Origin of the sequence: Streptomyces sp. NPDC053513, from assembly GCF_044544765.1 — a bacterium.
In the GTDB taxonomy this organism is placed as follows: Bacteria; Actinomycetota; Actinomycetes; order Streptomycetales; family Streptomycetaceae; genus Streptomyces; species Streptomyces litmocidini.
In genome coordinates, this window is record NZ_JBITXP010000024.1 from 1 (window position 1) to 56851 (window position 56851).

Below are 56851 nucleotides of genomic sequence, written 5' to 3' on the forward strand. Positions count from 1 at the left end.
CCCCCCCCCCCCCCCCCCCCCCCCCCCCCCCCCCCCCCCCCCCCCCCCCCCCCCCCCCCCCCCCCCCCCCCCCCCCCCCCCCCCCCCCCCCCCCCACGTCCGGGCGTTCGTGTCCGGGCGGTACGGGACCCGGGCGTTACGGGACCCGGGCGTCCTCCGGGCGACGAGTGGGCGAACTTCCGGAATTCGCCTGCCCCTCGGGCGTACCCGTCAGTAATCTGACTGCCCGTGACCAGTCGTTTCATATCCCCTGCCCCCACCCGGCGCTCGGTCGTCAAGGCCGCCGCCGCCACCGCCGCCGTCGCGCCCGCCCTCCTGGGCGCGGCCGCCCCGGCGCTCGCGGACACCGGGGCGCCCGCCTTCCTCCACGGCGTCGCCTCCGGCGACCCGCTGCCCGACGGCGTCCTGCTCTGGACGCGCGTCACCCCCGTTCCCGAGGCCGTGCCCGGATCCGGCCTCGGCCCCGACGTCCAGGTCGGCTGGGAGCTCGCCGAGGACCGCGCCTTCGCCCGGGTCGTCGCCTCCGGCACCACCACGGCGAGCGCCGCCTCCGACCACACGGTGAAGGCCGACGTCCGGGGCCTGCGCCCGGCCACCGCCTACTGGTTCCGCTTCACCGCGGGCGCCGTCGTCTCCCCGGCCGCCCGCACCCGCACCGCGCCCGCCGCCGACTCCGCCGCACCCGGCGTCCGCTTCGGCGTGGTCTCCTGCGCCAACTGGGAGTCCGGCCACTTCTCCGCGTACCGCCACCTCGCGGCCCGCACCGACCTGGACGCGGTCCTCCACCTCGGCGACTACCTGTACGAGTACGCCACCGGCGCCTACCCCGAGGCCAAGTACGTGGTCCGGCAGCACGAGCCGCGCCACGAGATCGTCTCGCTCGCCGACTACCGCACCCGGCACGGGAAGTACAAGACGGACGCCGACCTCCAGGCGCTGCACGCGGCGCACCCGGTCATCGCCATCTGGGACGACCACGAGTTCGCCAACGACGCCTGGTCGGGCGGGGCCGAGAACCACACCCCGGGCGCCGAGGGCGAGTGGGCGGCCCGGGTGGCCGCCGCGAAGCAGGCCTACTTCGAGTGGATGCCGGTCCGCACCTCCACGGAGGGCACGGTCTTCCGGCGGCTGCGCTTCGGCAGACTGGCCGATCTGCATCTGCTCGACCTGCGTTCGTTCCGGTCCGCGCCGGCGAAGACGGGCAGCGGCACGGTCGACGACCCGGAGCGCAGCATCACCGGCCGCGCGCAGCTGGACTGGCTCAAGGCCGGTCTGGCCGGTTCGGACGCGACCTGGCAGCTGGTCGGCACCTCGGTGATGATCTCGCCGGTCGCCTTCGGCTCGCTGCCGGCGTACCTCCTGGAGCCGCTCGCCGAGTTGCTCGGCCTGCCGAAGGAGGGGATCGCGGTCAACGTCGACCAGTGGGACGGCTACACCGACGACCGCAAGGAGCTGCTCGCGCACCTGACGTCGCGGGCGATCCGGAACACGGTCTTCCTGACCGGCGACATCCACATGGCCTGGGCCAACGACGTGCCGGTGAAGGCCGCGACGTACCCGCTCTCGGAGTCGGCGGCGACCGAGTTCGTGGTCACCTCGGTGACCTCGGACAACCTGGACGACCTGCTGCACGTGGCGCCGGGCACGCTCTCGGTGGTGGCCGCGGGCGCCGTGAAGGCCGCCAACCGCCATGTGAAGTGGGTGGACATGGACCACCACGGGTACGGCGTGCTCGACGTGACCGCCGCGCGCTCGCAGATGGATTACTACACGGTCTCCGACAAGCGGGACCCGGCCGCGACGGCGGCCTGGGCGCGCTCGTACCGGACGCTGAGCGGAACGCAGCGTGTCGAGCGGGTGTACCAGCCGGTGCTGTGACCGTCGCCCGAACGGCGATTTTCAGCCATGATCTCTTGTGTTAACGGGAGATCACATCACTACGGCGGGTGGTGGGTTCCGGAGATCGAATCCGGACACACCACCCGCCTCTGTCACTTCGTTCGTTACGTCCGTGTCTCAAACCCTGGAAGCGACGCAAGTTTTTCTTCCCGATGACCCGTATTGCCCCACGAATGATTGGGCCTGATCCATGCTCAACGACATATGACATGGACGCGTAATCTCCGGGCGGTGGCGAGGAAGTCCCTCTCCGCAACCCCCCGCAAGGAGTCACCGTGCGTGCTCTCGTCCGCATATCACCGCGTATGTCACGTCGTATGATCGGCACGGCCGTCATGGCCGGAACCCTGGCCCTGGCCCCGCTGTCCGCCCCGGCGGCCACCCCGTCGACCACCACGCTGGCGTCGGCCGAGAAGTGCGCGGACGGCACCACCGCCCTCTCCGGCGCCCGCAAGGCGAAGGGCGACGCCACCAAGGCCGAGCCCAACGACGTCACCGCCGCCCAGGCCAAGGCCATGGACGACGACCTGAAGAAGAAGGTCTCCGCCGCCCGGAACTCCGGCCGCCTCAGCGCCGCCAACGCCGCCGCCGGCGCCACCATCCCCGTCTACTTCCACGTGATCCACAGCGGCACGACGGGCAAGCTCTCCGCCACCGCCATCAGCAACCAGATGGCCGTCCTCAACGCCGCCTACGCGGGCCAGGGCACCGGCAACGTGAACACGGGCTTCCAGTTCTCGCTGGCCGGCACCGACTACACGGACAACGCCACCTGGTACAACGTGTCCTCGGGCTCGCAGGCCGAGAAGGACATGAAGAACACCCTGCGCAAGGGCGGCGCCAACGCCCTGAACGTCTACACCGCCAACCTCGGCGGCGGCCTGCTCGGCTGGGCGACCTTCCCCAGCTCCTACGCGTCCCAGCCGAAGATGGACGGCGTCGTCATCCTCGACGCCTCGCTCCCGGGCGGCTCCGCCGCCAACTACAACGAGGGCGACACCGCCACCCACGAGGTCGGCCACTGGATGGGCCTGTACCACACCTTCCAGGGCGGCTGCACGGGCAACGGCGACTACGTCGCCGACACCCCGGCCGAGAAGAGCCCCGCGTACGAGTGCCCGACCGGCCGTGACTCCTGCACCTCGAAGGCCGGTGTGGACCCGATCCACAACTTCATGGACTACACGTACGACTCCTGCATGTACCAGTTCACCTCGGGCCAGGTGACCCGCATGAACGACTCCTGGGTCGCGTACCGCGCCTGACGGACCGTCCGCGGAGCATGAGTGTGGCCCCCGGGGGACTCCCCGGGGGCCACACCCCTTTTCCGTGCCGTCCTACGGCTCGCCGAGTTCGTCGAGGAAGGCGAGCGCCACCGACCAGGTCCGCTCCGCCGCCTCCTCGTCCCAGTCGGGCAGCTCCGGGTCCGTGTAGATGTGCCCCGCGCCCTGGTAGCGGTGGATCTCCACCTCCGCCCCGGCCCTGCGCATCTGGAGGTACCAGGAGGACAGCCAGTCGTCCGTCTCGAAGGGGTCGGGCTCGGCCACGTGCAGCTGGACCGGCAGCTCGTCCACCGAGGCGGACTCCGCGAGGTCCGAGGTGCCGTGGAACAGCAGCAGCCCGCGCGCCTTCTCGTCCCCGAGCGCCAGGGTCTGCGCGATCGAGGCCCCGAGGGAGAGGCCCATGTAGACCAGGCCCCGCTCCGAGTAGGGGGCGGCGGCCAGGACCGCGCGCTTCAGCAGCTCGTCCTTGCCGATCTCGTCCCGGAGCTTCACGCCCTCCTCGACGCTCCCGACCGTCCGGCCGCCGTAGAGGTCCGGCGTCCAGACCCGGTGACCGGCGGCCCGGAGCCGCTCGGCGGCCGCCTCGACGGAAGGGGTCAGCCCGTAGGCCGAGTGGAAGAGCATGATGTCCATGCGTCCCATCCTGCCACCCGGCGCCGACGGGGCCCGGCCCACCACCGGCAGGCCCGGCCCACCACCGGCAGGTCCCGACCCGCCGGACCGGACCCGCCCGGCCCCGACCCGCCGGACGGGCCCGGCCGTCAGCGCATGCTGCGCACGTCCAGGTGGCGCAGCACCCGGTCCACCACCTCGGGGTCGGCGCCCGGTTCGCTGCGGGCCGCGAGGATCTCGTGCCGGGCGGCCGACATCAGCTCCCGCTGGATCCGCTGCACCGCCTTGAACCGCTTCGTCCGCTCCACGAAGGCGGCCCGCCGCTCGTCGTCCACCATGTCCGGGCTGATCCGCGCCCCGATGTCGTACGCCCCGCGCATCAGCCGCTCCTGGACCTCCTCGGGCAGCTCCTCGACCTCCTCGATCTCCTTGAGCCTGCGCTTGGCGGCCTTCGCGGCCCGGATCGCGAGCTCGCGCTCCAGGGCGCGCTCGGCGTCCGCGTCGGCCCGCACCCCGAGCCGCTTGACCAGCCAGGGCAGCGTGAGGCCCTGGAAGACGAGAGTGGCGATGATCACACAGAAGGCGATGAAGACGATCTCGTCGCGACCGGGGAAGGGCGCGCCGTCGTCGGTGCGGAGCGGAATGGCGAGCGCCAGCGCCACCGAGGCCACCCCGCGCATCCCCGCCCACCACATGACGACGGTCTCCCGCCAGCTCATCGGGATCTCCTCGTCGACGTCCCGGAGCGTGTGCAGCCGCTTCGCCAGCCAGGTGGCGGGGAGCAGCCACAGAAGGCGGACGCCGACGACCACGCCGACGACGACGGCGCCCCAGCCGAGCATCTCCCGGCCGCGCCCCTCGGCGACCCCGAAGACGTGGATGAGCTCCAGGCCGATGAGGCCGAAGGCGATGCCGGTGACGAGGGTGTCGACGACCTGCCAGAAGGTCTGGCCGGCGAGCCGGCCCATGACGTCGTCGGCGTCGGCCGCGTGTTCGGCCAGGAAGAGCGCGGTGAGCAGGACGGCGAGGACGCCGGAGCCGTGCAGCTCCTCGGCGACGACGTAGCTCACGAAGGGGACGAGGAGGGTGAGGCCGGTCTGCAGGGTGGCGTCGCCGAGGAGTCCGATGAGCTTGTTGGCGAGCCAGCCGAGCGCCAGGCCGACGGCCACGGCGACCACGGCGGAGAGCACGAACTGGCCGAGCGCCTCGGGCCAGGAGAAGGAGCCGCTGACGACGGCGGAGATCGCCACGTGGTAGAGCACGATGGCGGTGACGTCGTTGAAGAGCCCCTCGCCCTCCAGGATCGACACCAGCCGGCGGGGCAGCCCGAGCGAGCCGGCCACGGCGGTCGCGGCGACCGGGTCCGGCGGCGCGACGAGGGCGCCGAGCGCCAGGGCGGCGGCCAGCGGGAGGCCGGGCACGAGCGAGTGCGCGACCGCGCCGACGGCGGCGGTGGTGACGAAGACCAGCGCGACCGCGAGCAGGAAGATGGGCCGTCTGTTGGCCGCGAACTGCCGCCAGGAGGTCCGCTGCACGGAGGCGTACAGCAGGGGCGGCAGCACCAGCGGGAGGATGAACTCCGGCGGGATCTCGACGTTCGGTACGAAGGGCAGGAAGGCCAGCACGATCCCGATGAGGGTCATCAGGACCGGCGCGGGCAGTCCGAGCCGCTCACCGAGGGGCACGGTGAGCAGGGCGCCGAGGAGCAGCAGGAAGAGCAGGGCCAATTGATCCACGGCCCCACCCTGTCACGTACGTCCGTTTTGGAGGCAATCGCCCCCGCTGGACGTTTTACAGCGTGCGCCTCACGGCTTCACAGCGTGCGCCTCATGGCCCGGTGCGGCATCCCCGCGTCCGGGAACTCGGGCCCGTACGCCACGTAGCCGAGCCGCTCGTAGAAGCCGAGCGCGTGGGTCTGCGCGTGCAGGTCGACGGCGCTCAGACCGCGCTCGCGCGCCGCGTCCTCGATGCCCCGCACGAGCGCCGCGCCGACCCCGAGCCCCCGCGCCGCCTTGGCGACGGCGAGCCGGCCGAGGGAGCCGACGGAGGCGTCGGCGCCGGTCTTGCCGACCGCGTCCGCCCCGTGCAGCAGGCGGCCGGTGCCCAGCGGCAGTCCGTCCGCGCCCACCGCGAGCACGTGCACCGCGGTCGCGTCGTACGTGTCGTACTCCAGCTCCTGCGGGACGCCCTGCTCCTCGACGAAGACCTCGCGGCGCACCGAGAAGCAGGCCTCCCGGTCCTCGGTGCCGCTCGCCTCCCGGACGGTGTACGCGTCGGTCACCGGCTCTCCGCGGCGATCCGGTCGAGGGCCTTCTGCAGGTCCTCGGGGTAGGTGCTGGCGAACTCGACCCAGGAGCCGTCGCCCGGGTGCTCGAAGCCGAGGCGGACGGCGTGCAGCCACTGCCGGGTCAGGCCGAGGCGCTTGGCGAGCGTCGGGTCGGCGCCGTAGGTGAGGTCGCCGACGCAGGGGTGGCGGTGGGCGGACATGTGCACCCGGATCTGGTGGGTGCGACCCGTCTCCAGCTTGATGTCGAGCAGCGAGGCCGAGCGGTACGCCTCGATGAGGTCGTAGTGCGTGACGGAGGGCTTGCCGTCGGCGGTGACCGCCCACTTGTAGTCGTGGTTCGGGTGCCGGCCGATCGGCGCGTCGATGGTGCCGCTCATCGGGTCCGGGTGGCCCTGGACCAGCGCGTGGTAGCGCTTGTCGACCGTGCGCTCCTTGAACTGGCGCTTGAGCGAGGTGTACGCGTACTCCGACTTGGCGACCACCATCAGACCGGAGGTGCCGACGTCGAGGCGGTGCACGATGCCCTGGCGCTCGGCGGCGCCGGAGGTGGAGATCCGGTAGCCGGCGGCGGCGAGGCCGCCGATGACCGTGGTGCCGGTCCAGCCGGGGCTGGGGTGGGCGGCGACGCCGATCGGCTTCATGATCACGACGATGTCGTCGTCGTCGTGGACGATCTCCATGCCCTCGACGGGCTCGGCGACGACCTGCACGGGGGCGGGCGCGCCCGGCATCTCGACCTCGAGCCACGCGCCGCCGCTGACCCGCTCGGACTTGCCGACGACCGAGCCGTCGACCTGGACCTTCCCTGCGGCGGCCAGCTCGGCCGCCTTCGTACGGGAGAACCCGAACATGCGGGCGATGGCGGCGTCGACGCGCTCGCCCTCCAGGCCATCGGGAACGGGCAGCGTGCGGATCTCGGGACTCGTGCTCACCCGTCGAGTATGCCTTGTGCGGAGGACACCTCGTCTTCCGCCGGGGGTCGGGCTCAGTCCTTGTGGACGGTGCCGTCGGGGTCCAGGCCCCGGAACGACAGGATGACGATCAGGATGCCGCCGCAGACGATCGCCGAGTCGGCGAGGTTGAAGACGGCGAAGTGGGCGGGGGCGATGAAGTCCACGACCGCGCCCTCGAAGACGCCCGGCGAGCGGAAGATCCGGTCCGTGAGGTTGCCGAGCGCCCCGCCGAGCAGCAGGCCCAGCGCGATCGCCCAGGGCAGGCTGTAGAGCTTCCGGGCCAGCCGGATGATCACGACGATCACGGCGGCCGCGATGCAGGTGAAGATGATCGTGAAGGCCTCGCCCATGCCGAAGGCGGCGCCCGGGTTCCGGATGGCGTCGAGCCGCAGCAGGTCGCCGACCAGGTCGATCGGCTCGTGGCCCTCCAGCTTGGCGACCACCAGCATCTTGCTGCCGAGGTCGAGCAGGTAGGCGAGCACGGCCACGACGAAGAGGGCGACGATCCTGCGCCTGCCCCGGGGGCGCTCCGCGGGAGCGGCCGCGCCGTCGGGTGCCGGCGCGCCGTCGTGGTCCGACGCGCCGCCCGGGGCCGCGGCCTCCCGGCGGGCCGCCGACTCCTCGGAGGGGGCCGTCCCGTCGGCCCCTGCTGAATCCGGCGTACCGATGATGCGCTCCGCCTCTGCCACGTGAGTGAGTCCCTCGACCTCGATGCCTGACCGTGCGTCGAGGGTACGGCACAGGCGTACGAGACCGGCAGCCGCGACCGTCAGCCGCGCCGCTCCTGTCGCTGTTTGTCCTCGACGCAGAGCGTGGCCCGCGGGAAGGCCTGCATCCGCGCCTTGCCGATCGGCTTCCCGCACACCTCGCACAGGCCGTACGTGCCCGCGTCGAGCCGCTCCAGGGCGTGCTCGGTCTGCTCCAGCATCTCCCGGGCGTTCGCGGCGAGGGCCAGCTCGTGCTCGCGCGTGATGTTCTTGGTGCCCGTGTCGGCCTGGTCGTCCCCGGCGCCGTCGCCCGAGTCCCGCATCAGGCCGGTCAGCTCCTCCTGGGAGTGGACGAGCTCGCTGCGCAGCCGCAGCACCTCCGCCTGGAGCCCGCTGCGGGCCTCGGCGACCTCCTCCGGCGTCCAGGGGTCCTCGCCGGGCCGCACGGCGAGCTCGCCGGCCCGTGCCGGGGGCACCGCCGCCCCGCCCCCGACGGTCGTGACGCCACCCGCGGTCTTCTTCGCTGCCACCGTCCTGGCTCCTGTCTGCTTCTTGGCGGCGGGCGCCTTCCTGGCGGCCGCCTTCTTCGCCACGGCCTTCTTGGCGGGCGTCTTCGGGGCGGAGGCGTCGGGGGCGGAGACCGCCGCGCCGCGCCCACCGGGGGCGGCGCCCTCGGCGGCCGCCTTCCGGGCCGCGGCCTTCCCGGCCGGCGCCTTCTTCGCGACCGTCTTCCTGGCGACCGTCTTCTCGGCGGGCGTCTTCCCGTCGACCGCGACCGACTTCCCGGCGACCGCCGTCTTCTTGCCGGCCACGTCCTTGGCGACCTCGGCCGCACCGGTGGAACCGGCGGCCGAGGTCTTCTTCGCGGCGGTCTTCTTCGCCACCATGTCGCGGCCCCTTCACATTTTGTGATCTTGCTCGCGAATCGTGCTGGGACGATAAATCGGCCCAAGGCCCGCGGCAACGGGGCACGCCGCCGTTCCCACCCGCCCCCGCTCCCCGCGGGGCGGGCCTGCCTCCGTTGTGCCCAGCTCCCCGCCCGGTTATCCGTCCCTCCCCTCCCCCACATGGCCGCAACGGAAGTCCGGCACCCCCCGTATGGCCATTCGGGTCACGGGAAAACCGGTCTGCCGCCCGCCTCCGGGCCCCGTACACTGGCCACAGCGAAAGGCGTGGATGGGGACGAGTAGCGTCGCAAGCAGCCATGAGCGACCCGGGGACGGTGAGAGCCCGGGGGCGAGCCCGATGTGAAGCATCACCCCGGAGCCGTCGGAAGAAAGCCGCACGACAGGGCGGTGACTAGACCCGGCGTCGCGACCCCAATGAGGGGGCTCAGGGCGATCACGTCCGGGGCCAAGGAGGGTGGTACCGCGGGAGCAGTGCTCTCGTCCCTCCGACGGAAGAGAACCGTCCGCCGGAGGAAGATCGATGTCGCAGTACCGCCAGGTGCCCGCCCAGGTCGACCTGCCCGCGCTGGAGCACGCCGTGCTCGATTTCTGGCGCGAGAGCAAGGTCTTCGCGAAGACCCTGGAGCAGTCCGAGGGACGCCCCGAGTGGGTGTTCTACGAAGGCCCGCCCACCGCCAACGGCATGCCCGGCGCCCACCACATCGAGGCCCGCGTCTTCAAGGACGTCTTCCCCCGCTTCCGGACCATGCGCGGCTACCACGTGGCCCGCAAGGCCGGCTGGGACTGCCACGGCCTGCCGGTCGAGCTCGCCGTCGAGAAGGAGCTCGGCTTCTCCGGCAAGAAGGACATCGAGGCGTACGGCATCGCCGAGTTCAACGCCAAGTGCCGCGAGTCCGTGACCCGGCACACCGACGCCTTCGCCGAGCTCACCACCCGCATGGGCTACTGGGTCGACCTCGACGACGCCTACCGGACCATGGACCCCTCGTACATCGAGTCGGTCTGGTGGTCCCTCAAGCAGATCTTCGACAAGGACCTGCTCGTCCAGGACCACCGCGTCGCCCCCTGGTGCCCCCGCTGCGGCACCGGCCTCTCCGACCACGAGCTGGCCCAGGGCTACGAGACGGTCGTCGACCCCTCGGTCTACGTCCGCTTCCCGCTGACCTCCGGCCCCCTCGCGGGCAAGGCGGCGCTCCTGGTCTGGACGACGACCCCCTGGACGCTGGTGTCCAACACGGCGGTCGCCGCGCACCCCGAGGTGACGTACGTGGTCGCCACGGACGGCGACGAGCGCGTCGTCGTCGCCCAGCCGCTGCTCGAGAAGGCGCTCGGCGAGGGCTGGGTCACCACGGGCGAGTCCTTCACGGGCGCGGAGATGGAGCGCTGGACGTACCGGCGCCCCTTCGAGCTGATCGAGTTCCCCGAGCCCGCCCACTACGTCGTGAACGCCGAGTACGTCACGACCGAGGACGGCACGGGTCTGGTCCACCAGTCCCCCGCCTTCGGTGAGGACGACCTCAAGGTCTGCAAGGCGTACGGCCTGCCGGTCGTGAACCCGGTCCGCCCCGACGGCACCTTCGAGGAGGACGTGCCCCTGGTCGGGGGCGTCTTCTTCAAGAAGGCCGACGAGGCGCTCACCGCCGACCTGGACGCGCGCGGCCTGCTCTTCAGGCACATCGCGTACGAGCACAGCTACCCGCACTGCTGGCGCTGCCACACGGCCCTGCTCTACTACGCGCAGCCGTCCTGGTACATCCGTACGACCGCCGTGAAGGACCGTCTCCTCGAAGAGAACGAGAAGACGAACTGGTTCCCCGAGTCGGTCAAGCACGGCCGCTTCGGCGACTGGCTGAACAACAACATCGACTGGGCGCTCTCCCGCAACCGCTACTGGGGCACCCCGCTGCCGATCTGGCGCTGCGAGGACGACCACCTGACCTGCGTGGGCTCGCGCGCGGAACTCACCGAGCTGACGGGCACCGACCAGTCGGAGCTCGACCCGCACCGCCCGTACATCGACGCGGTCACCTTCCCGTGCCCCACCTGCTCGAAGACCGCCACCCGCGTGCCGGAGGTCATCGACGCCTGGTACGACTCGGGCTCGATGCCGTTCGCGCAGTACGGCTACCCGTACGAGAACAAGGAACTGTTCGAGTCCCGCTACCCGGCGCAGTTCATCTCCGAGGCCATCGACCAGACCCGCGGCTGGTTCTACACGCTGATGGCGGTCGGCACCCTGGTCTTCGACAAGTCGTCCTACGAGAACGTGGTCTGCCTCGGCCACATCCTCGCCGAGGACGGCCGGAAGATGTCCAAGCACCTGGGCAACATCCTCCAGCCGATCCCGCTCATGGACCAGCACGGCGCCGACGCGGTCCGCTGGTTCATGGCGGCCGGCGGCTCGCCGTGGGCGGCCCGTCGCGTCGGCCACGGCACCATCCAGGAGGTCGTCCGCAAGACGCTCCTCACCTACTGGAACACGGTCGCCTTCCAGGCGCTGTACGCCCGCACGTCCGGCTGGGCGCCCAGCGCCGCCGACCCGGCGCCGGCCGACCGCACGGTCCTCGACCGCTGGCTGCTCTCCGAGCTGAACACGCTGGTCGCCGAGACCACCGAGGCGATGGAGTCGTACGACACCCAGCGCACCGGCAAGCTCGTCTCGGCGTTCGTCGACGACCTCTCCAACTGGTACGTGCGCCGCTCCCGCCGCCGCTTCTGGCAGGGCGACGCCGCGGCGCTGCGCACGCTCCACGACGTCATCGAGACGGTCACCCGCCTGATGGCCCCGCTGACCCCCTTCATCACGGAGCGGGTCTGGCAGGACCTGGTCGTCCCGGTGACGCCGGACGCCCCCGAGTCGGTCCACCTCTCCACCTGGCCCGAGGCCGACGCCGCCCTGATCGACGGCACCCTCTCCGAGCAGATGCTCCTGGTCCGCCGCCTGGTCGAGCTGGGCCGGGCGACGCGCGCGGAGTCCGGCGTGAAGACCCGCCAGCCGCTGTCCCGCGCGCTGGTCGCAGCGACCGGCTTCACGGCCCTGTCGCCGGAGCTCCAGGCCCAGATCACGGAGGAGCTGAACGTCTCCTCGCTCGCCTCCCTGTCGGAGGTCGGCGGTTCGCTCGTCGACACCACCGCCAAGGCGAACTTCCGTGCCCTGGGCAAGCGCTTCGGCAAGGGCGTCCAGGACGTGGCCAAGGCGGTGGCCGCGGCCGACGCGGCGGCGCTGTCGCTGGCCCTCCGCTCCGGCGAGGCCGTCCTGTCGGTGAACGGCGAGGACATCACCGTCACCCCGGAGGAGATCATCATCACGGAGACCCCCCGTGAGGGCTGGTCGGTCGCCTCCGACGCGGGCGCGACGGTCGCCCTGGACCTGGAGATCACCCCGGAGCTCCGGCGCGCCGGCCTGGCCCGTGACGCGATCCGCCTGATCCAGGAGGCCCGCAAGAACAGCGGCCTGGACGTCGCGGACCGCATCGCGCTGCGGTGGACGTCCCCGTCCGCGGAGACCGTGGAGGCCCTGACGGCCCACGCGACCCTCATCGCGGACGAGGTCCTGGCGACGGACTACGCGCAGGGCGAGGCCGACGACTCGTACGGCGCGGCCTTCGAGGACGAGGGCCTGTCCCTCACCTTCCGCCTCCGCAAGGCCTGACCCCCCACGACGAAGGGCCCGCCCCCACCGGGGACCCGGGCCCTTCGCCACACCCGCCCCACCGGGGCGGCACCCACCCCCGCGCCCCCCGTCGTGGGCCGCCCGCCGGGGCGGTGCCCACCCCACTGCCCCGCAGTGGGCTGCGCCCGCGGGGCGGTGCCCACCCCCGCGCCCCGTTGTGGGCAATCGTTCCGCTGGGGCGGAACGGGTGGGCACAACGGACCCGCGCCCTGCCGGCGCCCGAGGCTGGTGCCCCGACCCGCACCCCTAGGTGCACCGCGCACGGGGTGCGGGTCAGGGCGCGGAACGCGGAGGCGCCGCTAAGGGCGCCGTCCCGTGTGCCCACCCGTCCCGCCCCAGCGGGACGACTGCCCACACGGGGGTGCGGGAGGGGCGCCGCCCAGCAGGGCGCGGGCGCAGCCCGCACGGGCGAGGCGGGGGCGCCGCCCCGCAAGGCGCGGGCCCCACACGGGCGGGGAGCCGCCCACCCGGGCGCGGGCTCGCGGGGGCGAGGGGTACGCCGAAGGGCCGGCTCCCCAGGGGGAACCGGCCCTTCAAGACTGCCGACGGCTACGTGCTCAGCGCACGCGCACCCGCCGCCTCAGTTGTCGTCCTCGTCGATGAGGAACCCACGCATCGGCGCCGGCGCCTGCTGCATCGGCTGCGGGGCCTGCGGCCGGACCGGAGCCATCGGCTGGGTCATCGCGGGGGACATCTGCTGCTGGCCGCCGTAGGAGGGCGCGCCACCCATGGACGGCGCACCACCCATCGCGCCGTTGCCGCCGTAGGACGGCGCGCTCGCGCCCGCCGAGGCCATCGACGGGGCCGGCGGCAGCGAGGCCGTGGCCGGGGTGCGCGGCGGAGCCAGCGAGTCGTCCGCCTGGGTCTCCAGCTGACGCAGCTGCGACTCCAGGTAGGACTTCAGACGCGTGCGGTACTCGCGCTCGAAGCCGCGCAGGTCCTCGACCTTGCGCTCCAGCGTGGCGCGGGCGGACTCCAGGGAGCCCATCGCGACGCGGTGCTTCTCCTGCGCGTCCCGCTCAAGAGCGTCCGCCTTGGCGCGGGCGTCCCGCTCCAGGCCCTCGGCGCGCGAGCGCGCCTCGCCGACGATCTTGTTGGCCTCGGAGCGCGCCTCGGCGATCGCCTGGTCGGCGGTCTGCTGGGCGAGCGAGAGGACACGCGCGGCGCTGTCGCCACCGGGACCCTGCTGCGGCTGCTGCATCTGCGGCGGCTGCATCTGCTGCTGCTGCGGGTGACCCATGGGGCCGCCCTGCATCGGGCCGGGGCCCATCGGTCCGCCCTGCATGGGGCCGCCCTGCATCGGGCCGGGGCCCATGGGCCCGCCCTGCATGGGGCCGCCCTGCATCGGGCCGGCGGGCAGCGCGGGGGCGCCGGACGGCAGCTGCGGCGGGCCCATCTGCGGCTGCTGCTGCTGCGGCGGTCCGGATATGGCGGCGGGCACGGGGGCGCCGGGACCGCCGGGACGATCCTGCGGCTCCGGGGCCTTGCGCATGCCCTGCTGCTGGTTCTGCGCGGCGGCACGCGTCGCGGCGGCCAGCTTGGCGCGCAGGTCCTCGTTCTCGCGGAGCAGGCGGGTCAGTTCGGCTTCGACCTCATCGAGGAAGGCATCGACCTCGTCCTCGTCATAGCCTTCTCGAAGGCGGACGGTCGTGAACTGCTTGTTCCGCACGTCCTCGGGGGTCAGCGGCATCTCTTCTTCACCTCTACGTAGTCGTCGGCAGTCGGCAAGACCGTATCGTCCACTTGTTCCTCCACCATCACCTCGCGAAGCTGCTCACGATGGAGATCAGGATGTAAACGATGATCATCAGAACGAAGAAGGACAGGTCGAGTGCCACGCCCCCGAGACGCAGCGGCGGGATGAGTCGCCGCAGAAGCTTGAGCGGTGGATCGGTGACAGTGTAGGTGGCCTCAAGGACGACCACCATCGCCTTACCGGGTTGCCATGAACGGGCGAACTGGAAGACGTAGTCCATGACAAGCCGGACGATCAGGAGGACGAGGAAGCACATCAGCACGATGTAGACCACCTGTAGTGCGACGCCCATCCCGCGTTTCCCTCTCCCCTGGCTTTCGTGCTCTCGCTTGTCCGGCCGCTTCGCGACCGGTCCGTCCGGTTCTCGTGTTCTCAGCTCTGGTTGAAGAATCCGCCCTCTGCGATCCGGGCCTTGTCCTCCGCCGTGACATCGACGTTAGCAGGCGACAACAGGAACACCTTCTGCGTCACGCGCTCAATGCTGCCATGGAGCCCGAAGACCAGTCCGGCGGCAAAGTCGACAAGTCGCTTCGCGTCCGTGTCGTCCATCTCCGTGAGGTTCATGATCACCGGGGTGCCCTCACGGAAGTGTTCCCCGATGGTACGGGCCTCGTTGTAGGTCCGCGGATGCAGCGTGGTGATGCGGTACGGCTCCCGCTCGGACACGACCTTGGGCATGATCACCGGTGCGTTCTTCTCCAGGCTCGGGCGTTCGGGTGTGATGGATGCCACGGGGGCAATTCGGGCCGGACGTCCGCTTTCGGCGAGCACCGGGACAGAATGGGCGATCGGCTCCCGGGGGGCCGGAGGCTGCACCACTCGCACCGGCTCCTCGCGCTCCACCTGACGCGGGGGGGTGTGGCGCCGGTCGCGCTCGGGCTCCGGCTCCAGCTCGGGTTCGAAGTCGTCGTCGGGGTCGAAGCCCCGGCCGTCGTACCCATCGTCCTCCACGAGGCCGAGGTAGACCGCCATCTTGCGCATCGCGCCGGCCATTCTCTGAGTCCTCCGCTCTGTGGTGGATCGGCCTTGTCACCAAGTGCCGGCGATCCACGGGCCACCCCGCCGTTCTGCGGAATGACCATATTTTCTGCTGTGGTCCGACTTGCTTCGCGACGTTACCCGAGCTTCGGGCGGACACCGAGTACCGCCGTACCGACGCGTACGTGTGTCGCCCCGGCGGCGACGGCCTCCTCCAGGTCCGCACTCATCCCCGCTGACACCATGTTCGCAGCCGGACGGGTCGCGCGCAGGACAGTCGACAAATCCATCAGCCGGTCGAAGGCCGCGCGTTGCCGGCCCGCGTACTCCCCGGCCAGCGGCGCGACGGTCATCAGTCCGTCGAGCCGCAGTCCGGGCGCGGCGTCGACGGCCGCGGCCAACTCCTCGATCCCGTCCGGAGCGACACCGCCGCGGTCGCCCCGCTCGCCGGACTCGGCGTCGAGCGCGACCTGGATCAGGCAGCCGAGCTCGCGGCCCGCCTTCTCCGCGGCCGCGGAGAGCGAGGAAACGAGCTTCAGGCGGTCGACGGACTGCACCACATCGGCATAACCCACCACGGATCTGACCTTGTTGGTCTGCAACTGACCCACGAAGTGCCAGGTCAGGTCGAGGTCGGCACAGGCGGCCGCCTTGGGGGCGGCGTCCTGGTCGCGGTTCTCGGCGACGTGCCGCACCCCGAGTTCGTGCAGGAGCCTGACGTCGCTCGCGGGGTAGGTCTTGGTGACCACGATCAGCGTCACCTCCTCCCGCTCACGCTTGGCGGCGGCACAGGCGGCGGCGATGCGCTCCTCCACCGCCGCGAGGTTCGCGGCGAGTTCCGACTTGCGATCCGTCATGTCTCTTCTCGGTCCAACCAGACATATCCCGCGAGTCGCCCTGTGGTGCGATCGCGGCGGTACGAGTAGTGGTCACGCGATTCCAGGGTGCAGACCCCGGCGTCCTCGACGTCCCGGACCCCGAGCCGCGCCAACTGCGCGCGCACTCCGGCGGCGACGTCGACGGCGGGGGTTCCCCAGGAGGTCTCGGCGCGGGCGGCGGGTTCGACCGCCGCGACCTCGGCGCGCATCGCCTCCGGCACCTCGTAGCACCGGCCGCAGACGGCGGGTCCGGTGCGGGCGACGATCCGGGCGGGCTCGGCGCCGAGCTTCGTCATCGCCGCGACGGCGGCGGGGACGACTCCGGCGACCATCCCGGGCCGCCCGGCGTGGGCGGCGGCCGCGACCCCGGCGACCGGATCGGCGAGGAGGACGGGGACGCAGTCCGCGGTGAGCACGGCGAGGGCGAGTCCGGGCCGGGCGGTGACGATCGCGTCGACGGACGGGATGTCCGCGTCCCCCCAGGGGCCGTCGACCTCGACGACGTCCGCGCCGTGCACCTGGTTCATCCAGACCACCCGCGCCGGGTCGAGCCCGAGGGCTCCGGCGGCGGCGGCCCGGTTGGCGCGCACGGCCGCCGGCTCGTCCCCCACCGCTCCACCGAGGTTGAGCTCCTCGTACGGAACGGCGCTCACCCCGCCCCACCGGTCGGTGAAGGCGAAGTGGGCGCCGTTCGCGTCGAAGCGATGTCCTATCACTTCAGGAAGTCCGGGACGTCCAGCTCCTCGGCCTGGCTGTCCGCGTACGGACGGGCCGGCGGGACGACCGGCGGGACCGGGGCCAGCGGGGTCTCGTTGACGACCGGGGCGGGCTCGACCGGGGCCGGGGCCGGCTCCTCGCGCGGGGCGACCGTGCCGAGGCCCCCCAGCGGGCGGGAGGTCTCGGTGACGCGGGGCGCCGGGGCCGGCTCCTCGCGCTTGGCCGAGACCGAGCCGATGATGTTGTCGCGGCGGGCCGGCGGCTGGCCGCCGTCGAATCCGGCCGCGATGACGGTGACCCGGACCTCGTCGCCGAGGGCGTCGTCGATGACGGCGCCGAAGATGATGTTGGCCTCGGGGTGGGCCGCCTCGCTGACCAGCTGCGCGGCCTCGTTGATCTCGAAGAGGCCCAGGTCGCTGCCGCCGGAGATGGAGAGCAGCACGCCGCGGGCGCCGTCGATGGAGGCCTCCAGGAGCGGCGAGGAGATCGCCATCTCGGCCGCCGCCACCGCGCGGTCGTCGCCGCGGGCGGAGCCGATGCCCATGAGCGCCGAACCGGCCTCGGACATGACCGACTTCACGTCGGCGAAGTCGAGGTTGATCAGACCCGGGGTGGTGATGAGGTCGGTGATGCCCTGGACACCGCTCAGGAGGACCTGGTCGGCCGACTTGAAGGCGTCGAGCACGGAGACCTGGCGGTCCGAGATCGAGAGCAGCCGGTCGTTGGGGATGACGATGAGGGTGTCGACCTCTTCGCGGAGCTCGGCGATGCCGTCCTCCGCCTGGTTGGCGCGCCGACGGCCCTCGAAGGTGAACGGCCGGGTGACCACACCGATCGTGAGGGCGCCGAGGGAGCGCGCGATGTTGGCGACGACGGGCGCGCCGCCGGTGCCGGTGCCGCCGCCTTCGCCGGCGGTGACGAAGACCATGTCGGCCCCCTTGAGGACCTCCTCGATCTCCTCACGGTGGTCCTCTGCCGCCTTGCGACCGACGGCCGGGTTGGCCCCGGCCCCGAGGCCGCGGGTGAGTTCACGGCCGACGTCGAGCTTGACGTCGGCGTCGCTCATCAACAGCGCTTGCGCGTCGGTGTTGATCGCGATGAACTCGACGCCCTTGAGACCGACCTCGATCATTCGGTTGATGGCATTGACACCACCGCCGCCGACACCGATGACCTTGATGACTGCGAGGTAGTTCTGCGGTGCTGCCACGTCGAAGGCCTCTCGCCTCGAGTTACGTGTCGTCGCTGCGCGGTTGGTCGCGCCGCTCCGACGGATGCCGATTGGGACGGTCCGAAACGCCGACCCGAACCCTAACGTTGAAGTTTAGGGTTACCAGTGTCTCTGTTCGCTGGACTCTTCCGAACAGGACACTAAGTCGACAAGTGGCGCACGTTCAACGAACACGCCGAACCTCCCGTTTTTCTTTTCACCCTATGTGATCACCCGTAGCGCTGGCCAACCAGGGTCCTGGCCAGCGGAGATGGCCGTCAACTTCCGGACGAGGCGGGCGCCGTGGGGGCACTTACGTCGAAGTGCCCCGCTTTGGGGCTCGCCTTCATGAGGGCGGTCAGGACCCGGGCCTTGACCGGGCCGTGCTCGCCGCTGCCCCAGAAGACCGTTCGGCCCCCGGTCAGCTCCAGGGTGACGGAGTCGTACGAGGTGATGCGTACGACACGAGTGTCCCGGGCGACTTCCGGCGGGAGTTCGCCACGGACGCGGACCGCCTCCCGGAGCAGCCGGTCCGCGCCGAAGCGGCGGAGGCTCGGCGAGGCGGCGCTGTCGAGGACGAGCCGGGGGACGCCGCGCGGGGCGGTGTCGACGGTGGCGAACCGCATGCCCGTGGAGTCCACTTCGATGAACTTTCCGCCCTTTTCGATGAGCAACGCGGGCTGCCGTTCCGTCACTTTCAGCCCGATTCCGTGCGGCCACGACCGCACGACGTCGATCGACTCGATCCGCGGCAGCCGCTGCCGGAGCCGGGCCTCGATCCCGTCGGTGTCGACGGAGACGAGCGGGGCGCCCATCGGGACGGCGGCGACCGCCTCGACCTCGGCCGGGGTCAGGACCCGGGTGCCGGAAGTCTTCACATGTTCCACACGGAACCAGGTCGATCCGTAGAGCGCCCAGACCCCGTCGGCGACGAGCGCGACGAGGCCGAGCGCCACGAGGAGGAGCCGGGGGGCGGGCACCCGGAACCGACGGTTCCGGTTGCGGGCGCCGGACGGCCGCTCCGACGACCCCTTCGACTTGCTGGTACCGCTCTTCTCCGCGGTCGTCGGTCCGGCTGCCACCCGGCGCCTCCTGCCCTCAGTCCCCCGCCGCGCCTGCTAGCGGGAGGCGATCGCCTCGTACACCATGCCGACGAGCAGGTCGTCGGCGTCCCGGCGGCCGAACTCCGCGGCGGCGCGGGACATCTCGTACAACCGGTGCGGATCGGCCAGTACGGGCAGGACGTTGCCCTGCACCCACTGCGGCGTCAGCTCCGCGTCGTCGACGAGGAGGCCGCCGCCCGCCTTGACCACCGGCTGGGCGTTGAGCCGCTGTTCGCCGTTGCCGATGGGCAGCGGGACGTACGCGGCGGGCAGCCCGACGGCGGAGAGCTCGGCGACGGTCATCGCGCCCGCGCGGCAGAGCATCATGTCGGCCGCGGCGTACGCGAGATCCATCCGGTCCACGTACGGTACCGGCACATACGGCGGCATACCGGGCATGTTGTCGACACGCGGCATCTCGTTCTTCGGGCCGACCGCGTGCAGGATCTGGATGCCCGAGCGCTGGAGCACCGGGGCGATCTGCTGGATCACCTCGTTGAGCCGCCGGGCGCCCTGGGAGCCGCCGGAGACGAGCAGCGTCGGCAGGTTCGGGTCGAGGCCGAAGGCGGCGCGCGCCTCGGGCCGCATCCGCGCCCGGTCGAGGGTCGCGATGGTGTGCCGCAGCGGGATGCCGATGTAGCGGGCGTTGCGGAGCTTGCTGTCCGGGGTGGCGACGGCGACCCCGGCCGCGTACCGCGAACCGATCTTGTTGGCCAGACCGGGCCGGGCGTTGGCCTCGTGGACCACGATGGGCACTCCGAGGCGCTTGGCCGCGAGATAGCCGGGCAGGGCCACGTAGCCGCCGAAGCCCACCACGCAGTCCGCCTTGGTGCGCTCCAGGACCTGCTCGGCCGCCTTGATCGTGCCGCGCAGCCGCCCGGGGACGGTGATCAGCTCGGGGGTGGGCTTGCGGGGCAGCGGTACGGCGGGGATGAGCGCCAACTCGTAGCCCCGCTCGGGCACGAGCCGGGTCTCCAGACCCTTCTCCGTGCCGAGCGCCGTGATCCCCACGCTGGGGTCCTGCCTGCGCAGGGCGTCCGCGAGGGCCAGCGCGGGCTCGATGTGGCCGGCGGTCCCCCCGCCGGCGAGTACGACATGCACCGAAATTCACCGCTCTCCGGACGGGCGCTTCTTGACGCGCCGTCGCATCGACTTCCATCTCTTCCCGGCCCGCTTGCCCCAGCCGGGGCGTCGCATGGCCAGGGCCGCTTTCGCGGCGGGTTCCTGTCGCGCGAAGGCGATGAGGAGCCCGACGGCGAACATGGTCGGCAGCAGGGCCGACCCTCCGTAGGAGAACAGCGGGAGCGGGACACCGGCGATCGGCAGCAGGCCGAGCACCGCACCGATGTTGATCACGGCCTGAGCCGTGATCCAGGTGGTCACACCTCCCGCGGCGAACCTCACGAAGGGGTCCTCCGTGCCTCCGGCCACGCGGATACCCGCATAGCCTAGAGCCGCGAACAGGGCGAGTACCGACAGCGTCCCCGCGAGACCCAGTTCCTCACCGGTGACCGCGAAGATGAAGTCGGTGTGCGCTTCGGGGAGTTGGCCCCATTTCTCGACGCTCGCACCGAGTCCGGAACCGAACCAACCGCCCGAGGCCAGAGCATAGATTCCGTGCGCGGCCTGCAGACAGGGGGCTCCCTCGCCGCCGGGATCGGTCGCGCCGATGCAGTCGAAGCGCTTCATCCGGTTCGAACTCGTCTTGATCAGCAGCACGCCGATCGCGCCGGCCACCGTGAGCACGCCGACGAAGAGCCGGGTGGGCGCTCCGGCCGTCCACAACAGGCCGAAGAGGATGGCCGCGAGGATGATCGAGGTGCCCATGTCGCCGCCGAGCATGATCAGTCCGAGCAGCATGAAGGCCCCGGGGACCAGCGGCACCAGCATGTGCTTCCACTGGGTCAGCAGCCGCATGTCCTGCTTGCGCGCGAGCAGGTCGGCCCCCCACAGGATCAGCCCCAGCTTGCCGAACTCACTGGGCTGGAGCTGGAAGGGGCCGCCGAGCGAGATCCAGTTCTGGTTGCCGTTGACCGCGTGCCCTATCCCGGGGATCTGCACGAGGACCATCAGGAAGACCGCGCCGACCAGGATCGGGTAGGCGAGCGCCCGGTGCAGCTTGACCGGCATCCGTGAGGCGACCAGGAGCAGCCCGGTGCCGAGGAGAGCGGCGAAGAACTGCTTCCGGAAGAAGTAGGAGGGCACCAGGTCGTAGCGGAGCGCCGTGATCATCGAGGCGGAGTAGACCATCACGAGGCCGAGCGTGGTGATGAGCAGTCCCGCGCCGATGATCACGTAGTAGGCCGTCAGGGGCCGGTCCCAGGCCTTGCGGAGCCGCTCGTAGGCCCCCCGCACGCCGCCGCCGCGCACCCGCCGCGGGGTCGCGGGGGCCCGCCCTCCGCCGCGTGCGGCGGAAGGACGGCGTGTCCCGGCGATCTTGCTCGGCATGGTCGCTGTCCCCTCCAGTCGTGCCCGGTCCGGCCGGACCCTCCCGCTGGTCGGGTCAGGCGTCCCCGGTGGCGGCGAGGGCGCGGACGGCGTCCGCGAAGGCCTCGCCCCGCTTGTTGTAGTTGGTGAACATGTCCATCGAGGCGCAGGCCGGGGCGAGCAGGACCGTGTCTCCCGGGCGGGCGAGCCGGGCCGCCTCGCGGACCGCCTCGGACATCGCCCCAGTGTCGGTCCGGTCGAGGTCCACCACCGGGACCTCCGGGGCGTGTCGCGCCAGGGCTTCACGGATCAGGGCGCGGTCGGCGCCGATCAGGACGGCCCCGCGCAAGCGCTTCGCCGACCGCTGGACGAGCTCGTCGAAGGTCGCGCCCTTGGCGAGGCCGCCGGCGATCCAGACGATCGGGTCGTAGGCGGCCAACGAGGCTTCGGCGGCGTGGGTGTTGGTGGCCTTGGAGTCGTCGACGTACGTGACTCCCTCGATCTCCTCGACCAGTTCGATGCGGTGCGGGTCGGGCCGGAAGGCCTTCAGGCCGTCCCGTACGGCCTTCGCCTCGACGCCGAAGGCGCGCGCCAGGGCGGCCGCGGCGAGGGCGTTGGCGATGTTGTGCGGGGCCGGCGGCTGGACGTCGGAGACCTCGGCGAGCTCCTGGGCGTTCTTCTGCCGGTTCTCGACGAACGCGCGGTCGACGAGGATGCCCTCGACGACACCGAGCTGGGAGGGGCCGGGGGTGCCGAGGGTGAAGCCGATGGCCCGGCAGCCCTCCTCGACGTCGGCCTCGCGCACCAGGTCCTCGGTGACCTTGTCGGCGACGTTGTAGACGCAGGCGACCTGGTTGCCCTCGTAGATCCGGCCCTTGTCGGCGGCGTACGCCTCCATGGAGCCGTGCCAGTCGAGGTGGTCGGGCGCCAGGTTGAGCACGGCGGCCGAGTGGGCGCGGACCGAGGGCGCCCAGTGGAGCTGGTAGCTGGAGAGCTCGACGGCGAGGACGTCGTACTCCTGCTCGCCGAGGACGGCGTCGAGGAGCGAGACGCCGATGTTGCCGACGGCGGCGGTCCGCAGGCCGGCCGCCTCCAGGATGGAGGCGAGCATCCGCACGGTCGTGGTCTTGCCGTTGGTGCCGGTGACCGCGAGCCAGGGCGCCGCTCCCGGGCCGCGCAGGCGCCAGGCGAGCTCGACGTCGCCCCAGACCTCCACGCCCGCCTCGGCGGCGGCCGCGAAGAGGGGCTTGTCGGGCTGCCAGCCGGGGGTGGTGACGATCAGCTCGGTGCCGGTCGGCAGGGTTGCCCCGTCGCCGAGGCGGACGGTGATGCCCTCCGCCTCCAGCTCCGCGGCCTGGGCCCGGGAGCGCTCGTCGTCGCCGTCGTTGACGACGGTCACGAGCGCGCCGCGGGCGTGCAGGACGCGGGCGGCCGGGATGCCGGAGACGCCGAGTCCCGCGACGGTGACCTTCTTGCCGTTCCAGTCGAGCTGTTCTGTCACTTTTCCGATGCCCATCCCGCGTAGAAGAGGCCCAGGCCCACGATCACGCACATGCCCTGGATGATCCAGAAGCGGACGACGACCAGGACCTCGGACCACCCCTTGAGTTCGAAGTGGTGCTGGAGGGGTGCCATCCGGAAGACGCGCTTGCCGGTCAGCTTGAACGAGCCGACCTGGATGACCACGGACATCGTGATCAGGACGAACAGGCCGCCGAGCAGGGCCAGCAGGAGCTCCGTACGGGAGCAGATGGCGAGACCGGCGAGGGCGCCGCCGAGGGCGAGCGAGCCGGTGTCGCCCATGAAGATCTTGGCGGGCGAGGTGTTCCACCAGAGGAAGCCGAAGCAGGCTCCCATCAGCGCGGAGGCGACGACCGCGAGGTCGAGCGGATCGCGGACCTCGAAACAGGCGTTGGGGTTGGTCAGCGTCACCGCGTTGGCACAGGACTCCTGGAACTGCCAGAGCCCGATGAAGGTGTACGCGCCGAAGACCATCACCGAGGCGCCGGTGGCCAGACCGTCCAGGCCGTCCGTCAGGTTCACGCCGTTGGACATGGCCAGGATCATGAAGAGCGCCCAGACCACGAAGAGCACCGGGCCGATGGCCCAGCCGAAGTCCGCGATGAAGGAGAGCTTCGTGGAGGCGGGGGTGAGCCCGCGCAGGTCCGCGAACTGCAGGGCGAGCACGGCGAAGGCGATGCCGACGATCAGCTGTCCGGCCATCTTCGCCTTGGCCCGCAGACCGAGCGACCGCTGCTTGACGATCTTGATGTAGTCGTCGAGGAAGCCCACCAGGCCCATGCCGGCCATGAGGAACAGCACCAGGACGCCCGAGTACGTCGGGTCCTCACCGGTGATGACCTTGGCCAGCGCGTACGCGATGAGCGTGGCCAGGATGAAGGAGATGCCGCCCATGGTGGGCGTGCCCTTCTTCCCGGCGTGACCGCGCGGGCCGTCGTCCCGGATGAACTGCCCGTATCCCTTGCGGGCGAGGAGCTTGATCAGCAGCGGCGTGCCGATCAGGGTCAGGAAGAGCCCGATGGCCCCCGCGAAGAGGATCTGCCTCATCGGCCGGTGACCTCGCCCTCGGTGTCGAGGAGCGCCAGCGCGACCTGTTCGAGACCGACCGACCTGGAAGCCTTCACAAGGACGACGTCCCCCGGGCGCAGCTCATTGCGCAACAGGTCGACAGCCGCCTGCGCGTCGGACACGTGCACCGACTCCTCACCCCACGAACCCTCGTTATATGCGCCCAGTTGCAGCCAGGACGCTTCCCTGCCCCCGACCGCGACGAGCTTGCTGACGTTGAGCCGGACGGCGAGCCGTCCGACCGCGTCGTGCTCGACGAGCGATGCGTCACCGAGCTCGGCCATCTTGCCGAGCACCGCCCACGTACGAGCCCCTCGGGCCTGTGCGGCCCTGCCCATGGCCGCGAGCGCGCGCAGGGCGGCTCGCATGGACTCGGGGTTCGCGTTGTAGGCGTCGTTGACGATCGTCACGCCGTCCGGACGCTCGGTGACCTCCATGCGCCAGCGCGACAGGGTGCCCGCCTCGGAGAGCGCGGTGGCGATCTCTTCGACGGGCATGCCCAGCTCGTGCGCGACGGCGGCCGCTGCGAGCGCGTTCGACACGTGGTGCTCACCGTACAGGCGCAAGGTCACGTCGCTGCACCCGGTGGGTGTGTGAAGCCTGAAAGAAGGCTGTCCGTGCTCTGTGAGGTGGACGTTCTCGGCCCGTACGGCCGCTTCGTCCGCTTCGCCGAACAGGGTCACGCGGGCCTTGGTGCGGCTCGCCATGGCGCGGACGAACGGGTCGTCGGCGTTGAGGACCGCGATCCCGCCCTCCTCGGCGGACGGCAGGGACTCGACCAGCTCGCCCTTCGCCTGGGCGATCTGCTCCCGGCCGCCGAACTCGCCGATGTGGGCGGAGCCCACGTTGAGGACGAGGCCGATGCGGGGCGGGGTGAGCTCCGTGAGGTAGCGGATGTGGCCGATGCCGCGGGCGCCCATCTCCAGGACCAGGTGCCGGGTCTCGTCGCTCGCGCGGAGCGCCGTGAGCGGCAGGCCGATCTCGTTGTTGAGCGAGCCGGGCGTCCACACGGTGGGCGCGTGCCGGTCGAGGACCTGGGCGATCAGGTCCTTCGTGGAGGTCTTGCCGGCCGAGCCGGTGAGGGCGACGACATCGGTGCCGAGCCGTTCCACGACCGCGCGGGCGAGGGCCCCCAGCGCGCTCTGGACGTCGTCGACGACGATGGCGGGGACGCCGACGGGGCGGGCGGCGAGCACGGCCGCCGCTCCCGCCTCGACGGCGCGCTCCGCGTAGTCGTGGCCGTCGACGTGCTCACCGGCGAAGGCCGCGAAGAGGCTGCCGGCCCGCACCTCGCGGGAGTCGATGACGACGGGTCCGGTGATCCGGATGGCCGGATCCGGTATGTCGTGCGCCTGCCCGCCGACGATTTCGGCGATCTCGGCGAGGGAGAGGGCGATCACTGCTTCATCCCTGACTGTTCTCGTGACGGTGTGCGTCCTGCTGGCTCTGCTGGTGGAGAATCGCCTCGCGCAGGACCTCGCGGTCGTCGAAGGGGCGGACGACCCCGGCGGTCTCCTGGCCCTGCTCGTGGCCCTTGCCGGCGACCAGGACGGTGTCGCCGGGCCGCGCGCGGGCGACGGCGGCGGCGATGGCGGCGGCCCTGTCGGGTTCGACGAGGACGTGGCCGCGCTCCTGCGCCGGCACCTCGGCGGCACCGGCGAGCATGGCGCCGAGGATCACCAGGGGGTCCTCGGAGCGGGGGTTGTCGGAGGTCAGGACGGCGGTGTCGGCGAGCCGGGCGGCGGCGGCGCCCATCGGGCCGCGCTTGGTGGTGTCCCGGTCGCCGCCGCAGCCGATGACCACGTGCAGCCGGCCCTCGGTGACCTCGCGCAGGGAGCGCAGGACCGATTCGACGGCGTCCGTCTTGTGCGCGTAGTCGACGACCGCGAGGTACGGCTGTCCGGCCTCGACCCGCTCCAGGCGGCCCGGGACGCCGGGGACGGCGGCGACCCCCTCGGCCGCGGCCTTCGGGTCCAGGCCGGCGGCGGCGAGGGTGGCGATCGCGGCGAGGGTGTTGGCGACGTTGAACGGGCCGGGCAGCGGGGCGGTGGCCGAAATCCGCTCGCCGTCGGGGCCGACGGCGGTGAAGGTCGAGTCGTGGGAGCCGAGGACGAGGTCCTCGGCGCGCCAGTCGGCCTCGGCGCGGCCCTCGGCGGAGAAGGTGACGACCGGGACGGTGGCCTCCTCGACCAGCCTGCGGCCGTATGCGTCGTCGAGGTTGACCACGCCCAGGCGGCTGCGCTCGGGCGTGAAGAGCCCGGCCTTGGCCTGGAAGTAGTCCTCCATGTCGGAGTGGAACTCCATGTGCTCCGGGCTGAGGTTGTTGAAGACGGCGACGTCGAAGACGCAGCCGTCGACCCGGCCGAGCACCAGGGCGTGGCTGGAGACCTCCATGGCGACGGCCTCGACGCCCCGCTCGCGCATGACGGCGAAGAGCGCCTGGAGGTCGGTGGCCTCGGGGGTGGTGCGCTCGGACTTGATGCGCTCGTCGCCGATCCGCATCTCGACCGTGCCGACGAGGCCGGTCCTCCGCCCGGAGCCGCGCAGGCCCCCCTCCACCAGGTAGGCGGTGGTGGTCTTGCCGGAGGTGCCGGTGATGCCGATCTGGAGGAGGTGCTCGCCGGGGCGCCCGTAGATCGCGGCCGCGAGTTCGCCCATCCGGCCGCGCGGGTTCTCCACGACGAGGACCGGGAGGCCGGTCGCGGCGGCGCGCTCGGCGCCCGCCGGGTCGGTGAGGATCGCGGCGGCGCCGAGCCCTGCGGCCTGGGCGACGAAGTCCGCGCCGTGCGTGCGGGCGCCGGGCAGGGCCGCGTACACGTCCCCGGGGCGCACGGCCCGCGAGTCGTGCGTGATGCCCGAGATCTCGGCGGCCTGCGGGGCGTCGACCCCGAGCTGTGCGGCCAGGTCGCCCAGGGGTGTCGGGCGGGCCTGCTCCGGCCGGGGTGGGGTGTTTCGGTACTGATCAGCGTGTGGCACGGCGGTGAGCGTACCGGGCACACCCTGTGCGGGGCCAAAAGAGCCCGGGGCCTCGCCGGAGTTCGATTTCCGGTTCCCGGAATGAGGGGTGATCGTTGTCACTGGTGCTCCCGGAGTGTCACGGGGTGGGTTCGAAGCCGACCGGCAGTCGGGCGGGGGCGCTGCCCGTGGGGGCGACGTGGAGGGTCTTGAGGGCGAACTCCATGACCTTCTTGTAGATGGGGCCGCAGATCTGGCCGCCGAAGTAGTTGCCCTTGGTGGGGTTCTGGATGGCGCAGTAGACGGTGACGCGGGGCTGGTCGGCGGGGGCGAAGCCGGCGAAGGAGGCGGTGTAGCCCTTGTAGCGGCCGAGTTCGGGGTCGACGCGGTTGGCGGTGCCGGTCTTTCCCGCGACGCGGTAGCCGGGGATCGCGGCCTTGTTGCCGGTGCCGTCCTCGTCGTCGACGACGGACTCCAGCATCTGCGCGAGGGACTTGGCCGTCTTCTCGCTGACGACCCGGGACTCCTTGGGGGCGGGGGCCGCGGTGAAGCGTCCGTCGGGGCCCTTGGTGCCGCGCACGAGGGTCGGTTCGATCCGTACGCCTCCGTTGGCGATGGTCGAGTAGACGGAGGCGGCCTGCATGGCGCTGACGGAGAGGCCCTGGCCGAAGGGGATCGTGTACTGCTGCGAGGTGGACCAGTCCTGCGGCTTGGCGAGGATGCCGGGGGTCTCCCCCGGGTAGTGCAGGCCGGTGGGGCTGCCGATGCCGAACTTGCGCAGGTAGGAGTGGAGGACCCGGTTGGACTCGGCCTGGGTGGCGCCGAGCCGCCCGGTGGCGAGGATGGTGCCGATGTTGCTGGACCTGGCGAGGACGCCGTTGAGGGTCAGGTACCAGGTCTTGTGGTCGACGTCGTCCTTGAAGAGCCGGTCGCCGCGGTGGAGCCGGTTGGGGACGGTGACGTGGGTGTCGGGGGTGGCCTTGCCCTCCTCCAGGACGGCGGCCATCGACATGACCTTGGCGGTGGAGCCGGGCTCGTAGGCGTCCTGGAGGGCGGCGTTGCCCATGGCGGCGGCGTTGGCGGCGGAGAGGTCGTTGGGGTCGAAGCCGGGGGCGTTGGCCATGGCGAGGACCTCGCCGGTGCGGGTGTCCTGGACGACGACGTAGCCGCGGTCGGCCTTCGACCTGCGGACCTGGTCGCTGATGGCCTGCTGGGCGGCCCACTGGATGTCCCGGTCGATGGTGAGCTCGATGTCGGAGCCGGGGACGGCGGGGGTGCCCTGGGAGCCCGCGGTGGGGACCTGCCGGCCGCCGGAGGCGGTGAAGCGGATCTTCCCGTCCTTGCCGGCGAGTTCGGAGTCGAGCATGGACTCCAGGCCGCCGGCGCCGCGGCCCTCGGCGTTGACGTATCCCAGTATCCCGGCGGCGAGCTCGCCGTTCGGGTACACGCGCTTGGTGCTGGGCTCGCTGAGGATGCCGCCGAGGAGGTTGACCCCGTTCCCGCCGACGGCCTGGGCCTTCTGCCCGTAGACCCGCTTGAGGTCCTTGATCTGGTTCCAGACCTGGGGGGTCTGCTTGCGGGCGAGCAGGGTGTAGCGGGACTTGGGGGTGCGGAGCTTCTTCGCCAGCTCGGCCGGCTGCTTGCCGAGGATCGGGGCGAGGAGGGCGGCGGCCTGCTCGGGGGCGTCGGCGGTCTTCGACTCCTCGCGGGTGAAGAGCTTGGGGTCGGCGGTGATGTCGTACGCGTCGACGCTGGCGGCGAGCGCGATGCCGTTGCGGTCGGTGATCTCGCCCCGTTCGGCGGAGAGCGTGTACTCCTGGAAGCGGTACTTGTCGGCCTTGGCGGCGTACGCGCCGGCGTCGACGGCCTGGACCTGGAGCAGCCGCACCACGAAGACCAGCATGACGAGGGTCAGGCCGAGGGAGATCAGCCGCAGCCGGGGCCGGGGGCTGCCCAGCCGGATGGTGCGGGGCTGCCGGGCGGCGGGCCGCCTCGCGGCCGGGCGCGGGGCGGGCCGGGCCGGGCGGGCTCCGGACGCCCGGGTCCCGGCGGAGGCGGTCCGGGGGCGCGCGGGCCGGGCGGGGCCGGGGACGCGGCGGCCCGGGGGCTCCTTGGGAGGCACTCTCGGTCACCTGCCGGAGGGTTGTGTGGCGGTTGCCAGGGGCGTGTGCGGTGCCGTGGGGACGCTCGTGGCACCCGGGTTCCCGGTGCCGGCGGCCGTGGGCGGCTTCGGGGTGGCCGTCGGCTTCGGGGGCGGCTTGGGGGCGACCGCCACCGACGGTTCGCCCAGGACCTTGCCGTCCGGGCCGAGGAAGGCGGGGCTGCCGCCGGGGACCATGCCGAGCTTGCGGGCCCGCCGCTCCAGGGCGTCGGGGGCCGCGTAGTCGTCGACGTCCCGCTGGAGCGCCTGCTCCTCGTCGGTGAGCTCGGTGGTCTTGTCCTTGAGCTCGTTCAGCTTGAAGGAGCCCTGGTTGAGGGCCGAGTTCAGCAGGAGCAGGCTGATCAGCCCGCCGCCGAGGAGGACGACGACGAGCAGGACGAAGGGGGTGCGGGCGGCCGAGCTGGGCCCCGACGGCATGAGCCGGCCGAGCCGCTCGGCCCGCCCTTTGAGGGGCCCCTTCGCCGTGCTCACAGGACGTCTTCCCGGATGCGCTCGACGCCCCGGAGCCGGGCGGGGGCGGCGCGCCGGTTCTCGGCGACCTCCTCCTCCGTGGGCAGCTCGGCGCCCCGGGTGAGCAGCTTCAGCCGGGGCTGGTACCTCTCGGGGACGACCGGCAGCCCGGGCGGGGCGGTGGTCGCCGCGCCGGCCGCGAAGACGCCCTTGACGATCCGGTCCTCCAGGGACTGGTACGAGAGGACGACGACCCGGCCGCCGACGGCGAGGGCCTTCACGGCCGCCGGGATGGCCTTCTCGACGCTTTCGAGCTCGTGGTTGACCTCGATGCGCAGGGCCTGGAAGGTGCGCTTGGCCGGGTTGCCGCCGGTGCGCTTGGCGGCCTGCGGCAGGGCGTCGCGGATGAGCTCGACGAGCCGGGCGCTGTTGGTGAAGGGCTCCTTCTCGCGCTCGCGCACGATCGCGGAGACGATCCGCTTGGCCTGCTTCTCCTCGCCGTACGCGCGCAGGATCCGGACCAGCTCGCCCGCCGGGTAGGTGTTGAGGACCTCGGCCGCGCTGATGCCGGTCGTCTGGTCCATGCGCATGTCGAGCGGGGCGTCCTGGGCGTAGGCGAAGCCGCGGTCGGCCTCGTCCAGCTGCATGGAGGAGACGCCCAGGTCGAAGAGGACGCCGTCCACCCGGGGGATGCCGAGCCGTTCGAGGACCTCGGGCAGCTCGTCGTACACGGCGTGGACGAGGGTGGCCCGGTCCCCGTACCGGGCGAGTCGCTCGCCGGAGAGCCGCAGGGCCTCCTTGTCGCGGTCGAGGGCGACGAGCCGCGCCTCGGGGAACCGCTCGAGCAGGGCCTCGCTGTGGCCGCCGAGGCCCAGGGTGCAGTCGACGACGACCGCGCCGGGGCGCTGCAGGGCGGGGGCCAACATGTCCAGGCACCGCTGGAGCATCACCGGGACGTGTCGGTCGTTGCTCAATGCGCCCTCTCAGGTCCGGCGCGGAGGCACGTACCGCGGGCGGAGGCCGAGCCGGAGGTACCGCCGCACACACGGGGGGAGAAACCGCGGGAAATCGCTCGTTGTCTCCGTGAACTCCGCGTCACTTTAGTCCACGGGACCCGCCGGTCAATCAACCGACTGGCGCGTCGCCCGGCACCGGGGGCCGGTCCGGGCGTTCCGGACGGCTCACCCGTTCGGGGGCGGAGCCGCCCGTGCCTGTGGCATGGCTCACAACAAGGCCCATTGAGGTTCTTTGTCCCCTCTCACAGCAGGCCCGGAAAGCCCGTGACCATTAACGTCGGAACCATGTCGACCTCCGCGCACCCCTCCGCCGACGCCATACGCACCGGCCCCACGGTCACCGACCGTCTCGTCGAGGCCAACGCCCGCTACGCGTCCGACTTCACCGACCCCGGAATGGACGCGCGGCCCGTGCTGCGCGTCGCCGTCGTCGCCTGCATGGACGCCCGTCTCGACCTGCACGCGGCCCTCGGCCTCGATCTCGGCGACTGCCACACCATCCGCAACGCGGGCGGTGTGGTCACCGACGACGTCATCCGGTCCCTCACCATCAGCCAGCGCGCCCTCGGCACCCGCAGCGTGATGCTGGTGCACCACACGAACTGCGGCCTCGAGTCGCTCACCGAGGACTTCCGGCACGAGCTGGAGGACGAGGTCGGCCAGCGCCCGGCCTGGGCGGTCGAGGCCTTCCGGGACGTCGACCAGGACGTCCGGCAGTCGATGCAGCGGGTGCGGACCTCCCCCTTCCTGCTGCACTCCGACGACGTCCGCGGCTTCGTCTTCGACGTCACGACCGGACTGCTGCGCGAGATCGACCCGGCGTAACCCGTCAAACCCCGGCATTTCCCTCTCACTTGTCCGCAGCCGAGTGACACGGCCCGGCCGCGCCGATCAGAATGCCCGGACGACAGTTCCGAAAGGCCGAGGAGGGCCGGGTGACGACCTATGACGATCGAGCGAGCCTCGCTGATCTGACCACCACCGTGGAGAGAGTCCGCAGATCGGTGGAGAGCGTGATCGAGGGCAAGCCCGAGGTCGTACGGCTTTCGCTGACCGTGCTGCTCGCCGAGGGGCACCTCCTCATCGAGGATGTCCCCGGCGTCGGCAAGACCATGCTGGCCAAGACGCTGGCCCGGTCCATCGACTGCTCGGTGCGCCGCATCCAGTTCACCCCCGACCTGCTGCCCTCGGACGTCACCGGCGTGTCGATCTTCGACCAGCAGCGGCGCGACTTCGAGTTCAAGCCGGGCGCGATCTTCGCCCAGATCGTGATCGGCGACGAGATCAACCGCGCCTCGCCGAAGACCCAGTCCGCGCTCCTGGAGTCCATGGAGGAGCGCCAGGTCACGGTCGACGGCCAGACGTACGAGCTGCCCAGCCCGTTCATGGTCGTCGCCACCCAGAACCCGGTCGAGATGGAGGGCACCTACCCGCTGCCCGAGGCCCAGCGCGACCGCTTCATGGCCCGGGTCTCCATCGGCTACCCGAGCGCCGAGGCCGAGCTCCAGATGCTCGACGTGCACGGCTCGGTCTCCCCCCTGGACGACCTCCAGCCGGTCGCCCACGCCCACGACGTCCTCAAGCTGATCGACGCGGTGCGCGGGGTCCACGTCGCCGACGCCGTCCGCCGGTACGCGGTCGACCTCGTCGCCGCCACCCGCACCCACCCCGACCTGCGGCTCGGCGCCTCCCCCCGGGCCACGCTCCACCTGCTGCGGGCCGCCAAGGCCTCCGCGGCGCTCAGCGGCCGGGAGTACGTCCTGCCCGACGACCTCCAGGCCCTCGCCGCGCCCGTCCTCGCCCACCGGCTGCTGCCGACGGCGCAGGCCCAGCTGAACCGCCGCACCGCCGAGCAGGTCGTCCAGGACATCCTGCAGCGCACCCCGGTCCCGACCGCGGCCCCGCCCGCCGGACCGCTCTACGGCCAGCAGCCCGGCGCCCGGCGGCTGTGATGAGTGGCGCCGCCGTACCGGACGGACAGCGGGGCGACGAGGACGACCGGGGCGGGCTGCGGGCCGCCTTCGGCGGTCTCACCACCCGCGGCCGCTCCTTCCTCGCCGCCGGGGTGGCCGCCGCCGTCTGCGCGTACGTCCTCGGCCAGGCCGATCTGCTGCGCGTCGGGCTGCTGCTCGCCGCCCTCCCGCTGATCTGCGTCCTCACGCTGCACCGGACCCGCTACCGGGTCGCCGCCTCGCGCCGGCTCACCCCCCAGCGGGTGGAGACCGGCACCGAGGCGCGGGTCCAGCTCCGGATGGAGAACGTCTCCAAGCTCCCCACCGGCCTCCTGATGCTCCAGGACCACGTGCCGTACATGCTGGGCCCCCGCCCCCGCTTCGTCCTCGACCGGGTCGAGGCCGGCGGACGGCGCGAGGTGTCCTACCGGGTCCGCTCCGACCTGCGCGGCCGCTTCCCGCTGGGCCCCCTCCAGCTGCGGCTCGACGACCCCTTCGGGATGTGCGAGCTGACCCGCTCCTTCAGCGCGTACGACACCCTCACCGTCGTGCCCCGGACCGAGGCCCTCCCGCCGGTGAAGCTCTTCGGCGAGGCCTCGGGGTACGGGGACGGGCAGTCGCGCTCCCTCGCGCTCGCCGGCGACGACGACGTCCTCCCGCGCGCCTACCGCCACGGCGACGACCTGCGCCGGGTCCACTGGCGCTCCACCGCCCGCTACGGCGAGCTGATGGTCCGCCGCGAGGAGCTCCCCCAGCGGGCCCGCTGCACCGTCCTCCTCGACACCCGCCGGATCGCCTTCCAGGGCGCGGGCCCCGACTCCGCCTTCGAATGGGCGGTCTCCGGCACCGCCTCCGCGCTCGTCCACATGCTGGAGCGCGGCTACGCCGTCCGGCTGCTCACCGACACCGGCAGCGCGATCCCCGGTGAGGGGGCCGAGGGCTTCGCCGGCTCGGCGCAGGACTCCGCCGAGGCCGCCGGGCTGATGATGGACACCCTCGCGGTCGTCGACCACTCCGAGGGGGCCGGGCTCTCCCGCGCCTCCGACGTGCTGCGCGGCGGCGACGGACTGCTCATCGCCTTCCTCGGCGACCTCGACGAGGAGCAGGCGGCCCTCACCGCCCGGATGCGCGGGCGGGCCGGCGCGGCCGTCGCCTTCGTCCTGGACTCCGGCACCTGGCTCACCGGCGGCGCGGTCGCCGGAGCCGTCGAGGACCGGGTGCGGCAGCTGCGGGAGGCGGGCTGGACGGCGCTCGCCGTACCGCCCGGCGCCTCGCTCGCCGGCCTGTGGCAGCAGGCGGCCGGGCTCCACCCGGAGACCACCGCCGCCGACACCTACGGAGGATGGTCATGAGCGGCCGCACACGGCTGACGCTCGCTTCCTGGGGCGCCACCCTGATGGCGGCCGGGGCACTGCTCCCGCTGGTGAAGCCGGCGACCTGGATCTTCACGGCGGCCCTCGTCCTCGCCCTGGTGAGCGGGGTCGGCACGCTGGCGCGGCGGGTGCCGCTGGCCCGGCCGCTGACCCTCCTCGCCCAGGGCGTCACCGTGCTCCTCGCGCTGACCCTGTTCTTCGCCCGCGAGCAGGCCGTCCTCTGGCTCTTCCCCGGCCCCGAGGCCCTCGCGCACGCCGTCGAGCTGTTCCGGGCGGGCGCCGAGGACGTCGGCCGGTACGCGATCCCCGCGCCCGACACCGAGGGCATCCGGCTCATGCTGGTCGGCGGCGTCGTCGCGATCGGGCTCCTGGTGGACGCCCTCGCGGTCACCTTCCGCAAGGCCGCCCCGGCCGGCCTGCCGCTGCTCGCCCTGTACTCGGTGGCCGCCGGGCTCTCCGGCGGCGGCGCGGGCTGGCTCTGGTTCCTCCTCGCGGCCTCCGGCTATCTGCTGCTGCTCCTCGCCGAGGGCCGTGACCGGCTCTCCCAGTGGGGACGGGTCTTCGGCGGCGCCCGGCGCTCCGGGCGGCCCGGCCCGACCGCCGGGGACGGCGGCCCCGCCGTCGCCCCGGTCCGCACCGGCCGCCGGATCGGCGTCGTCGCCATGGGCGTCGCGCTGGTGGCGCCGCTCGCCCTGCCGGGCTTCTCCGGGGGCCTCTTCGGTGGCAACGGCGAGGGGGCCGGAGGCGCCGGCAAGGGCGGCACGATCTCCGCCGTGAACCCGCTGGTCTCCCTCCAGAACAATCTGCGCCAGCCGGAGAACCGGGAGGTCATCCGCTACCGGACCAACGCCCGCGACACCAGCGGCATGTACCTGCGGCTCGTCGCGCTCGACCAGTTCGACGGCACCTCGTGGAAGTCCTCGGTCCGCCCGATCGAGGACGTGCCCCCGCAGCTGCCCTGGCCGGACGGCCTCTCCCAGAGCGTCAAGATCACCGAGGTGACCAGCAACTTCGTCGCCTCCGAGGCGTACGAGCAGAAGTGGCTGCCCATGCCGTACCCCGCCGGCCGGGTCGACATCGACGGCCGCTGGCGGTACGAGCCGGCCGGCCGGATGCTCGTCGGCGACGACAAGCAGACCACCAAGGGCGCCCGCTACCAGGTCGCCAGCCTGGACGTGCAGCCGACGGCCGAACAGCTGGCCGGCGCCGGGGCCGCCCCGGAGAAGCTGCGCCGCGAGTACACCAAGGTGCCCGCCACGCTGCCCGCCGACGTGCGGGCGACGGCCCTGTCGGTCACCAAGGGCGCGCGCGACGACTACGAGCGGGCGGTGAAGCTGCAGGACTGGTTCGCCCGTGACGGCGGCTTCCGCTACGACGTCGACGTGGACTCCGGCACCGGTGTGCAGGCGATCTCCCGCTTCCTGAAGGACAAGGAGGGCTTCTGCGTCCACTTCTCCTTCTCCATGGCGGCGATGGCCCGCTCGCTCGGCATCCCGGCCCGCGTCGCCGTGGGCTTCATGCCGGGCACGGCCCAGAGCGACGGCTCGGTCTCCGTCGGCATCCGGGACGCGCACGCCTGGCCCGAGCTGTACTTCCAGGGCGCCGGGTGGACCCGGTTCGAGCCGACCCCCTCGCGGGGCTCCACCCCCTCGTACACCCGGGAGACCACGCCCTCGGGCACGGCCACCGGGCCCGCGCAGCCGCAGCAGAGCGCCTCGGCGCAGCCGTCCGCCGCGCCGAGCGCCACGGCGAGCTGCAGCCCGCAGGACCGGAAGCTCGGCGACTGCGGCCCGGACGAGGCGGTGACCGGGGCGTCCTCGGAGGACTCGGGTCCCGACCCCCTGACGGTGACCCTGCTGTCCCTGGCGGCCGTCCTCCTCCTCTCCCTCCCCTTCCTCCCCCTGCTCTGGCGGAACCGGGTCCGGGCCCGCCGGCTCGGCTCGGACACGCTCGCGGTCTGGGAGGAGATCAACGACACGGCCTGGGACCACGGGGTCGAGCCCGACGACTCGCTGACGCCCCGGAAGGCGGCGGCGCGGATCGTCCGCCTCGGTGAGCTGCAGGGCGAGTCCGCGGACGCGGTGCACCGGGTGGCGCGGGCGGTGGAGGAGGCGCTGTACGCGCCCCGGCCGCGGCCCGTCGGGGGCCTGGCCGCCGAGGCCGCGCGGGTCCGGGCCGGGTTCCACGCGGGCGCCGACCGGCGCGGGCGGCTCCGTGCCCTCCTGGCACCCCGCTCGGCCACCCGCCTCCGCTGGACGGCCGCGTCCCGCACGGAGACGCTGAGAACCCGAGCGTCGACGGCCTTCCACCGCAGAGCCCACGAACCGAACTGACCCCGCGCGGGGGCGCCCCACCGGAGCGGCGCCCCCTCCACTCCAGCGCCCCGACTGAGCCGGCCCCCGCCGCGGGCGCCCGCCCACCCCGTTGTGGGCGTCGCCCCGCCGGTGCGGTGCCCCGCCCACCCTCGTTGTGGGCAGTCGTTCCGCTGGGGCGGAACGGGTGGGCACAACGGACCCGCGCCCTGCCGGCGCCCGAGGCTGTGGTGCCTGGACCCGCACCCCGTGCACAGCGCACCGGTGGTGCGGGTCCAGGCGCGGGACGCGGAGGCGCCGCTAAGGGCGCCGTCCCGTGTGCCCACCCGGGTGCGAGCCCCGCACGGGCAGGGGCACCGCCCACCCGGGTGCGGGCTCCGCGCGGGTGGCGTCCGGTAGGCGCGGGTCCGTGCGGTGGGGCGGCGCTCAGGCAGGTGCAGCGGGCGAGGGTGCAGGGCTCGGGGATAAGGGCGAGCCCCGCAGGGGGGCGCCGCGGGGGCGCCGGCCTACGGGGCTCGGTCGGTTTCGGGGGCGGGGCTACCGCTCGGACGCCGTCAGTGGCCGCCACCCTGCTCATCACGGCGGCGCTGCCACCGCGCTTCGATCCGGTCCATCATGGAGCGTCGCTGCCGAGCCGGACGGCCCGCGGCCGCCCGCTGCTCACCCGGCTTCGGCGCCTTGCGCCATCCGGTGACCGCCAGGACCGCGCAGCCCAGCATGACGAGGAATCCCACCACGCTGATCCAGATCTGCTGTGCGACCATTCCGGCCATGAGGAGCGCGATACCCACCAGGAAGCCGGCGACTGCCTGGTAGACCCGTCGCCGGGTGTACGTACGCAGTCCGCTTCCCTCGAGCGCTGTCGCGAACTTGGGATCTTCGGCGTACAGCGCTCGCTCCATCTGCTCGAGCATTCGCTGCTCGTGCTCCGAGAGCGGCACGGAGTCCTCCTAGTCGTCGGTCGCGGGGGCGACCGGTTTGCGGCCCTTTCAGGATAGGCAGGGAATCGCCCCCGTGAAACCCGCCCTCAATGCCGAATAGCCAATCCGGGCCGCCATGCGGATCGGTTGCTGAGGCGTTGATTCCCCAGCCCCTTCTCCGTCATGCCGGATGGTGTCCCCCGATCATACGGGGCGGAGCCCCTCATCGGGCGGGCTGTGGCGTACTCCATGGAGCGCCGGGCTCGCACCGCCGAACGGGTGGGCGTTCGGATCAGGCCCGCTTCTCGCCGAGAAGGTGCAGCTGGGTGGCGATGGCGCGGAAGGAGGGCAGCTCCGCCGCGGCCGCCTCCAGCCTGAGCAGGGCCTCGGCGGCACCGGGCTCGGTGTCGACGAGGGCGCCGGGGACCAGGTCGGCGAAGACCCGGACGCCGTGCACGGCGCCGACCTCCAGCCCGGCCTCGGCGGCGAGCTCGGTGAGCTGCTCGGCGGTGAAGCGCCGGGGCACGGGGTCGCCGGCGCCCCAGCGGCCGGCGGGGTCGTCGAGCGCGTGCCGGGCCTCGGTGAAGTGGCCGGCGAGGGCGCGGGCGAGGACGGCGCCGCCGACCCCGGCGGCGAGCAGGCTGAGGCTGCCGCCGGGGCGGAGCGCGGCGACGGCGTTCCGCAGGCCTTCGGCGGGGTCGTCGACGTACTCCAGGACGCCGTGGCAGAGCACCGTGTCGTACGCGTCGCGCTCGACGACGTCGAAGAGGCCCTTGATGTCGCCCTGGACGCCGGTGACGAGGTCGGCGACGCCGGCCTCGGCGGCCCGGCGCTCCAGCGCGAAGAGCGCGTTGGGGCTGGGGTCGACGACGGTGACCCGGTGGCCGAGGCGGGCCACCGGCACCGCGAAGTTCCCGGAGCCGCCGCCCGTGTCGAGGACGTCGAGACCGTCCTTCCCGGTCGCCTCGACCCGGCGGTCCAGGGCCTCTTTGAGGACGTCCCAGACGACGGCGGTACGCAGGGAGGCGCGCGACGGACGGGACGACGCCTCTCGACCGAAGACAGGGGAAGGGTCCGGCACGGTTCTTGACTCCTCGGTGGCGGGTACGGACGCCCCCACCCTATGGCCTCGCCCCCGCCTCCCGGATCATCCTCCGTTCTCGTCGGCCCCGGTCCGGCGGGGCGGCACGGGGTGGAGCGAGAGCAGCCGCTCGACCAGGCGCAGGAAGTGCGCGGCGTCCCTGAGCAGGTCGTCGGCCTCGCGCCGGGTGGCCGCGGTGCTGATGCCGGCCTCGGCGCGGGCCCGGCGCTGGGCGCCGGCGGCGAAGAGGGCGCTCCACTCGGTCAGCTCGGGGGCGAGGCCGGGGAGGAGCTCCCAGGTGCTCCTTATCGGCTGCCGGTGGCGGGGGCGGGTGTCGGGCCTGGCCCGGGCGGCGAGCACGGCGGCCGCGGCGCGGAGGGCGGCGAGGTGGGCGGTGGCGTACCGCTCGTGGGGGCGGTCGAGGGCGGCGGCCTCGGCGAGTCCGGCGCGGGACTTGGCGAGGAGGTCGAGGGCGGCGGGCGGGGCGGCGGAGCGGCGCGGGACGGGGTGGATGTCGGATGCGGGTCCCGTCTCCCCGGGGGCGGGTCGGCGGCGGGGCGCGGCTGCTGCGGAAGGGCCGGCCATGTCGAGCCTCCTGTCGTCGCGTGACGGCGCTGTGGCCGTATGTGTTCATCGTGTCGCGCCCCACTGACAATCGCGCTGACCTGGGGTTTTGCCTGAAACCCAACTCGGGGGTAACTTTTGAACTGACTGGTCAGTTCAAAAAGGGGAATGGGGGGTGAGTCCGTGGGCACGGAAACCGAGGAGCAGCCGCACGGCGCCGCCGTCGTCGCGGACGGCTTCGGACTGAAGGGACCGCGCGGCTGGGCCTTCCGGCAGGTCTCCTTCCGCGCCGAGCCCGGCGCGCTGGTGGCCATCGAGGGGCCCTCGGGCTCCGGGCGCACCTGTCTGCTGCTCGCGCTCACCGGCCGGATGAAGGCCGGGGAGGGCCACGCCGAGGTCGGCGGACTCCCCCTGCCCCGCAAGATGGCCGCCGTGCGCCGGATCAGCGCGCTCGGCCAGGTCCCGGGCGTCAACGAGCTCGACCCCGCCTTCACGGTCGCCGAGCACCTGCGCGAGCGGGCCCTGCTCCAGCGCCGCTACGACGGTTCCGTACGGGCCCTCCTGCGCCGCCCCGCCGAGCGGGCCGCGACGTCCCGGGCCCGGATCGAGGAGGCCGTGGCGGCCGCGGGGCTGGACCTCGCCGCCCTGCCGAAGGGCGAGCGGACCTCCGTACGGGACCTGGAGCGGCTGGAGGCGCTGCGGCTCTCGATCGCCCTCGCCCTGATCGGCCGTCCCCGGCTGCTCGCCGTGGACGACACGGACCTGAAGCTCTCGGACGCCGACCGCGCCGAGGCCTGGGCGCTGCTGCGCTCCCTGGCCGCCGCCGGGACCACGGTCCTCGCCGTCTGCAGCGAGGCCCCCGAGGACGCCCTGCGCATCACGACGGTCTCCGGCGCGACCGGCGCCGACCCGGCCACCGACACCGGCCCGGCCACCGACGCCGACCCGGCCGCCGTCGGGGAGACGGCCGCCGACGACACCACTGACGCCACGACCGAGGAGGGGGCGGACGATGCGCTCGCCGAAACTGGCCGCGCTTGAGCTGAAGCGCTTCGGCAGGGGAAAGCTGCCGCGCGCCGCACTCGTCGCGATCCTGCTGCTGCCCCTGCTGTACGGCGCCCTGTACCTGTACTCGTTCTGGGACCCGTACAGCAGGCTCGACAAGATCCCCGTCGCCCTCGTCAACGAGGACCGGGGCGCCACCGCCGGCGGGAAGGAGATCCACGCCGGCGACGACATCACCGAGGGGCTCCTGAAGAGCAAGACCTTCGAGTGGCACCGGGTGAGCGACGCCGAGGCACGCGCGGGCCTGGAGGACGGCACGTACTACCTGTCCCTGACCATGCCCGGCGACTTCAGCAGCCGCATCGCCTCCAGCTCCGGCGACTCCCCCGAGACCGGCGCGCTCCGGGTCCGGACGAACGACGCCAACAACTACATCGTCGGCTCGATCTCCCGGACCGTCTTCGCCGAGGTGCGCAGCGCGGCCTCCACGAAGTCCTCGCGCACCTTCCTCGACAAGATCTTCATCTCCTTCTCCGACATCCACGACGCCACCGAGAAGGCCGCCAAGGGCGCGGCCGACCTCAAGACGGGCGTGGACAAGGCGAAGAAGGGCTCCAAGAGCCTGTCGGACGGCCTCACGGACGCCAAGGCCGGCAGCGGCGACCTGGCCGCCGGCCTGAAGAAGCTCGACAAGGGCGCCAAGGACCTGGAGAACGGCTCCCGCAAGGTCGCGAACGGCACGCAGACCCTCGCCGACAAGGTGAACGGCACCGCCGACAAGGTCCGCCCGTACCTGGCGAACAACGGCAAGTCGATCCGCGACACCGCCCGGCTCGTCTCCGACTCCGCCGCGGCCGTCCAGCACAACCTGGACGACCTGGTCAGGCGGGCGCCCCTGGTCCGCGCCGCCGCGCACCGGGCGGACGACGACCTCGCCAGGCTGCACCGCGAGCTGTGCGTGAACGCCCCCGCCACCCCCGTCACCGTCCCCGGCGCGACTCCCGGCACCGCTCCCGCCCTCGGCCCCGAGGGCTGCGAGAAGCTCAGGAAGGCCTCGGTCTCCGCCGACGACGTCGCCACCATCGCCGACGACGTGCACGAGCTCACCAAGGACGACGCCGACGACCTGAAGACCCTGGACGCCCGCCTCACCAAGCTCCGGAAGCAGGCCGACGAGCTGGCCGCCCGCGCCCCGCACCTCGACGAGGACGTCGAGAACGCCATCAAGAAGATCAACGAGCTCAACACGGGCGCGCAGAAGGTCGCGAAGGGCGCGGACCGGCTGCACACCGGCATCTCCGAGGCGAAGGCCGGCTCGGTCAGCCTCGACACCGGCGTCGGCAGGCTCAAGAAGGGCGCGGGCGCCCTCGACGGCGGTCTGTTCAAGCTGGCCGACGGCTCGGGCACCCTCGCCACCGGCCTCAAGGACGGGGTCGACCAGATCCCCGACTACGACAAGCAGGACCGCGACCGGCGCACGGAGGTCATGGCCGACCCGGTGAAGCTGGCCTCGCAGTCCCTGCACAAGGCGCCGAACTACGGCACGGGCTTCGCCCCGTACTTCATCCCGCTCTCCCTCTGGGTCGGCGCGATGGTCGCGTACATGATCATCCAGCCGCTGAACCGGCGCGCCCTCGCCGCCGGCGGCTCCGCCTGGCGGATCGCGCTGGCGGGCTGGCTCCCGGTGGCGGCCATCGGCGTCCTCCAGGTCGCGGCCCTCATGTCGGTCCTGCACTGGGGCCTCGGCCTCCAGATGGCCAGGGCCGCCGGCACGATCGGCTTCCTCGCCCTCGTCACCTGCTGCTTCGCCGCGATCATCCAGTGGCTCAACGCCCGCTTCGGCGCGGCGGGCCGGATCCTGGTGCTCGCGTTCCTGATGCTCCAGCTGACCTCGGCGGGCGGCACGTATCCCGTCCAGACCAGCCCGGCCTTCTTCAACGCCGTCCACCCGTTCCTGCCGATGAGCTACGTGGTCGAGGCGCTGCGCCGGCTGATCACCGGCGGCGGGCTCGGACCGGTCTGGCAGGCCTGCGCGGTCCTGGCCGCCTTCACCGTGGGCGCCCTGGCCCTGACCGCCCTCTCGGCGCGCAAGAAGCAGGTGTGGACGCTCGACCGGCTCCACCCCGAACTGTCGCTCTGAACCTGTGAGAATCGACGCCATGGACAGCAGCAGCACCCGACGCCAGGCCACGCGCACGAAGCTCTACGAGGCGGCGGTCACCCTCATCGCGGAACAGGGTTTCTCCGCGACGACGGTGGACGAGATCGCCGAGCGGGCCGGCGTCGCCAAGGGCACGGTCTACTACAACTTCAAGAGCAAGACCGAGCTCTTCGAGGAGCTGCTGCGCCACGGCGTGTCGCTGCTCGCCGCCTCCCTGCGCGCGGCGGCCGAGGAGACCGCCGGGCGCGGCGGGAGCCGGGTCGACGCGCTGGACGCGATGATCCGCGCGGGCCTCGTCTTCATCGACCGCTACCCGGCCTTCACCCAGCTGTACGTGGCCGAGCTCTGGCGCACCGGACGCGCCTGGAACTCCACGCTCCTGGTGGTCCGTCAGGAAGCCGTCGCGGTGGTCGAGAACGTGCTGCGGGAGGGCGTGGCGGACGGGGAGCTGAGCGACGAGATCGACGTCCAGCTGACGGCGTCCGCCCTGGTCGGGATGGTCCTCGTGGCCGCCCTGGACTGGCAGGCCTTCCAGAGCGAGCGGTCGCTCGACGACGTGCACGCGGCGCTCTCCCGCCTGCTGCACGGCCGCGTCGGGGGCCGCTGACACCGACCGCCGACCACCGACACCGACCGCCACGCGCGCGTGGCCGTGGAAAGGGCCGGTGCAAAAGGCCGGTGCGGCGAGGCCGGGCAAAAGGCCGGTGCGGTGAGGCTCGATCCCCCCGAGCCTCGCCGCACCGGCCTTCCTTTCGCCCCCCCGTGCCGGCGGGTGCACGGCCCCGTTCCGCAGCCCCGTGCCGGCGGTACCGGAGCCGCGCCCCTTCCGTGGACCCCACTCTCTCCTCCGGGCGTCCCCGGCCCCATCCGCACACCTACTCATCTCGCCCCCTAGGTACGGGTACTCAGTCCTGGTTACGATCGCGGGCGTGTCCGTACTCCCCCTGGTGTTCACCAGCGGCTGGGCGAGCGGGATCAACGCGTACGCGGTGGTCCTGCTGTTCGGCGTCTTCGGCGCGACCGGGCTGACCGACGAGGTGCCCGCGTCCTTGCAGCGCACCGATGTCCTCGTCGCGGCGGGCGTGCTGTTCCTGTGCGAGGCGGTGGCGGACAAGATTCCGTACGTCGACTCGATATGGGACTCCGTCCACACGGTGATCCGGCCGATCGCGGGCGCCGTGGTCGGCGCCCTGCTCGCCGGGCAGAACGGCTCGCTGCCGGAGCTGGCGGCCGGCGCGGTCGGCGGTTCGACGGCCTTGCTCAGCCACTTCGTCAAGGCGGGGACGAGGATGGCGGTCAACACCTCGCCCGAGCCGTTCTCGAACATCGCGCTGAGCCTGGCGGAGGACCTCGGGGTGGCGGCGATCGTCACCTTCGCGGTCTTCCATCCGGTGGCGGCGTCGGTCGTCGCGGGCGTCCTGCTCCTGGCGGGCCTGGCGATACTGGTCTTCCTGGCCAAGCAGATCCGCCGCGGCTGGCGGCGCTGGTCGCAGCGGCGGGAGGAGAGACGGCTCGCGGCCCCGGTGGCGCGGCCCCGGGCCCAGGGCCCGCCGGACGACGGGTCCGACCACTTCTGACCGTGCCCGACCGGGCCTCCGCCACCGTCCCGGGTGCCCCATAGACTCGCCCGCATGGCACGGATTGTGGTGATCGGCGCGGGACTCGGCGCCATGGCGGCGGCGGCCCGACTGGCGGTCGCCGGACACACGGTGACGGTCCACGAGAAGACGTCGACGTACGGCGGCGCGGTCGGCCGCTTCGAGCGCGACGGCTTCGCCTTCGACACCGGTCCGGGGCTGCTGCACCTGCCGGCCGTCTACCGGGACCTGTTCGTGAAGACCGGCAAGGAGCCGCTGGAGGAGTGCGTCTCGCTGACGCAGGTCGATCCGGCGGCCCGTCACGTCTTCGCCGACGGCACCCGCGTCGACCTGCCGAACGCCTCCCGGGCCGGCACGGTCTCCGCCCTGGACGCCGCGCTCGGCGCGGGCGCGGGCGAGCGCTGGGGCGACTTCCTGACGCGGGCCCGCGAGGCCTGGGACCGGACCCGGCGCCCGCTCCTGGAGGAGCCGCAGCCGGCCGACCCGGCGCCGCTGTCCCGTGAGCCGTACCCGGCCCTGAAGGCGGGTCTGCTGCGGCGCCCGACGACGACCCTCGCCCAGGTGGGGGCGCGGGAGCTGCGCGACCCCCGGCTCGCGGCCCTCCTCGACGCGTACGCGTGGTCGTACGGCTTCGACCCGGCGACCGCCCCGGCCTCGGCCGCCGTCCTGCCGTACATGGAGCAGACCTTCGGCAGCTGGTACGTGGGCGGGGGCCTGCGGGCGCTCGCCGACGCGGTGTACGAGCGGTGCCGGAAGCGACGGGTGGAGTTCGTGTTCGACACGGCGGTCGAGGACGTCCTGGAGAAGGACGGCCGGGCGGCCGGCGTCCGGCTGGCCGGCGGCGGGACCGTCGAGGCCGACCACGTGGTCTCCGGGGCACCGGTGCCGGCGCTCCACCACAACCAGGACGTGCCCCGTCACCAGGCGGTCGGCACGAGCCGGATGACGGTCTGTCTGGCCCTGCGCGGCCCCCGGGAGGCGGACGCGGTCCACCGGACCGTCGTGCACGCGGAGGGCGGGCGGCCCACCGTGACCGTGCTGCGGCCGGACGACCCGGCGCTGCACCCGGACGGCGCGTACGAGTCGGTGACGGTCACGGCGACCGTCCGCACCTCTTCCGACGAGGACCGGGAGGTCTTCGCCGACCTGATGGTCGAGGCGGCCGGTCGGGCGGTCCCGGGGCTCGCGGAGCGGCTGCTGTGGCGGCACGTCCGCACCCCGGAGGACGTCCGGCGGGACACGGGCGCCGCCGAGGTGCCCGGGCCGGCCCTCGCCGGGGCGGGCGGTCGGCTCCTGCCGGCCGCCAACCGCTCCCCGCTGCCGGGCCTGTACTTCGCGGGCGGCTGGTCGCACCCGGGCGGCGGACTCGCCCACGCGGGCATGTCGGGCGCGCTGGTGGCCGGGCTCATCGTGGAGGGCGCGGACTTCCGCGGCTCCCGGTAGTCCCGGCGGGCCCCTAGGGCCTGTCTGACAATTCGCGTCGGATCAGGCCGGGTCGTCCGGTGCGTGCGATCGGCGTGCGGCCGGGGCGCCCTCGTAGCGGAGCTACTTGGGCGTTTCGGCCGTGCGGCGAGCGTGCGTGCCGGGCGGGCCGGACCCGACGGGAATTGTCAGACAGGCCCTAGTAGCGGTACTGCTGCTGGTCGTCCGGGTGCGGCTGCTCGTAGCCGTACGGGGGCTGCTGCGGGGCGTGGTCGGTGTCGCGCTGCTGCGGGACCCAGACGCCGCCGGGCGGGGTGTCGTAGGTGTACGAGGGGGCGTAGGGGTCGGTGTAGTACGGGGCGTACTGCTGGCTGTCCGTGCCCGGGCCGATGTACGGGTCGGAGTACGCGGCGTACTGCTGCGGGCCGGTGGCGGCGCCGTAGTCGTAGGCCGGCTGCTGCTCGTAGGAGGGCTGCTGGTAGGCGGACTGGTCGTACGCGGGCGCGTAGGGGTCGTACCCCGTCTGGTAGCCGGGGTCCGGCTGGTGGGCGGTGGTGTCGTAGACGCCGTACTGGCCGGTGTCCTCGGGCATCGGCTGCGGCTCGTAGACCGCCGTCGTCTCGGCGGCGGTCTCGGGCCGCGGGTCGTGGCCGTCCTCCGCGTCGTACGCGTCGTACGCGCCGTCCGCCGTGTCGTACGAGAGCTCGGTGACCTCCAGGGTGGGCCCGGCCCCGGCCGGCGCGGCGGCCTTGCGGCGACGGCTCGCGCCCGGGTTGCCGCCGATCGCCCAGCCGGTGGAGAAGCCGCGGCGGAAGGAGAGCGTCACATAGGTCTGGCCGACGGCGAAGGCCACGGCTCCGGCGATGATGACGAGCACCGAGGGCAGCAGGACGCCCAGGACCACGCAGAGGAAGCCGCCGAAGGCGAGCAGGCGCCAGCGCAGCCGCGCCTTGTACTGCAGGAGCACCTCCCCCAGCAGCCACAGCGCGACCACGCCGAACGCGATGTAGAGGACCGTCCACCCCATGCCCCGCCGCCCCTCTCCACGGTCACCGCCGCGGGTCGGGGCGGGTACGACCGGTCACGACTGCTGGTGCAGTCCGAGATTCTCGTAGATCTCGAGCGTCGCGGTGGAGCTGTTGAGCGTGATGAAGTGCAGTCCGGGGACACCCTCGGAGAGCAGACGTGCGCAGAACTCCGTCGCGAACTCGATACCGATGGAGCGTACAGCGGCGGGATCGTCCTTGACGGCGAGGATGCGCTCTTTCACGTCCGGGGGGAAGACGGCGTTGCTCAGCTGGGGCAGCCGGTCGAGCGTCTTCACGTTCACCACGGGCATGACCTCGGGGATGATCGGGGTCTCGCAGCCCGCCTTCGTCACGCTGTCGCGCAGCCGCAGGTAGTTCTCGGGGTCGAAGAACATCTGGGTGATCGCGTAGTCGGCGCCCGCGCGGCACTTGTCCACGAAGTGCCGGATGTCCGTGTCCCAGTCCGTGGACCGGGGGTGCATCTCCGGGAAGGCGGCGACGCCGACGCAGAAGTCTCCCGACTCCTTGATCAGCCGGACGAGCTCCGCGGCGTACTTCACGCCCTCCGGGTGCTCGATCCACTCGCCCAGCGGGTCGCCCGGCGGGTCGCCCCGGACGGCGAGCATGTTGCGGATGCCCGCGTCGGCGTACTGGCCGAGGATGTTCCGCAGCTCGGCGACGGAGTGGTCGACGGCCGTCAGGTGGGCGACGGGGGTGAGCGTGGTGTCGGAGGCGATCTTCTGGGTGGCCTTGACGGTGCCGCCGCGGGTGGAGCCGCCGGCGCCGTAGGTCACGGAGACGAAGCTGGGGCCGACCGCCTCGACCCGGCGCATGGCGTTCCAGAGGACCTGCTCGCCCTTCTCGGTGCGGGGCGCGTAGAACTCGAAGGAGTACGACGTGTCACCGGCAGCGAGGATCTCGCGGACCGTGCGTGCACGGTCCGAGCGGACGGAAGCGGTACCAAGGGCCATACCGGCAGGTTAGACGCGGTCCAGGGAACCGCGTACACCCCGTCCGAGTGGTGGACACCTTTTCGGACAGCTGTCGGACGGAGATCGGACGGAGGTCGGACAGCTGTCGTACGGAGGTCGGAGGGAGATCGGGCGGAGATCGGACGGGGCCGGGCGCGCCGGCCCCCGCGGGTGTGCCCCTCAGGCCCCGGCGCGCTCGCGGACGCGCTTGGCGAGGGCGGCCGTCGCGGCGGCCGGGTCGGCGGCCTCGGTGATGGCGCGGACGACGACGATCCGGCGGGCTCCCGCGTCCAGGACCTCGTCGAGGTTGGTCTCGTCGATGCCGCCGATGGCGAACCAGGGCCGGTCCTGGGCCAGCTCCGCCGCGTACCGCACGAGGCCGAGCCCCGGCGCGTACCGTCCGGGCTTGGTGGGGGTGGGCCAGCAGGGGCCGGTGCAGAAGTAGTCCACGCCCGGTTCTGCGGCGGCCGCGGCCACCTCGCTCTCGGCGTGGCAGGAGCGGCCGATCAGCACCTCGTCGCCGAGGATCGCGCGGGCCGCGGGGACGGGCAGGTCGCCCTGGCCGAGGTGGAGGACGTCGGAGCCGATGGCGTGGGCGACGTCCGCCCGGTCGTTCACCGCGAGGAGCCTGCCGTGCCGTCGGGCGGCGTCGGCGAAGACGGCGAGGTGCTCCAGCTCCTCACCGGCCTCCATGCCCTTGTCGCGGAGCTGCACGATGTCCACGCCGGAGGAGAGCACGGCGTCGAGGAAGTCCGGCAGGTCGCCCTGGCGCTTCCGGGCGTCGGTGCACAGGTAGAGCCGGGCGTCGGCGAGCCGCTCACGAGGCGTGGACATGGGTGGGTTCCCCCCGTCGGGTGGTGCCGGTGCCGGGCCGGCCTCGATCAGCCGGCCCGGCACCCGCGGTGGTGTCTTCGGTGGTGCGTGCGTCAGACAGCGAGCGCCTGGGCGCGGCGCTTCACCTCCGTGCCGCGATTCTCACTCAGGGCCTGCGCGGGGGTGCCGGGCAGGGTCGGGTCCGGAGTGAAGAGCCACTCCAGCATCTCTTCGTCGGTGAAGCCGTCGTCCCGCAGGAGCGTCAGGGTGCCGACGAGGCCCTTGACGATCTTGTCGCCGTCGATGAAGGCAGCGGGCACCTGGAGGATCTTCTCGCCGGGGCGCACTTCGCGGCGGACGGCGATGAGCTGGCCCTCCTTGACCAGCTGCCGCACGCGCGTCACCTCGATGTCGAGCGCCTCCGCGATGTCGGGGAGGAAGAGCCAGGCGGGGACGAGAGCATCGGTCTTTGCGTCAATCTCGGTCACAGGACAAGCCTGCCATCCCGGACTGACAGCCGGTAGCCGGGCCCTACCGGGCTGCCGCCTTCAGGGGGACAGACGGGTCCGCGGCGCGCTCGGGGTCGACGGGCACGGCGGCCTCGATCAGCTTGCGGCCCTGGGCCAGGTCGCGGGGGCGGCCGACCGCGAGGAGGGCCACCGGCACGCCGGCGCGCAGCCACAGCACGGACCAGGCCTCGTCGGCCGGGTCGCCGCGCCACAGCAGCTCGTCGGCGTCCGCGTGGTGTCCCGCGTACTGGACGAAGCGGCCGAACTGCTCGGACCAGAAGTACGGCACCGGGTCGTACGGCACGTCGGCGGTGCCGGTGATCGCCGCGGCGACCGCGCGGGGGCCCTGGAGCGCGTTGTCCCAGTGGTGGACGAGGAGCCGCTCGCCGTAGCGGGCGGAGGGGAAGGAGGCGCAGTCGCCGACGGCGTACACGTCGGGCAGGGAGGTGCGCAGCCGGTCGTCGGCGGTGACGGCGCCGCTCGGGTCGAGGGCGATGCCGGAGCCGGCGAGCCAGTCGGTGGCGGGGCGGGCGCCGATGCCGACGACGACGGCTTCGGCGGGCAGTTCGCGCCCGTCGGCGAGGACGACGCGGCCGGGCGCGCCGGGCTCGACGGTGTCCACGCGCGCGTGGGTGAGGAGTTCGGCGCCGTTCGCCCCGTACCACTCGGCCATGGGGGCGGCGACCTCGGCGGGCAGCGCTCCCGCGAGGGGGCGGTCGGCGGCCTCGACGACGGTGACGGCGCAGCCCGCCTCGCGCGCGGCGGTGGCGAACTCGGCGCCGATCCAGCCGGCGCCGACGACCACGACGGAGTGGCGGCGTTCCAGGACGGGTCCGAGGCGCACGGCGTCGTCGAGGGTGCGCAGCAGGTGGACGCCGGGGACGCCCTCGGTGCCGGGCAGGGTGAGGGGATGGGCGCCGGTGGCGACGACCAGGGTGTCGTACGCGACGGGTCCGGCCTCGGTGTCGATCTCGTGGTCGGCGGCGCGCAGTCCGGTGACGTCCAGGCCGAGCCGGAGTTCGATGCCGAGGTCCTCGAAGTCGATCTCGAAGGCGGAGTCCTCGGCCTTGCCGAGGAGGATCGCCTTGGAGAGCGGCGGCCGGTCGTAGGGCTGGTGGGGTTCGGCCCCGATGAGGGTCAGGGGGCCGGTGAAGCCCTGCTCGCGCAGGGCGACGGCGGTCTGGACGCCCGCCATTCCGGCGCCGACGATCACGACGTGCTGCTGGGCCTGCTTCTGCTCGCTCACCCGACCACCTTACGCATCTGACGAACCGTCAGGAAGGGAGGGGTCTGTGGCCCCCCGGAGACGCGGGCTAGTCTGGCGGGCGTAAAGCACTCGCGGGAGCCCGGACGCACCGGGCTGAGAGGGAGGCTGGGACGGCCTCCGACCGTACGAACCTGATCCGGGTCATGCCGGCGAAGGGAGGGGCTGGACGCCCATGCGTTCTTCCGATGTCCACGCGTCCGACATCCACGTGTCCGACGCCCACGTGACCGACGTCCTCGCGACCGACGTCCTCGTGGTCGGGGGCGGCATCATCGGCCTGGTCACGGCCTGGCGGGCCGCGCAGCGCGGACTGCGCACCGCCGTCGTCGACCCGGACCCGGGCGGCGGGGCCGCGCGGGTCGCGGCCGGCATGCTCGCCGCCGTCACCGAACTCCACTACGGCGAGGAGACCCTGCTCGGGCTCAACCTCGCCTCCGCCGCGCGCTACCCCGCGTTCGTCGCCGAACTGGAGGAGGCCGCCGGCCACGACGTCGGCTACCGCGCCTGCGGCACCCTCGCCGTCGCCCTCGACGCCGACGACCGCGCCCACATGCGCGAACTGCACGCCCTGCAGACCCGCTGCGGGCTCGTCTCCGAATGGCTCAGCGGCCGCGAGTGCCGCCGGCTCGAACCCATGCTGGCGCCCGGCGTCCGGGGCGGGCTGCGGGTCGACGGCGACCACCAGGTCGACCCGCGCCGGCTGGCCGCCGCGCTCCTGCGCGCCTGCGAACGGGCCGGAGTCCTCTTCCACCGGACCCTCGTGGAGCGGCTCACGGTCGTGCGGGACCGGGCCCGCGGCGCCGTGCTCGCCGACGGCCGGGAGCTGACGGCCGACCAGGTCGTCCTCGCCGCGGGCAGCCTCAGCGGGCGGCTCGCGGGCGTGCCCGAGGAGGTGCTGCCGCCGGTCCGCCCCGTCAAGGGCCAGGTCCTCCGGCTGCGGGTGCCGCCCGCGTACGCGCCCTTCCTCTCCCGCACCGTCCGCGCCGTCGTCCGCGGCAGCCACGTCTACCTGGTGCCCCGCGAGAACGGCGAGCTCGTCGTCGGCGCCACCAGCGAGGAGCTCGGCTGGGACACCACGGTGACGGCGGGCGGGGTGTACGAGCTGCTGCGCGACGCCCACGAGCTCGTCCCGGGCATCACCGAACTGCCGCTCACCGAGACGCGGGCCGGACTGCGCCCCGGCTCCCCCGACAACGCGCCGCTGCTCGGCCCCACCGACCTGCCCGGCCTGCACCTGGCCACCGGCCACTACCGCAACGGGGTGCTGCTCACCCCCGTCACCGGCGACGCCATGGCCGAGGCGCTCACCACCGGCACCCTCCCCGACGAGGCGCGCCCCTTCACCCCCCGACGTCTCTCCCCCGTACGACAGGAGCAGCCCGCATGAACGTGTCCGTGAACGGAGAGCCGCGCGAGCTCTCCGGCCCCCTCTCCCTGGACGCCCTCGTGGCGACCCTGACCACGGCCCCCTCGGGCGTCGCGGCGGCGCTCAACGAGACGGTCGTGCCGCGCGGCGAGTGGGCCACGACGCTGCTCGGCGACGGCGACCGGGTGGAAGTCCTCACGGCAGTGCAGGGAGGCTGACCCCGATGTCCGACGACGTCTTCACCCTCGGCGGCACGGAGTTCTCCTCCCGCCTCATCATGGGCACCGGCGGCGCCCCCAGCCTCGACGTCCTGGAACGCTCCCTCTCCGCCAGCGGTACGGAACTGACGACGGTCGCCATGCGGCGCCTGGACCCGACGGTCCAGGGCTCGGTCCTCTCCGTCCTGGAACGCCTCGGCATCCGGGTCCTGCCGAACACGGCGGGCTGCTACACGGCGGGCGAGGCCGTCCTCACCGCCCGGCTCGCCCGGGAGGCGCTCGGCACGAACTGGATCAAGCTGGAGGTGGTGGCGGACGAGCGGACCCTCCTCCCCGACGGGGAGGAGCTCCTCGCCGCGGCCGAGACCCTCGTCGACGACGGCTTCGTCGTCCTCCCCTACACCAACGACGACCCCGTCCTCGCCCGGAAGCTGGAGGACGTGGGCTGCGCGGCGATCATGCCGCTCGGCTCCCCCATCGGCTCCGGGCTCGGCATCCGCAACCCGCACAACTTCCAGCTGATCGTCGAACGGGCCGAGGTCCCGGTGATCCTCGACGCCGGCGCGGGAACGGCCTCGGACGTGGCGCTCGCGATGGAACTGGGGTGCGCGGCGGTGATGCTGGCGTCGGCGGTGACGCGGGCGCAGGAGCCGGTGCTGATGGCCGCGGCGATGCGGCACGCGGTCTCGGCGGGGCGGCTGGCCTTCCGGGCGGGCCGGATCCCCCGCCGCCACTTCGCCACGGCGTCCTCTCCTGCGGAGGGCCGCGCCGCCTTGGACCCGGAACGCCCCGCGTTCTGACACCGCCGCACCACCGCGGACGCCGCCCCGCTGCGACGGCGCCCCGGCCCACCCCGTTGTGGGCAGTCGTTCCGCTGGGGCGGAACGGGTGGGCACAACGGACCCGCGCCCTGCCGGCGCCAGAGGCTGTCGCGCCTGAACCCGCACCCCAGGTGCACCCGGCTCGTGGTGCGGGTTCAGGCGCGGGATGCGGAGGCGCCGCTGGAGGGCGCCGTCCCGTGTGCCCACCCGTCCCGCCCCAGCGGGACGATTGCCCACACGGGCGGGTGGGCGAGGGCACCGCCCCAGCGGGCGCGGCCCGCACGGGCAGGGGGCAACGCCCCGCAGGGCGCGGGCCCCACACGGGCAGGGGGAGCCGCCCCCGCAGGCGCGGGCCCACGTGGGCAGGGGTGGCGGAAGGGCACCGCCCCGGTGGGCGCGCCCGCGCGGGCGAGGGCGGGCCGTCCAGCCGGGCCCGGGCCCGCGCGGGGGGCGGCGGCCAGGGCCCGGGTGCGTCACAGGTGCGCTGCAGTCGGGGGCCGAAGGCGCAGCCCCCCACCCCCCGGCTCGTAGACTCGTCGCCGTGGACACGACCCTTCAGGACCCCCTCGTCGGGCGGCTGCTCGACGGCCGCTACCGCGTCGACGCGCGCATCGCCGTCGGCGGCATGGCCACCGTCTACCGGGCCGTCGACACCCGCCTCGACCGCGTCCTCGCCCTCAAGGTGATGCACCCGGCCCTCGCCGCCGACGCCGCCTTCGTCGAGCGGTTCATCCGCGAGGCGAAGTCCGTGGCCCGGCTCGCGCACCCGAACGTCGTCGGGGTCTTCGACCAGGGCGCCGAGGGCGCGTACGTCTACCTGGCGATGGAGTACGTCGCCGGCTGCACCCTCCGTGACGTCCTACGCGAGCGCGGCGCCCTCTCGCCCCGTGCCGCGCTCGACATCCTGGAGCCGGTGCTCGCCGCGCTGGGCGCCGCGCACCGGGCGGGTTTCGTACACCGGGACATGAAGCCGGAGAACGTCCTGATAGGGGACGACGGCCGGGTGAAGGTCGCCGACTTCGGTCTCGTGCGGGCCGTGGGCTCGGCGACGGCCACGACCGGCGCGGTCCTCGGCACGGTCTCGTACCTCGCGCCGGAGCAGATCGAGCACGGCACCGCCGACACCCGCGCCGACGTGTACGCCTGCGGTGTCGTCCTCTACGAGATGCTGACCGGCGGCAAGCCGCACTCCGGCGACACCCCGGCCCAGGTGCTCTACCAGCACCTGAACACCGACGTGCCCGCCCCCTCGGCCGCCGTCCCGGGGCTCGCCCCGGAGCTGGACGACCTGGTCGCGTCGGCCACGGCCCGCGACCCCGAGCTCCGCCCGCACGACGCGGTCGCCCTGCTCGCCCTGCTCCGCGAGGCCCGCGCCGGGCTCGGCGACGAGCAGCTGGACGCGGTGCCTCCGCTCGCGCGGTCCGAGGCCCGGGACACCGCCGAGGACCGGACGAGCGTGATCGCCCGTCCCGTACCCGCGGAGAGCGGCGTCCTGCACACCAACCGGCTGCCCGCCCCGGAGGCGCCCCCCGCCGCCCGCCGCCGGCCCCCGCGCGGTCCCCTTCTCGTCGTCGCCGCCGTCCTGCTCGCCCTCGGCCTGGGCGCCGGCGTCTGGTACATCGGCTCCGGCCAGTTCACCCGGGTCCCCGCCGTCCTCGGCCAGTCCGAGGCCGCCGCGACGAAGCGCCTCGCCGACGCCGGCCTGGAGGTCGGCACCACGAAGCGCGCCTTCAGCGACGTGTACGAGCGCGGCACGGTCATGGCCGTCGACCCGGCCCCCGGGGAGCGCGTCCGGGGCAACGGCACGGTCACCCTCACGCTCTCCCGCGGCCCGGAGGTCGTGAAGGTGCCCAACCTCAAGGGCAAGCCGCTCGCGGAGGCCAAGCGCCTCCTGGAGCAGGAGGGCCTGGCGCCCGGGGTGACCACCCAGGAGTTCAGCGACTCGGTCGCGCAGGGCTCCGTGATCGGTTCCGACCCCGAGCCCGGCACCGAGCGCAGCCCCGACTCGGCCGTCGCCCTGGTGGTCAGCAAGGGTTCCCCGGTCGACGTGCCCGACGTCAGCGGCGAGACCGTCGCCGACGCCACGGCCGCCCTCCAGGAGGAGGGGCTCACCGTCCGGGTCGCCCCGGAGCGGATCAACTCCCCCGAGGAGGCCGGCACCGTCGCGGCCCAGTCCCTCGCCGGGGGCAGCCGCGCCGCGGAGGGCGACGTCATCACCCTCACCGTCTCCAAGGGTCCGAAGCGGGTCGAGGTCCCGGACGTGACGGGGCAGTCGACCGCGGACGCGCGTGCGACCCTGGAGGACGCGGGCTTCGAGGTGGAGGTCAAGAAGTCCTTCCCCTACCTGGGCGACACGGTCGCGGGCCAGTCCGTGGAGGGCGGCGAGACCGCGCCCGAGGGCTCCACCATCACCATCACGATCAAGGGACTCTAGAAACCCATGCGCAACCCCGTCGGCGGCCACGTCCCCGTGGCCGGTGGCCTCGCCACGGTCGGCCTCGGCTACGCCCGTGAACTCGGCGCCGAGACCGTGCAGGTCTTCGTGGCCAATCCGCGCGGCTGGGCGACCCCGGTCGGCAACCCGGCCCAGGACGAGCGCTTCCGGGCCGAGTGCGAGGCCGAGTCGATCTCGGCGTGGGTGCACGCCCCGTACCTGATCAACTTCGGCTCCCACACCGAGGCCACGGTGGAGAAGTCGGTGGAGTCGCTGCGGCACTCGCTGCGCCGGGGCCGGGAGATCGGCGCCAAGGGCGTGGTGGTGCACACCGGCTCGGCGACCGGCGGCCGGCCGCGCGAGGTGGCCCTCGCCCAGGTGCGGGAGCGGATGCTGCCGCTCCTCGACGAGCTGACGCACGAGGACGATCCGGACCTGCTCCTGGAGTCGACGGCGGGCCAGGGCTTCTCGCTCTGCTCGCGGACCTGGGACTTCGGTCCGTACTTCGACGCGCTCGACCACCACCCGAAGCTGGGCGTCTGCCTCGACACCTGCCACATCTTCGCGGCCGGCCACGACCTGGCGGGCCCGCACGGGGCGGCACAGACGCTGGACCTGCTGGTGGGCACGGTCGGCGAGGGGCGGCTGAAGCTGATCCACGCCAACGACTCGAAGGACGTCGTGGGCGCGCACAAGGACCGGCACGCGAACATCGGGGCCGGCCACATCGGCGAGGAGGCCTTCGGGGAACTCCTGCGCCACCCGGCCACCGAGAACGTGCCGCTGGTCATCGAGACCCCGGGCGGCAAGGAGGGCCACGTCGCCGACGTCGAGCTCCTGAAGAAGCTCCGCGAGCGGCGAGGTTGATCGTCTCCTCTTGAGGAATACCCTAGGGGGGTATACGGTTCCTGACGATGGCAGGAACCGTACACGAGGTTGGGGGCACCTCTCATGGAACACGAAGCACACGCACATCACGGGCACGAAGGCCATGAAGGTCACGAGGGCCACCACGGTCACCAGGGCCATGGAGGTCACGAGGGCCACGCCGGTCACGCCGAGCACGGCAACCACGCCCACCACTCCGACCACGCCGGCCACCACACCCCCGGCGGCACCGTCTCCTGGTCCATGGCCGCCCAGGCCACCCTGCACTGCCTCACCGGCTGCGCCATCGGCGAGATCCTCGGCATGATCATCGGCACCGCGTTCGGCTGGGGCAACCTGCCGACCATGGTCCTCGCGATCGTCCTGGCCTTCTTCTTCGGCTACGCGCTCACCCTGCGCGGCATCCTGAAGGCCGGCGTCGACTTCGGGACGGCCTTCAAGGTCGCCCTCGCCGCCGACACCCTCTCCATCGCCGTCATGGAGATCATCGACAACGGCGTCATCGCCCTCTGGCCCGGCGCCATGGACGCGCACCTCGACGAGCCGCTCTTCTGGATCGTGCTCGCGATCTCGCTCGGCGTCGCCTTCGTGCTGACCACGCCGGTCAACAAGTGGATGATCGGCCGCGGCAAGGGCCACGCGGTGGTCCACCAGTACCACCACTGACCGCACCACCCGCCACGGACGGTCCGGAGCCGCTACAGCTCCGGGCCGTCTCCCGGTTCCTCCTGGTACGAGTAGCGCTGCTCCGTCCACGGGTCGCCGAGGTTGTGGTAGCCGCGCTCCTCCCAGAAGCCCCGGCGGTCGGCCGCCATGTACTCCACGCCCCGGACCCACTTGGGCCCCTTCCAGGCGTACAGGTGCGGGACGACGAGCCGCAGCGGGAAGCCGTGCTCGGCGGTGAGCAGCTCCCCGTCCTTGTGGGTGGCGAAGATCGTGCCGTCCGCGGCGAAGTCGGCGAGCCGCATGTTGGCGCTGTATCCGTACTCGGCCCAGACCATCACGTGCGTCACGTGGGGCGCGGGCGGAGCGAGCTCCAGGACCGTGCGGGCGGGGACACCGCCCCATTCGGCCCCGAGCATGCTGAACTTCGTGACGCAGTGCAGATCGGCCACGACCGTGGAGAACGGGAGGGCCGAGAACTCCTCGTGGTTCCAGCACCGCTTGTCGCCGTCGGCGGTCGCCCCGAAGACGCGGAACTCCCAGCGGTCCGGCTTGAACTTGGGTACGGGTCCGTAGTGGGTGACCGGCCAGCCGCGCTGCAGCCGCTGCCCCGGGGGCAGATCCGGCGGAGAGTCCGGCGAACGATCCGGCTGACCCGCTTCCCGGTGTACTCCGCTCTCCGGCTGACCCATGTCATCCATGGTGACAGACCGCGAGGGGTGGTCATGACCAGGCGACCATCCGGGCGGCGCGATTCGGGCAACTACGACTAAGCCTGCACTTACTGGACGCCCCCCATTCGGGGTGCGAGGATGCCGCCATACCGGCTGGTGACGGCATGGACACGTACCGTGGAAGGATCCTGAAGCGATGCAGGGCGACCCCGAGGTCCTCGAGTTCCTCAACGAGCAGCTGACCGGCGA

General features: G+C 72.9%; 50 protein-coding genes and 1 riboswitch (1 of these 51 cut by a window edge). Of the genes, 19 read left to right on the forward strand and 31 right to left on the reverse strand.

What is annotated here, in order from left to right; translation table 11 throughout:
* Positions 1-228: 228 nt before the first annotated feature.
* Entirely contained in the window at positions 229-1878 is a 1650-nt protein-coding gene (locus ACIGW4_RS30115; RefSeq protein ID WP_123451382.1) for an alkaline phosphatase, read from the forward strand.
* 326 nt (positions 1879-2204) lie between these two features.
* The gene (locus ACIGW4_RS30120; RefSeq protein WP_399584106.1) at positions 2205-3164 is read left to right on the forward strand and encodes a zinc metalloprotease; all 960 of its coding nucleotides are present in this window, start codon (positions 2205-2207) and stop codon (positions 3162-3164) included.
* Between the two features lie 72 nt (positions 3165-3236).
* Here the strand turns inward: ACIGW4_RS30120 and ACIGW4_RS30125 are convergent, their stop codons facing one another.
* From ACIGW4_RS30125 to ACIGW4_RS30150, 6 genes are all read right to left on the reverse strand, one after another.
* The gene (locus tag ACIGW4_RS30125) at positions 3237-3815 is read right to left on the reverse strand and encodes a dienelactone hydrolase family protein (RefSeq protein ID WP_185094506.1); all 579 of its coding nucleotides are present in this window, start codon (positions 3813-3815) and stop codon (positions 3237-3239) included.
* Between the two features lie 128 nt (positions 3816-3943).
* Entirely contained in the window at positions 3944-5530 is a 1587-nt protein-coding gene (locus ACIGW4_RS30130) for a Na+/H+ antiporter (protein ID WP_123451388.1), read from the reverse strand.
* A gap of 77 nt (positions 5531-5607) precedes the next feature.
* A complete protein-coding gene (locus ACIGW4_RS30135; protein WP_123451390.1) occupies positions 5608-6075 on the reverse strand; it encodes a GNAT family N-acetyltransferase in 468 nt (155 codons plus the stop codon).
* Positions 6072-7013, reverse strand: coding sequence for an RluA family pseudouridine synthase (locus tag ACIGW4_RS30140; RefSeq protein WP_123451392.1), 942 nt, complete (start codon positions 7011-7013; stop codon positions 6072-6074). Before ACIGW4_RS30140 ends, ACIGW4_RS30135 begins: the two co-directional genes overlap by 4 nt.
* 53 nt (positions 7014-7066) lie before the next feature.
* The gene (gene lspA / locus ACIGW4_RS30145) at positions 7067-7723 is read right to left on the reverse strand and encodes a signal peptidase II (RefSeq protein ID WP_398712675.1); all 657 of its coding nucleotides are present in this window, start codon (positions 7721-7723) and stop codon (positions 7067-7069) included.
* Between the two features lie 80 nt (positions 7724-7803).
* Positions 7804-8628, reverse strand: coding sequence for a TraR/DksA family transcriptional regulator (locus tag ACIGW4_RS30150; protein WP_399584110.1), 825 nt, complete (start codon positions 8626-8628; stop codon positions 7804-7806).
* A gap of 541 nt (positions 8629-9169) precedes the next feature.
* Here ACIGW4_RS30150 and ileS point away from each other — a divergent pair.
* Positions 9170-12301 carry an isoleucine--tRNA ligase gene (gene ileS, locus ACIGW4_RS30155; RefSeq protein WP_399584113.1) on the forward strand — a complete coding sequence of 1044 codons (3132 nt, stop codon included), beginning with the start codon at positions 9170-9172 and terminating at the stop codon, positions 12299-12301.
* A 601-nt stretch (positions 12302-12902) separates the two neighbouring features.
* Here ileS and ACIGW4_RS30160 read toward each other — a convergent pair.
* The 16 genes from ACIGW4_RS30160 to rsmH all read right to left on the reverse strand — a co-directional run bounded on the left by ACIGW4_RS30160 (position 12903) and on the right by rsmH (position 30520).
* Positions 12903-14012 (reverse strand): DivIVA domain-containing protein, encoded by a 1110-nt coding sequence (locus ACIGW4_RS30160; RefSeq protein ID WP_123451400.1) that lies wholly within the window; start codon positions 14010-14012, stop codon positions 12903-12905.
* A 67-nt stretch (positions 14013-14079) separates the two neighbouring features.
* Positions 14080-14370 carry a YggT family protein gene (locus ACIGW4_RS30165; protein WP_017238790.1) on the reverse strand — a complete coding sequence of 97 codons (291 nt, stop codon included), beginning with the start codon at positions 14368-14370 and terminating at the stop codon, positions 14080-14082.
* An 80-nt stretch (positions 14371-14450) separates the two neighbouring features.
* Positions 14451-15071 carry a cell division protein SepF gene (locus ACIGW4_RS30170; RefSeq protein WP_030693462.1) on the reverse strand — a complete coding sequence of 207 codons (621 nt, stop codon included), beginning with the start codon at positions 15069-15071 and terminating at the stop codon, positions 14451-14453.
* Between the two features lie 122 nt (positions 15072-15193).
* The gene (locus tag ACIGW4_RS30175; RefSeq protein ID WP_123451402.1) at positions 15194-15913 is read right to left on the reverse strand and encodes a YggS family pyridoxal phosphate-dependent enzyme; all 720 of its coding nucleotides are present in this window, start codon (positions 15911-15913) and stop codon (positions 15194-15196) included.
* Positions 15910-16650, reverse strand: a complete 741-nt coding sequence (gene pgeF, locus ACIGW4_RS30180; RefSeq protein WP_123451404.1) for a peptidoglycan editing factor PgeF — start codon at positions 16648-16650, stop codon at positions 15910-15912. The genes ACIGW4_RS30175 and pgeF overlap by 4 nt, the downstream gene beginning before the upstream one ends.
* Positions 16647-17861, reverse strand: a complete 1215-nt coding sequence (gene ftsZ / locus ACIGW4_RS30185) for a cell division protein FtsZ (RefSeq protein WP_359592351.1) — start codon at positions 17859-17861, stop codon at positions 16647-16649. The genes pgeF and ftsZ overlap by 4 nt, the downstream gene beginning before the upstream one ends.
* A gap of 278 nt (positions 17862-18139) precedes the next feature.
* A complete protein-coding gene (locus tag ACIGW4_RS30190; RefSeq protein WP_399584118.1) occupies positions 18140-18943 on the reverse strand; it encodes a cell division protein FtsQ/DivIB in 804 nt (267 codons plus the stop codon).
* Between the two features lie 36 nt (positions 18944-18979).
* Complete coding sequence (murG, locus tag ACIGW4_RS30195) at positions 18980-20065, reverse strand: undecaprenyldiphospho-muramoylpentapeptide beta-N-acetylglucosaminyltransferase (RefSeq protein ID WP_123451410.1); 1086 nt, start codon at positions 20063-20065, stop codon at positions 18980-18982.
* A 6-nt stretch (positions 20066-20071) separates the two neighbouring features.
* Positions 20072-21412: a putative lipid II flippase FtsW gene (ftsW, locus tag ACIGW4_RS30200; RefSeq protein ID WP_093876544.1), complete on the reverse strand. Its 1341-nt coding sequence runs from the start codon at positions 21410-21412 to the stop codon at positions 20072-20074.
* A 55-nt stretch (positions 21413-21467) separates the two neighbouring features.
* Positions 21468-22907, reverse strand: a complete 1440-nt coding sequence (gene murD, locus ACIGW4_RS30205) for a UDP-N-acetylmuramoyl-L-alanine--D-glutamate ligase (protein ID WP_399584122.1) — start codon at positions 22905-22907, stop codon at positions 21468-21470.
* Positions 22889-23959 carry a phospho-N-acetylmuramoyl-pentapeptide-transferase gene (mraY, locus tag ACIGW4_RS30210; RefSeq protein ID WP_123451412.1) on the reverse strand — a complete coding sequence of 357 codons (1071 nt, stop codon included), beginning with the start codon at positions 23957-23959 and terminating at the stop codon, positions 22889-22891. Before mraY ends, murD begins: the two co-directional genes overlap by 19 nt.
* Positions 23956-25380: a UDP-N-acetylmuramoyl-tripeptide--D-alanyl-D-alanine ligase gene (gene murF / locus ACIGW4_RS30215; RefSeq protein ID WP_123451413.1), complete on the reverse strand. Its 1425-nt coding sequence runs from the start codon at positions 25378-25380 to the stop codon at positions 23956-23958. Before murF ends, mraY begins: the two co-directional genes overlap by 4 nt.
* A 4-nt stretch (positions 25381-25384) precedes the next feature.
* Positions 25385-27058 carry a UDP-N-acetylmuramoyl-L-alanyl-D-glutamate--2,6-diaminopimelate ligase gene (locus tag ACIGW4_RS30220; protein ID WP_399584126.1) on the reverse strand — a complete coding sequence of 558 codons (1674 nt, stop codon included), beginning with the start codon at positions 27056-27058 and terminating at the stop codon, positions 25385-25387.
* A 16-nt stretch (positions 27059-27074) separates the two neighbouring features.
* The gene (locus ACIGW4_RS30225) at positions 27075-29057 is read right to left on the reverse strand and encodes a peptidoglycan D,D-transpeptidase FtsI family protein (RefSeq protein ID WP_399584129.1); all 1983 of its coding nucleotides are present in this window, start codon (positions 29055-29057) and stop codon (positions 27075-27077) included.
* Positions 29058-29063: 6 nt separating this feature from the next.
* Positions 29064-29567 (reverse strand): septum formation initiator family protein, encoded by a 504-nt coding sequence (locus ACIGW4_RS30230; RefSeq protein ID WP_260174301.1) that lies wholly within the window; start codon positions 29565-29567, stop codon positions 29064-29066.
* A complete protein-coding gene (rsmH, locus tag ACIGW4_RS30235; RefSeq protein WP_359592344.1) occupies positions 29564-30520 on the reverse strand; it encodes a 16S rRNA (cytosine(1402)-N(4))-methyltransferase RsmH in 957 nt (318 codons plus the stop codon). Before rsmH ends, ACIGW4_RS30230 begins: the two co-directional genes overlap by 4 nt.
* Positions 30521-30847: 327 nt before the next feature.
* Between rsmH and ACIGW4_RS30240 the strand changes: the two genes are divergently transcribed.
* From ACIGW4_RS30240 to ACIGW4_RS30255, 4 genes are all read left to right on the forward strand, one after another.
* Positions 30848-31387, forward strand: coding sequence for a carbonic anhydrase (locus ACIGW4_RS30240; RefSeq protein WP_185094507.1), 540 nt, complete (start codon positions 30848-30850; stop codon positions 31385-31387).
* Between the two features lie 110 nt (positions 31388-31497).
* A complete protein-coding gene (locus tag ACIGW4_RS30245) occupies positions 31498-32514 on the forward strand; it encodes a MoxR family ATPase (protein WP_123451422.1) in 1017 nt (338 codons plus the stop codon).
* Positions 32514-33866 carry a DUF58 domain-containing protein gene (locus ACIGW4_RS30250; RefSeq protein WP_123457264.1) on the forward strand — a complete coding sequence of 451 codons (1353 nt, stop codon included), beginning with the start codon at positions 32514-32516 and terminating at the stop codon, positions 33864-33866. Before ACIGW4_RS30245 ends, ACIGW4_RS30250 begins: the two co-directional genes overlap by 1 nt.
* Entirely contained in the window at positions 33863-36220 is a 2358-nt protein-coding gene (locus tag ACIGW4_RS30255; RefSeq protein ID WP_399584134.1) for a DUF3488 and DUF4129 domain-containing transglutaminase family protein, read from the forward strand. Before ACIGW4_RS30250 ends, ACIGW4_RS30255 begins: the two co-directional genes overlap by 4 nt.
* Positions 36221-36753: 533 nt before the next feature.
* Here ACIGW4_RS30255 and ACIGW4_RS30260 read toward each other — a convergent pair.
* The 3 genes from ACIGW4_RS30260 to ACIGW4_RS30270 all read right to left on the reverse strand — a co-directional run bounded on the left by ACIGW4_RS30260 (position 36754) and on the right by ACIGW4_RS30270 (position 38785).
* Positions 36754-37140: a DUF3040 domain-containing protein gene (locus ACIGW4_RS30260; protein ID WP_123451424.1), complete on the reverse strand. Its 387-nt coding sequence runs from the start codon at positions 37138-37140 to the stop codon at positions 36754-36756.
* Between the two features lie 271 nt (positions 37141-37411).
* Complete coding sequence (locus ACIGW4_RS30265) at positions 37412-38200, reverse strand: methyltransferase domain-containing protein (protein ID WP_399584137.1); 789 nt, start codon at positions 38198-38200, stop codon at positions 37412-37414.
* 66 nt (positions 38201-38266) lie between these two features.
* Positions 38267-38785: an SAV_6107 family HEPN domain-containing protein gene (locus tag ACIGW4_RS30270; protein WP_398712701.1), complete on the reverse strand. Its 519-nt coding sequence runs from the start codon at positions 38783-38785 to the stop codon at positions 38267-38269.
* A gap of 147 nt (positions 38786-38932) precedes the next feature.
* Here ACIGW4_RS30270 and ACIGW4_RS30275 point away from each other — a divergent pair, with 147 nt between their 5' ends.
* From ACIGW4_RS30275 to ACIGW4_RS30295, 5 genes are all read left to right on the forward strand, one after another.
* Positions 38933-39805, forward strand: coding sequence for an ATP-binding cassette domain-containing protein (locus ACIGW4_RS30275; protein ID WP_398712703.1), 873 nt, complete (start codon positions 38933-38935; stop codon positions 39803-39805).
* Positions 39777-41909, forward strand: a complete 2133-nt coding sequence (locus ACIGW4_RS30280; RefSeq protein ID WP_398712705.1) for a YhgE/Pip family protein — start codon at positions 39777-39779, stop codon at positions 41907-41909. Before ACIGW4_RS30275 ends, ACIGW4_RS30280 begins: the two co-directional genes overlap by 29 nt.
* Positions 41910-41928: 19 nt before the next feature.
* Positions 41929-42537, forward strand: coding sequence for a TetR/AcrR family transcriptional regulator (locus tag ACIGW4_RS30285; protein WP_399584142.1), 609 nt, complete (start codon positions 41929-41931; stop codon positions 42535-42537).
* Positions 42538-42859: 322 nt separating this feature from the next.
* Positions 42860-43507: a DUF4126 domain-containing protein gene (locus ACIGW4_RS30290; protein ID WP_123451435.1), complete on the forward strand. Its 648-nt coding sequence runs from the start codon at positions 42860-42862 to the stop codon at positions 43505-43507.
* Between the two features lie 54 nt (positions 43508-43561).
* Positions 43562-44971 carry a phytoene desaturase family protein gene (locus ACIGW4_RS30295; RefSeq protein WP_399584144.1) on the forward strand — a complete coding sequence of 470 codons (1410 nt, stop codon included), beginning with the start codon at positions 43562-43564 and terminating at the stop codon, positions 44969-44971.
* A 178-nt stretch (positions 44972-45149) separates the two neighbouring features.
* Here the strand turns inward: ACIGW4_RS30295 and ACIGW4_RS30300 are convergent, their stop codons facing one another.
* The 5 genes from ACIGW4_RS30300 to ACIGW4_RS30320 form a co-directional block, all read right to left on the reverse strand.
* Entirely contained in the window at positions 45150-45977 is an 828-nt protein-coding gene (locus ACIGW4_RS30300; RefSeq protein WP_398713596.1) for a hypothetical protein, read from the reverse strand.
* A 54-nt stretch (positions 45978-46031) separates the two neighbouring features.
* Positions 46032-46949: a methylenetetrahydrofolate reductase [NAD(P)H] gene (metF, locus tag ACIGW4_RS30305; RefSeq protein WP_123451441.1), complete on the reverse strand. Its 918-nt coding sequence runs from the start codon at positions 46947-46949 to the stop codon at positions 46032-46034.
* Between the two features lie 180 nt (positions 46950-47129).
* Complete coding sequence (thiE, locus tag ACIGW4_RS30310; RefSeq protein WP_123451443.1) at positions 47130-47783, reverse strand: thiamine phosphate synthase; 654 nt, start codon at positions 47781-47783, stop codon at positions 47130-47132.
* A gap of 92 nt (positions 47784-47875) precedes the next feature.
* Positions 47876-48250 carry an Rv2175c family DNA-binding protein gene (locus tag ACIGW4_RS30315; RefSeq protein ID WP_041128802.1) on the reverse strand — a complete coding sequence of 125 codons (375 nt, stop codon included), beginning with the start codon at positions 48248-48250 and terminating at the stop codon, positions 47876-47878.
* Between the two features lie 43 nt (positions 48251-48293).
* The gene (locus ACIGW4_RS30320; protein WP_398713655.1) at positions 48294-49466 is read right to left on the reverse strand and encodes an NAD(P)/FAD-dependent oxidoreductase; all 1173 of its coding nucleotides are present in this window, start codon (positions 49464-49466) and stop codon (positions 48294-48296) included.
* Positions 49467-49599: 133 nt separating this feature from the next.
* Positions 49600-49713, forward strand: a riboswitch (TPP riboswitch).
* Between ACIGW4_RS30320 and thiO the strand changes: the two genes are divergently transcribed.
* From thiO to ACIGW4_RS30350, 6 genes are all read left to right on the forward strand, one after another.
* Positions 49711-50925, forward strand: a complete 1215-nt coding sequence (thiO, locus tag ACIGW4_RS30325) for a glycine oxidase ThiO (protein ID WP_359592167.1) — start codon at positions 49711-49713, stop codon at positions 50923-50925. It overlaps the preceding riboswitch by 3 nt.
* A complete protein-coding gene (gene thiS, locus ACIGW4_RS30330) occupies positions 50922-51122 on the forward strand; it encodes a sulfur carrier protein ThiS (protein ID WP_123451447.1) in 201 nt (66 codons plus the stop codon). Before thiO ends, thiS begins: the two co-directional genes overlap by 4 nt.
* A 5-nt stretch (positions 51123-51127) precedes the next feature.
* The gene (locus ACIGW4_RS30335) at positions 51128-51922 is read left to right on the forward strand and encodes a thiazole synthase (protein WP_123451449.1); all 795 of its coding nucleotides are present in this window, start codon (positions 51128-51130) and stop codon (positions 51920-51922) included.
* A gap of 562 nt (positions 51923-52484) precedes the next feature.
* Positions 52485-54377: a Stk1 family PASTA domain-containing Ser/Thr kinase gene (gene pknB, locus ACIGW4_RS30340; protein ID WP_399584150.1), complete on the forward strand. Its 1893-nt coding sequence runs from the start codon at positions 52485-52487 to the stop codon at positions 54375-54377.
* Between the two features lie 6 nt (positions 54378-54383).
* Entirely contained in the window at positions 54384-55244 is an 861-nt protein-coding gene (locus tag ACIGW4_RS30345; protein WP_123451451.1) for a deoxyribonuclease IV, read from the forward strand.
* Between the two features lie 84 nt (positions 55245-55328).
* The gene (locus ACIGW4_RS30350; protein ID WP_399584154.1) at positions 55329-55931 is read left to right on the forward strand and encodes a DUF4396 domain-containing protein; all 603 of its coding nucleotides are present in this window, start codon (positions 55329-55331) and stop codon (positions 55929-55931) included.
* 32 nt (positions 55932-55963) lie between these two features.
* Here ACIGW4_RS30350 and ACIGW4_RS30355 read toward each other — a convergent pair whose 3' ends face one another.
* The gene (locus tag ACIGW4_RS30355; protein ID WP_123451455.1) at positions 55964-56620 is read right to left on the reverse strand and encodes a sulfite oxidase-like oxidoreductase; all 657 of its coding nucleotides are present in this window, start codon (positions 56618-56620) and stop codon (positions 55964-55966) included.
* A 178-nt stretch (positions 56621-56798) separates the two neighbouring features.
* Between ACIGW4_RS30355 and bfr the strand changes: the two genes are divergently transcribed.
* Positions 56799-56851, forward strand: the 5' portion of a protein-coding gene (gene bfr, locus ACIGW4_RS30360) for a bacterioferritin (RefSeq protein WP_123451457.1). Its footprint extends 424 nt past the window's final position; only the first 53 of its 477 coding nucleotides appear in the window; it begins with the start codon at positions 56799-56801; the stop codon falls past the right edge of the window.

What these genes read in the sequence shown, in the direction of transcription:
- mraY (WP_123451412.1), bottom strand. Translation starts at nt 23,959, where the DNA reads ATGAGGCAGATCCTCTTCGCGGGGGCCATCGGGCTCTTCCTGACCCTG.
- ACIGW4_RS30165 (WP_017238790.1), bottom strand. Translation starts at nt 14,370, where the DNA reads ATGGGCGTCGCACTACAGGTGGTCTACATCGTGCTGATGTGCTTCCTC.
- ACIGW4_RS30280 (WP_398712705.1), top strand. Translation starts at nt 39,777, where the DNA reads ATGCGCTCGCCGAAACTGGCCGCGCTTGAGCTGAAGCGCTTCGGCAGG.
- ACIGW4_RS30160 (WP_123451400.1), bottom strand. Translation starts at nt 14,012, where the DNA reads ATGCCGCTGACCCCCGAGGACGTGCGGAACAAGCAGTTCACGACCGTC.
- ACIGW4_RS30150 (WP_399584110.1), bottom strand. Translation starts at nt 8,628, where the DNA reads ATGGTGGCGAAGAAGACCGCCGCGAAGAAGACCTCGGCCGCCGGTTCC.
- metF (WP_123451441.1), bottom strand. Translation starts at nt 46,949, where the DNA reads ATGGCCCTTGGTACCGCTTCCGTCCGCTCGGACCGTGCACGCACGGTC.
- thiO (WP_359592167.1), top strand. Translation starts at nt 49,711, where the DNA reads ATGCGTTCTTCCGATGTCCACGCGTCCGACATCCACGTGTCCGACGCC.
- ACIGW4_RS30250 (WP_123457264.1), top strand. Translation starts at nt 32,514, where the DNA reads ATGAGTGGCGCCGCCGTACCGGACGGACAGCGGGGCGACGAGGACGAC.
- ACIGW4_RS30270 (WP_398712701.1), bottom strand. Translation starts at nt 38,785, where the DNA reads ATGGCCGGCCCTTCCGCAGCAGCCGCGCCCCGCCGCCGACCCGCCCCC.
- ACIGW4_RS30170 (WP_030693462.1), bottom strand. Translation starts at nt 15,071, where the DNA reads ATGGCCGGCGCGATGCGCAAGATGGCGGTCTACCTCGGCCTCGTGGAG.
- ACIGW4_RS30295 (WP_399584144.1), top strand. Translation starts at nt 43,562, where the DNA reads ATGGCACGGATTGTGGTGATCGGCGCGGGACTCGGCGCCATGGCGGCG.
- ACIGW4_RS30125 (WP_185094506.1), bottom strand. Translation starts at nt 3,815, where the DNA reads ATGGACATCATGCTCTTCCACTCGGCCTACGGGCTGACCCCTTCCGTC.
- ACIGW4_RS30350 (WP_399584154.1), top strand. Translation starts at nt 55,329, where the DNA reads ATGGAACACGAAGCACACGCACATCACGGGCACGAAGGCCATGAAGGT.
- ACIGW4_RS30355 (WP_123451455.1), bottom strand. Translation starts at nt 56,620, where the DNA reads ATGGGTCAGCCGGAGAGCGGAGTACACCGGGAAGCGGGTCAGCCGGAT.
- ACIGW4_RS30285 (WP_399584142.1), top strand. Translation starts at nt 41,929, where the DNA reads ATGGACAGCAGCAGCACCCGACGCCAGGCCACGCGCACGAAGCTCTAC.
- ftsW (WP_093876544.1), bottom strand. Translation starts at nt 21,412, where the DNA reads ATGCCGAGCAAGATCGCCGGGACACGCCGTCCTTCCGCCGCACGCGGC.
- thiE (WP_123451443.1), bottom strand. Translation starts at nt 47,783, where the DNA reads ATGTCCACGCCTCGTGAGCGGCTCGCCGACGCCCGGCTCTACCTGTGC.
- ACIGW4_RS30300 (WP_398713596.1), bottom strand. Translation starts at nt 45,977, where the DNA reads ATGGGGTGGACGGTCCTCTACATCGCGTTCGGCGTGGTCGCGCTGTGG.
- ileS (WP_399584113.1), top strand. Translation starts at nt 9,170, where the DNA reads ATGTCGCAGTACCGCCAGGTGCCCGCCCAGGTCGACCTGCCCGCGCTG.
- ACIGW4_RS30255 (WP_399584134.1), top strand. Translation starts at nt 33,863, where the DNA reads ATGAGCGGCCGCACACGGCTGACGCTCGCTTCCTGGGGCGCCACCCTG.
- murD (WP_399584122.1), bottom strand. Translation starts at nt 22,907, where the DNA reads ATGGGCATCGGAAAAGTGACAGAACAGCTCGACTGGAACGGCAAGAAG.
- thiS (WP_123451447.1), top strand. Translation starts at nt 50,922, where the DNA reads ATGAACGTGTCCGTGAACGGAGAGCCGCGCGAGCTCTCCGGCCCCCTC.
- ACIGW4_RS30320 (WP_398713655.1), bottom strand. Translation starts at nt 49,466, where the DNA reads ATGGCGGGCGTCCAGACCGCCGTCGCCCTGCGCGAGCAGGGCTTCACC.
- ACIGW4_RS30335 (WP_123451449.1), top strand. Translation starts at nt 51,128, where the DNA reads ATGTCCGACGACGTCTTCACCCTCGGCGGCACGGAGTTCTCCTCCCGC.
- ACIGW4_RS30275 (WP_398712703.1), top strand. Translation starts at nt 38,933, where the DNA reads ATGGGGGGTGAGTCCGTGGGCACGGAAACCGAGGAGCAGCCGCACGGC.
- ACIGW4_RS30120 (WP_399584106.1), top strand. Translation starts at nt 2,205, where the DNA reads ATGTCACGTCGTATGATCGGCACGGCCGTCATGGCCGGAACCCTGGCC.
- ACIGW4_RS30240 (WP_185094507.1), top strand. Translation starts at nt 30,848, where the DNA reads ATGTCGACCTCCGCGCACCCCTCCGCCGACGCCATACGCACCGGCCCC.
- ACIGW4_RS30345 (WP_123451451.1), top strand. Translation starts at nt 54,384, where the DNA reads ATGCGCAACCCCGTCGGCGGCCACGTCCCCGTGGCCGGTGGCCTCGCC.
- ACIGW4_RS30175 (WP_123451402.1), bottom strand. Translation starts at nt 15,913, where the DNA reads ATGACGGATCGCAAGTCGGAACTCGCCGCGAACCTCGCGGCGGTGGAG.